The organism is Streptomyces actuosus (assembly GCF_016921115.1).
Taxonomy (GTDB): domain Bacteria; phylum Actinomycetota; class Actinomycetes; order Streptomycetales; family Streptomycetaceae; genus Streptomyces; species Streptomyces actuosus_A.
The window spans coordinates 1-57,671 of record NZ_JAFFZS010000036.1; the positions used below are offsets into that span (position 1 = coordinate 1).

At 72.3% G+C, this 57,671-nt stretch carries 50 protein-coding genes (1 of these 50 running past the window's edge); 24 read left to right on the forward strand and 26 right to left on the reverse strand.

From position 1 onward, the window contains the following. The 4 genes from JS756_RS29845 to JS756_RS29860 all read left to right on the forward strand — a co-directional run. A partial coding sequence (locus JS756_RS29845) for a transposase (RefSeq protein ID WP_205386372.1) occupies positions 1–200 on the forward strand: 200 nt, incomplete at its 5' end. A 350-nt stretch (positions 201–550) separates the two neighbouring features. Beyond that, positions 551–1,612 carry an IS630 family transposase gene (locus JS756_RS29850; protein WP_205386373.1) on the forward strand — a complete coding sequence of 354 codons (1,062 nt, stop codon included), beginning with the start codon at positions 551–553 and terminating at the stop codon, positions 1,610–1,612. A gap of 71 nt (positions 1,613–1,683) precedes the next feature. Then, a complete protein-coding gene (locus tag JS756_RS29855; RefSeq protein WP_205386374.1) occupies positions 1,684–3,438 on the forward strand; it encodes a DUF6571 family protein in 1,755 nt (584 codons plus the stop codon). Between the two features lie 35 nt (positions 3,439–3,473). Then, positions 3,474–4,571, forward strand: a complete 1,098-nt coding sequence (locus JS756_RS29860) for a hypothetical protein (RefSeq protein ID WP_205386375.1) — start codon at positions 3,474–3,476, stop codon at positions 4,569–4,571. A gap of 312 nt (positions 4,572–4,883) precedes the next feature. On the opposite strand, the gene ppdK is transcribed toward JS756_RS29860, so the two are convergent. Together ppdK and JS756_RS29870 are read right to left on the reverse strand one after the other, a co-directional pair. After that, the gene (ppdK, locus tag JS756_RS29865) at positions 4,884–7,631 is read right to left on the reverse strand and encodes a pyruvate, phosphate dikinase (protein ID WP_438817354.1); all 2,748 of its coding nucleotides are present in this window, start codon (positions 7,629–7,631) and stop codon (positions 4,884–4,886) included. Between the two features lie 499 nt (positions 7,632–8,130). Then, complete coding sequence (locus JS756_RS29870; protein ID WP_205386376.1) at positions 8,131–9,357, reverse strand: ROK family protein; 1,227 nt, start codon at positions 9,355–9,357, stop codon at positions 8,131–8,133. A gap of 120 nt (positions 9,358–9,477) precedes the next feature. Here JS756_RS29870 and JS756_RS29875 point away from each other — a divergent pair, with 120 nt between their 5' ends. The 3 genes from JS756_RS29875 (at position 9,478) to JS756_RS29885 (ending at position 15,272) form a co-directional block, all read left to right on the forward strand. Beyond that, entirely contained in the window at positions 9,478–10,896 is a 1,419-nt protein-coding gene (locus JS756_RS29875; protein WP_205386377.1) for an MGH1-like glycoside hydrolase domain-containing protein, read from the forward strand. After that, positions 10,893–12,833: an amylo-alpha-1,6-glucosidase gene (locus tag JS756_RS29880; protein ID WP_205386378.1), complete on the forward strand. Its 1,941-nt coding sequence runs from the start codon at positions 10,893–10,895 to the stop codon at positions 12,831–12,833. The genes JS756_RS29875 and JS756_RS29880 overlap by 4 nt, the downstream gene beginning before the upstream one ends. 366 nt (positions 12,834–13,199) lie before the next feature. Beyond that, positions 13,200–15,272, forward strand: coding sequence for an alkaline phosphatase family protein (locus JS756_RS29885; RefSeq protein WP_438817355.1), 2,073 nt, complete (start codon positions 13,200–13,202; stop codon positions 15,270–15,272). Here JS756_RS29885 and dusB read toward each other — a convergent pair whose 3' ends face one another. Continuing rightward, positions 15,273–16,460 (reverse strand): tRNA dihydrouridine synthase DusB, encoded by a 1,188-nt coding sequence (gene dusB / locus JS756_RS29890; protein ID WP_205386379.1) that lies wholly within the window; start codon positions 16,458–16,460, stop codon positions 15,273–15,275. It lies immediately after the preceding gene. A gap of 93 nt (positions 16,461–16,553) precedes the next feature. Here dusB and JS756_RS29895 point away from each other — a divergent pair, with 93 nt between their 5' ends. Then, positions 16,554–18,005, forward strand: a complete 1,452-nt coding sequence (locus JS756_RS29895; RefSeq protein ID WP_205386380.1) for an MFS transporter — start codon at positions 16,554–16,556, stop codon at positions 18,003–18,005. Positions 18,006–18,098: 93 nt separating this feature from the next. On the opposite strand, the gene JS756_RS29900 is transcribed toward JS756_RS29895, so the two are convergent. Continuing rightward, a complete protein-coding gene (locus JS756_RS29900) occupies positions 18,099–19,010 on the reverse strand; it encodes a helix-turn-helix transcriptional regulator (protein ID WP_205386381.1) in 912 nt (303 codons plus the stop codon). Between the two features lie 101 nt (positions 19,011–19,111). Here JS756_RS29900 and JS756_RS29905 point away from each other — a divergent pair, with 101 nt between their 5' ends. Together JS756_RS29905 and JS756_RS29910 are read left to right on the forward strand one after the other, a co-directional pair. After that, positions 19,112–20,539, forward strand: a complete 1,428-nt coding sequence (locus tag JS756_RS29905; protein WP_205386382.1) for an MFS transporter — start codon at positions 19,112–19,114, stop codon at positions 20,537–20,539. Between the two features lie 117 nt (positions 20,540–20,656). Continuing rightward, positions 20,657–20,863 carry a hypothetical protein gene (locus JS756_RS29910; RefSeq protein WP_205386383.1) on the forward strand — a complete coding sequence of 69 codons (207 nt, stop codon included), beginning with the start codon at positions 20,657–20,659 and terminating at the stop codon, positions 20,861–20,863. Between the two features lie 171 nt (positions 20,864–21,034). Here JS756_RS29910 and JS756_RS29915 read toward each other — a convergent pair whose 3' ends face one another. Together JS756_RS29915 and JS756_RS29920 are read right to left on the reverse strand one after the other, a co-directional pair. Then, on the reverse strand, positions 21,035–21,628 hold the full coding sequence (locus JS756_RS29915; protein ID WP_205386384.1) for a TetR/AcrR family transcriptional regulator: 594 nt from the start codon (positions 21,626–21,628) through the stop codon (positions 21,035–21,037). Positions 21,629–21,654: 26 nt separating this feature from the next. Next, positions 21,655–22,665 (reverse strand): aldo/keto reductase, encoded by a 1,011-nt coding sequence (locus JS756_RS29920; RefSeq protein ID WP_205386385.1) that lies wholly within the window; start codon positions 22,663–22,665, stop codon positions 21,655–21,657. Positions 22,666–22,948: 283 nt separating this feature from the next. Here JS756_RS29920 and JS756_RS29925 point away from each other — a divergent pair, with 283 nt between their 5' ends. Next, positions 22,949–23,884, forward strand: coding sequence for an FG-GAP repeat domain-containing protein (locus tag JS756_RS29925; RefSeq protein WP_307791218.1), 936 nt, complete (start codon positions 22,949–22,951; stop codon positions 23,882–23,884). A gap of 357 nt (positions 23,885–24,241) precedes the next feature. Here the strand turns inward: JS756_RS29925 and JS756_RS29930 are convergent, their stop codons facing one another. Continuing rightward, entirely contained in the window at positions 24,242–25,624 is a 1,383-nt protein-coding gene (locus tag JS756_RS29930) for a glycine--tRNA ligase (protein WP_205386386.1), read from the reverse strand. A gap of 162 nt (positions 25,625–25,786) precedes the next feature. Between JS756_RS29930 and JS756_RS29935 the strand changes: the two genes are divergently transcribed. From JS756_RS29935 to JS756_RS29950, 4 genes are all read left to right on the forward strand, one after another. Further along, positions 25,787–26,746 carry a metal ABC transporter substrate-binding protein gene (locus tag JS756_RS29935; protein WP_205386387.1) on the forward strand — a complete coding sequence of 320 codons (960 nt, stop codon included), beginning with the start codon at positions 25,787–25,789 and terminating at the stop codon, positions 26,744–26,746. 38 nt (positions 26,747–26,784) lie between these two features. Continuing rightward, positions 26,785–27,585: a metal ABC transporter ATP-binding protein gene (locus JS756_RS29940; RefSeq protein WP_205386388.1), complete on the forward strand. Its 801-nt coding sequence runs from the start codon at positions 26,785–26,787 to the stop codon at positions 27,583–27,585. After that, positions 27,585–28,487, forward strand: coding sequence for a metal ABC transporter permease (locus tag JS756_RS29945; RefSeq protein ID WP_205386389.1), 903 nt, complete (start codon positions 27,585–27,587; stop codon positions 28,485–28,487). Before JS756_RS29940 ends, JS756_RS29945 begins: the two co-directional genes overlap by 1 nt. A 61-nt stretch (positions 28,488–28,548) precedes the next feature. Then, positions 28,549–28,977 (forward strand): Fur family transcriptional regulator, encoded by a 429-nt coding sequence (locus JS756_RS29950; RefSeq protein ID WP_205386390.1) that lies wholly within the window; start codon positions 28,549–28,551, stop codon positions 28,975–28,977. A gap of 96 nt (positions 28,978–29,073) precedes the next feature. Here the strand turns inward: JS756_RS29950 and JS756_RS29955 are convergent, their stop codons facing one another. Together JS756_RS29955 and recO are read right to left on the reverse strand one after the other, a co-directional pair. Further along, positions 29,074–29,910 (reverse strand): isoprenyl transferase, encoded by an 837-nt coding sequence (locus tag JS756_RS29955; protein ID WP_205386391.1) that lies wholly within the window; start codon positions 29,908–29,910, stop codon positions 29,074–29,076. A 22-nt stretch (positions 29,911–29,932) separates the two neighbouring features. Beyond that, complete coding sequence (recO, locus tag JS756_RS29960) at positions 29,933–30,679, reverse strand: DNA repair protein RecO (protein ID WP_205386392.1); 747 nt, start codon at positions 30,677–30,679, stop codon at positions 29,933–29,935. Between the two features lie 434 nt (positions 30,680–31,113). Here recO and JS756_RS29965 point away from each other — a divergent pair, with 434 nt between their 5' ends. After that, positions 31,114–31,650: a SigE family RNA polymerase sigma factor gene (locus JS756_RS29965; RefSeq protein WP_205386393.1), complete on the forward strand. Its 537-nt coding sequence runs from the start codon at positions 31,114–31,116 to the stop codon at positions 31,648–31,650. After that, on the forward strand, positions 31,647–32,606 hold the full coding sequence (locus JS756_RS29970) for a hypothetical protein (RefSeq protein ID WP_307791221.1): 960 nt from the start codon (positions 31,647–31,649) through the stop codon (positions 32,604–32,606). The genes JS756_RS29965 and JS756_RS29970 overlap by 4 nt, the downstream gene beginning before the upstream one ends. Before the next feature lie 119 nt (positions 32,607–32,725). Here the strand turns inward: JS756_RS29970 and JS756_RS29975 are convergent, their stop codons facing one another. Beyond that, positions 32,726–33,421: a tellurite resistance TerB family protein gene (locus tag JS756_RS29975; RefSeq protein WP_205386394.1), complete on the reverse strand. Its 696-nt coding sequence runs from the start codon at positions 33,419–33,421 to the stop codon at positions 32,726–32,728. Positions 33,422–33,643: 222 nt separating this feature from the next. Further along, positions 33,644–35,365 carry a 2-isopropylmalate synthase gene (leuA, locus tag JS756_RS29980; protein ID WP_205386395.1) on the reverse strand — a complete coding sequence of 574 codons (1,722 nt, stop codon included), beginning with the start codon at positions 35,363–35,365 and terminating at the stop codon, positions 33,644–33,646. 318 nt (positions 35,366–35,683) lie between these two features. Here leuA and JS756_RS29985 point away from each other — a divergent pair, with 318 nt between their 5' ends. The 3 genes from JS756_RS29985 (at position 35,684) to JS756_RS29995 (ending at position 38,429) form a co-directional block, all read left to right on the forward strand. Then, the gene (locus JS756_RS29985; RefSeq protein ID WP_205386396.1) at positions 35,684–36,754 is read left to right on the forward strand and encodes a M4 family metallopeptidase; all 1,071 of its coding nucleotides are present in this window, start codon (positions 35,684–35,686) and stop codon (positions 36,752–36,754) included. A gap of 41 nt (positions 36,755–36,795) precedes the next feature. Next, the gene (locus JS756_RS29990) at positions 36,796–37,062 is read left to right on the forward strand and encodes a protealysin inhibitor emfourin (protein WP_205386397.1); all 267 of its coding nucleotides are present in this window, start codon (positions 36,796–36,798) and stop codon (positions 37,060–37,062) included. A 68-nt stretch (positions 37,063–37,130) separates the two neighbouring features. Continuing rightward, positions 37,131–38,429 carry a GH1 family beta-glucosidase gene (locus JS756_RS29995; RefSeq protein WP_205386398.1) on the forward strand — a complete coding sequence of 433 codons (1,299 nt, stop codon included), beginning with the start codon at positions 37,131–37,133 and terminating at the stop codon, positions 38,427–38,429. 130 nt (positions 38,430–38,559) lie between these two features. Here JS756_RS29995 and era read toward each other — a convergent pair whose 3' ends face one another. Next, positions 38,560–39,546 carry a GTPase Era gene (gene era / locus JS756_RS30000; protein WP_205386399.1) on the reverse strand — a complete coding sequence of 329 codons (987 nt, stop codon included), beginning with the start codon at positions 39,544–39,546 and terminating at the stop codon, positions 38,560–38,562. Between the two features lie 175 nt (positions 39,547–39,721). On the opposite strand from era, the gene JS756_RS30005 reads away from it, so the two are divergent. Together JS756_RS30005 and JS756_RS30010 are read left to right on the forward strand one after the other, a co-directional pair. Further along, complete coding sequence (locus tag JS756_RS30005; protein ID WP_438817356.1) at positions 39,722–41,089, forward strand: ammonium transporter; 1,368 nt, start codon at positions 39,722–39,724, stop codon at positions 41,087–41,089. Next, a complete protein-coding gene (locus JS756_RS30010; RefSeq protein ID WP_205386400.1) occupies positions 41,086–41,424 on the forward strand; it encodes a P-II family nitrogen regulator in 339 nt (112 codons plus the stop codon). Before JS756_RS30005 ends, JS756_RS30010 begins: the two co-directional genes overlap by 4 nt. Before the next feature lie 49 nt (positions 41,425–41,473). On the opposite strand, the gene JS756_RS30015 is transcribed toward JS756_RS30010, so the two are convergent. Further along, the gene (locus JS756_RS30015; RefSeq protein WP_205386401.1) at positions 41,474–41,827 is read right to left on the reverse strand and encodes a cytidine deaminase-like protein; all 354 of its coding nucleotides are present in this window, start codon (positions 41,825–41,827) and stop codon (positions 41,474–41,476) included. A 137-nt stretch (positions 41,828–41,964) separates the two neighbouring features. Next, positions 41,965–42,924 carry an NAD-dependent epimerase/dehydratase family protein gene (locus JS756_RS30020; protein ID WP_205386402.1) on the reverse strand — a complete coding sequence of 320 codons (960 nt, stop codon included), beginning with the start codon at positions 42,922–42,924 and terminating at the stop codon, positions 41,965–41,967. Between the two features lie 177 nt (positions 42,925–43,101). On the opposite strand from JS756_RS30020, the gene JS756_RS30025 reads away from it, so the two are divergent. Continuing rightward, entirely contained in the window at positions 43,102–43,845 is a 744-nt protein-coding gene (locus JS756_RS30025; protein ID WP_205386403.1) for a TetR/AcrR family transcriptional regulator, read from the forward strand. 58 nt (positions 43,846–43,903) lie between these two features. On the opposite strand, the gene JS756_RS30030 is transcribed toward JS756_RS30025, so the two are convergent. From JS756_RS30030 to JS756_RS30050, 5 genes are all read right to left on the reverse strand, one after another. Next, positions 43,904–44,263, reverse strand: a complete 360-nt coding sequence (locus JS756_RS30030) for an MmcQ/YjbR family DNA-binding protein (RefSeq protein WP_205386404.1) — start codon at positions 44,261–44,263, stop codon at positions 43,904–43,906. Continuing rightward, positions 44,260–45,567: a hemolysin family protein gene (locus JS756_RS30035; protein ID WP_205386405.1), complete on the reverse strand. Its 1,308-nt coding sequence runs from the start codon at positions 45,565–45,567 to the stop codon at positions 44,260–44,262. Before JS756_RS30035 ends, JS756_RS30030 begins: the two co-directional genes overlap by 4 nt. 7 nt (positions 45,568–45,574) lie before the next feature. Beyond that, positions 45,575–46,072 carry an rRNA maturation RNase YbeY gene (gene ybeY / locus JS756_RS30040; RefSeq protein WP_205386406.1) on the reverse strand — a complete coding sequence of 166 codons (498 nt, stop codon included), beginning with the start codon at positions 46,070–46,072 and terminating at the stop codon, positions 45,575–45,577. 14 nt (positions 46,073–46,086) lie between these two features. Further along, a complete protein-coding gene (locus JS756_RS30045) occupies positions 46,087–47,154 on the reverse strand; it encodes a PhoH family protein (RefSeq protein ID WP_205386407.1) in 1,068 nt (355 codons plus the stop codon). A gap of 123 nt (positions 47,155–47,277) precedes the next feature. After that, entirely contained in the window at positions 47,278–48,399 is a 1,122-nt protein-coding gene (locus JS756_RS30050; protein WP_307791230.1) for a carbohydrate kinase family protein, read from the reverse strand. A 798-nt stretch (positions 48,400–49,197) separates the two neighbouring features. On the opposite strand from JS756_RS30050, the gene JS756_RS30055 reads away from it, so the two are divergent. After that, positions 49,198–50,484, forward strand: coding sequence for an MFS transporter (locus JS756_RS30055; protein ID WP_205386409.1), 1,287 nt, complete (start codon positions 49,198–49,200; stop codon positions 50,482–50,484). A 47-nt stretch (positions 50,485–50,531) separates the two neighbouring features. On the opposite strand, the gene JS756_RS30060 is transcribed toward JS756_RS30055, so the two are convergent. The 7 genes from JS756_RS30060 to JS756_RS30090 form a co-directional block, all read right to left on the reverse strand. Next, entirely contained in the window at positions 50,532–51,521 is a 990-nt protein-coding gene (locus JS756_RS30060) for an adenosine deaminase (RefSeq protein ID WP_205386410.1), read from the reverse strand. A gap of 20 nt (positions 51,522–51,541) precedes the next feature. Continuing rightward, positions 51,542–52,447 carry a ribonuclease Z gene (locus tag JS756_RS30065; protein ID WP_205386411.1) on the reverse strand — a complete coding sequence of 302 codons (906 nt, stop codon included), beginning with the start codon at positions 52,445–52,447 and terminating at the stop codon, positions 51,542–51,544. A 5-nt stretch (positions 52,448–52,452) separates the two neighbouring features. Beyond that, positions 52,453–52,806 carry a histidine triad nucleotide-binding protein gene (locus JS756_RS30070; protein ID WP_205386412.1) on the reverse strand — a complete coding sequence of 118 codons (354 nt, stop codon included), beginning with the start codon at positions 52,804–52,806 and terminating at the stop codon, positions 52,453–52,455. A gap of 77 nt (positions 52,807–52,883) precedes the next feature. Continuing rightward, complete coding sequence (locus JS756_RS30075; RefSeq protein ID WP_205386413.1) at positions 52,884–56,075, reverse strand: S41 family peptidase; 3,192 nt, start codon at positions 56,073–56,075, stop codon at positions 52,884–52,886. A 45-nt stretch (positions 56,076–56,120) separates the two neighbouring features. After that, positions 56,121–56,660, reverse strand: coding sequence for a hypothetical protein (locus tag JS756_RS30080; protein WP_205386414.1), 540 nt, complete (start codon positions 56,658–56,660; stop codon positions 56,121–56,123). Positions 56,661–56,813: 153 nt separating this feature from the next. Next, entirely contained in the window at positions 56,814–57,206 is a 393-nt protein-coding gene (locus JS756_RS30085) for a VOC family protein (RefSeq protein ID WP_205386415.1), read from the reverse strand. A 20-nt stretch (positions 57,207–57,226) separates the two neighbouring features. After that, positions 57,227–57,671, reverse strand: partial view of a 16S rRNA (uracil(1498)-N(3))-methyltransferase gene (locus JS756_RS30090; RefSeq protein WP_205386416.1) — the 3' portion only. 296 nt of this gene lie beyond the right edge of the window; only the last 445 of its 741 coding nucleotides appear in the window; the start codon falls outside the window, past its right edge — the gene reads right to left on this strand; it ends in the stop codon at positions 57,227–57,229.

The following is a 57,671-nucleotide window of genomic DNA, read 5'->3' on the forward strand; positions in this document are numbered from 1 at the left end:
TCGAGGGCACCGTCAACCAGGCCCTGGACATCACCGGGATCCGCCGGGCCCGCTACCGCGGCCTGGCCAAGGTCAGCCTCCAACACGCCTTCTCCGCCACCGCGATCAACATCATCCGGCTCGACGCCCACTGGACCGACACCCCCGCACGCCCCCGCGCCAGCCGCCTCGAACGCCTGGCCTACCGGCTCACTGCCTGACCGGCCACCAGGAATTGAGCAACGGAGTCCGCGCTCAGCACAAAGCTGCCCAGCAGGATCGGCACAGCCCCCTTCAGCCCGGCGAACGCCAGGAAGACCCGCTCCCCCGCCCGAAGGCGCAAGGGTGCGGTGAGCAGGCCCATCACCAGAGGCCTGGCCACAAACGCGAGGGCGGCCGCAAGGACCAGCCCGGCCCCCACGCGCCTTGCGAAGTGAAGCTGCCGAGCGGGGTGAGCCCCAGCACGATGAAGGCCACGACCTCCGCCAGGCTGCCCAATGCCGTGTGGAAACGTTCGATCTCCCGCTTGTATTGATCCGAAACGGTTTGGGTTCTGGGTCGTTGGTGGGGTGTGAGCAATCTGGTGGGGGACGCGCGTCATCTGTCGCCGTCGGCGCAGGAGGCCCTGCGGCTGCGGGCGGTGGCCGCCCTGGTGGCGGGGCGGGACCGTGAGGACGTGGCGGCCTTGTTCGGGGTGTCGCTGAAGGCGGTCGACATCTGGTGGGCGAAGTGGCAGGCCGGCGGCCGGGAAGCGCTGGTCATGCGCCCGCGGGGCAAGCCGGTCGGGCCGCACCAGGTGCTCGGGGAGGCCGAGCAGGCGGCCGTGCGGCAGGCAGTCCTTGATCACCGGCCCTGTGACGTGGGCTTGAGTGGGCAGTTGTGGACGCGACGGCTGGTGGGTGAGCTGATCGCGAAGCTGTACCGGGTGCGGCTGACCGAACCGGGGGTGGGCAAGTACCTCAGGCGGTGGGGGCTGTCCTTCCAGCGCCCGGACAAACGGGCCGTCGAGCAGGACCCGGAGGCCGTCCGGCGCTGGCACCAGGAGACCTGGCCGAAGATCCGCGCGAAGGTGAGGGCCGAGGGCGGTGAGATCCTCTTCGCCGACCAGGTCGGTATCCGTTCCGACCAGGTCACCGGTCGCACCTGGGGTGAGAAAGGTAAGACGCCCGTGGTGCGGCGGAGCGGGAACCGGTTCTCCGTGAACGCGATGTCGGCGATCAGCACCAAGGGCCGGATGCACTTCATGGTCTTCACCGAGAGCTTCACCGCCGAGGTGATGTGCCGCTTCCTGGACCGGCTGGCCGGCCACTTCGACCACAAGGTCCATCTCGTGGTCGACGGGCACTCCGCGCATCGCTCGAAGAAGGTCCGGGACTGGCTCGCTGCCCATCCCGACGATGTCGAGCTGCACTTCCTGCCGTCGTACTCGCCCGAGCTGAACCCTGACGAGCTGGTCAACGCCGACCTCAAGCACAGCCTGCCCCGGCAGCACCGAGCCCGGAACCAGGACGAACTCGCCACCGAGACCCAACGCTTCTTCCGCCGACGCCAGCGTCAGCCGCACGTCGTCCGCGGCTACTTCGGCGGCCCGCACGTCCGCTACGTCCTGGACGAGAACCCCATGAGTTTCTGATCAAATATCAGGACAGCATCAGAAGTTCTGTCGAGTCATGGCAGCATCGCATCAATCAGTGTGTGAAGGCCGTGAGTGACGCCGATGACGGCGTAGAGGTCGCGTTCAAGGCCGTCGTGATCGACTCCGACATCGCCGACGGCACAACGAACGGCTTCAACGGCGAGGCCGGCGGCGACATCGAGAAGTATGAGGCGGATGAAGCCAAGGACATCGCTACCCGCATCGACTCGGGTAAGGCGACGGCGGCCGACTACAAGGAACTGCAGCGGATGTTCCGTGACAACTCAGGCAACGAGGCATTCAGCCGGACCCTGCTGGACGAACTCGGCGCAGGCGGCATGCTGAGGCTCTCCAACAAGCTTGAGAGCCTGGGCCACTACGACGACAAGAAGCACGCTGGCCGGTACCGGGACCTCGAGCACGGCCTTGCGACGACCTTGGCCACTGCGACCCGCGACCCGCATTCCGCCTTCTACAAGCACTTCCGCGACGAGATGCGCAAGGCGGGGACCGCTCGATTCAAGGTCGACGGCCTCAGCCCCATCCCGGACGAGAAGGTCCGCGGCTACCAGAGCCTGGTCACGCTGATGCAGCAAGGCCACGGCTACTCCGGCCAGTTCCTCGAGGACACCGCGGACGACGTCCGGCACGCGGAGGAGTCCTACATGAGGAAGGGCAACACGGAGTCCATCTGGGCCCTCCGGGACAACTTCAGCGGCCCGAAACGTGGTTGGTTCGCCAACGATCCATACGACGGCGTCCTCGGCATCATGTCCGAAGACCCCAGGACCAGCACCCAATATCTCGACCCGGCCCACAACGACAACCTGAAATACCTGATCCACGAGAGGGACTGGGAAACCGTTGTCGACCACTACGCGACCCCACCTGGCGGTACCACGGTAGGCATGCGGGTGATGGCGGAGGACGGGGACGTCCGGGCGGGCTTCGGAGCAGCCCTTGAGGCCGCTACGACGGGAGAGAAGCCGGGTTCCTACCATCCGGTCGGACAGCACACCGAGCCCCAGGCCCGCATCTTGCAGCACACCATCAACACCCTCTTCTCGGACGGCCAGGCGCAGCAGCTGCCGAAGAACCTCTCCACGCCCTTGGCGCACGTCATGACGTCGTACACGCCTGACACACACAACGTCTACGCGGCATCGGACTCAAAGTACGACATCGACTGGGACAGCCCGGGCGAGGTCTGGGCCGACAAGGACGGGGCGCACATGGCCGTGGGCCATCAACGCCTCGCCGCCGTCATGCGCGGTATCGCCGACGACCCGCAGGCCTTCGGCCATCTCTACGGGGCTGAGCAACGGTATGCACATGACGTCCTGCAGCACATCCCTGCGGACGCCAGCGACAAGACCATTACGAACCGGATCGTCGAGTCCTCACGTGCCATGGGTGCCTACGACGGCGTCCGGTCGGATGTCATTTTCGACGAGCGGTTCCACAAGCAGCAGTGGGCCGCCGACTTCAACCATGGAATCAGCACCGCTTACAGCACAGCTCTGATGTTCAACCCCGTGGCCGATCTCTCCCCTGCGGGCGACCTCGGAGCGAAGGCCATCGACGTGTGGGCGTACGAGTCCAACAAGGAGCATGTGGCCGAAGCCAACGTCGAGGCCACTGAGAAGAACGCCAAGACCTACGATGCAGGCCTGCACGATGTGGAACACATGGTCAGGGCATGGGGCGACAGCCGCGGGCACGGCATCGACAGTGAGTGGACGAAGTCCTTCGTTCACTCGGGCCAGGACCAGTACGACTGGGGTCGCAACCACACACTCGACACCCTTCGGGCCGACCGCTGACTCCCGCAGGAATGGCACCCGGCAGAATGAGCGCGATGCAGACCAACTCCGGTAACCGATGGATCCGCGTCGGATGGACCGCGTCGGCGCTCCTTCTGGCCCTGGGAATCGTGGCCTTGGTGCTGTACGGCACCGGTGCGTTTGATTCCTGGCGGGACGCCCGGTCCCTGGACCGGGCGTGCGGCGGCGCGCTGGCGCAGAAGGGACTCGAAGCCGCGCTGGGCACCTCGGACCCTCGCGGTGAGTCGCACGATACCGAGCGCGGCCTCCTGGCTCAGTGCTCTGTGAAGACCGCTGGGTCCGGCACGGGCAAGGCACTCGACATCACGCTGCGCTGGAGCAATGAGACGCCGCCGTCCGGGAGCCTCGCTGCGTACAGCGAGGACTACAACGGCTTCAAAGGGCAGGCCGCACCGCTCGGCAACGGTTGGTCCGGGGTCGTGAGGCATGACGGCACCACCCAGATCATGGTTGCTCTCGACTGCCGGAACCAGAAGAGCAAGGCCCTTGTTGCCTATGGCGACCTGTACGGGGAGACGAACAGCGGCACGCTCGCGGGGCTCGGCCGGGTGACCGCCGAGACCGCGCAGAGGGCAGCACAGAAGCACGACTGCCAGGTGCAGGCCGGAGAGCCGCTGGTCAAGGTGTCCACCGCCAAACTCGGTGATCCGGATACCGCCGAACCGCTGAAGCAGGCGCAAGGATCCTGTGCTTCTTTGCGCGACTTGGCGCGGACGGCGGCGCAGAACGGCGTGCCGGAAGTCATGGAGTACCCTACGGACACGCACGCCCCGCAGACCAACTGCTACCTCGTGACATCACAGAAGAAGCCCGGATTCGGCTTGTACGCGTATTACGGAGCCTCCGCCAAGGACTTCCTGAGGAGTGAGGGCGACCAGCTCAAGCAAGGCACCGGCCCCATATACGGTGACAAGGACTACGCTTGGGCCACCGCCTCTTGCCCGCAGTCCACACAGCGCGCCGTGTTCGTGCTGTACCACCTCTACGACCGGGCCACTGACAGCCCCCCGATCACCCACTACTCCGCTGAGTTCGCCACATCGGCGCTGAAGGCTTTCGCCACCCACGAAGCCGAGACGCGCGGTTGCACCGATGTGCGGATGGCCTCCTAGGAATCCGACAGTCCCCGCAGGCCCCGCACAAGAGGGCGGCACCCCCGCACAGGGTGCCGCCCTCTCTTGACGTACCGGAGCCGCTGCCGATCGGTTGAGGGTCGGGTGACAGACAGCGGCTCCGGGGTTCGGTGGGCCGGGAGGCCCGGGAGGGCAGGCTGCGCAGGGCCCGGCCCTCCCGGCGCCCGAGTCGAGGTGGGGTGAGGACCACCGCGGATCGGCCGTTCCCGAAGGGGCGCGGGGAGCTGCGCGACCGGCCACGACGGAGCCGTGGACAGCCCACGGCGCATCGCGGGCCTCCCCGTGGAGCGCCTAGCGGTGGTCGCTGCCCTGCGACCGGGTCGCGGCGCGGCCGGCCTCCAGGCGGGCGACGGGGATGCGGAACGGGGAGCAGGAGACGTAGTCGAGGCCGACCTCGTGGAAGAAGTGGACGGACTCCGGGTCGCCGCCGTGCTCACCGCAGACGCCGAGCTTCAGGTCGGGGCGGGTGCGCCGGCCGGCCTCCGCCGCGGACCTCACCAGCGAGCCGACGCCGTCCCGGTCGATCGTCTCGAAGGGGGAGACGCCGAAGATGCCCTTTTCCAGGTAGGCGGTGAAGAACGACGCCTCGACGTCGTCGCGGCTGAAGCCCCATACCGTCTGGGTCAGGTCGTTGGTGCCGAAGGAGAAGAACTCGGCCGCCTCGGCGATCTGAGCGGCCGTCAGGGCGGCGCGCGGCAGCTCGATCATCGTGCCGATCGCCAGCTTCAGCCGTGTGCCGGTCGCCGCCTCGACCTCGGCGATGACCTTGTCGGCCTCGTCGCGGACGATCTCCAGCTCCTGCACGGTACCGACGAGCGGGATCATGATCTCGGCGCGCGGGTCGCCCTTGGCCGTCCTGCGCTCGGCCGCGGCCTCCGCGATCGCGCGGACCTGCATGGTGAACAGGCCCGGGATGACCAGGCCGAGCCGGACGCCCCGCAGGCCGAGCATCGGGTTCTGCTCGTGCAGCCGGTGCACCGCCTGGAGCAGGCGGAGTTCGTTCTCGTGCGGCTCCTGGCGGGACTCAGCCAGGGCGACGCGGACGGACAGCTCGGTGATGTCGGGGAGGAACTCGTGCAGCGGGGGGTCGAGGAGGCGGATGGTGACCGGGAGGCCGTCCATCGCCTCGAACAACTCGACGAAGTCCTTCTTCTGGAGCGGGAGGAGTTCCTTCAGGCTCTCCTCGCGCTCGGCCTGGGTGTCCGCCAGGATGAGGCGCTCCACGAGTTCACGCCGGTCGCCGAGGAACATGTGCTCGGTACGGCACAGGCCGATGCCCTGGGCGCCGAACCGGCGGGCCCGCAGCGCGTCCTCGGCGTTGTCCGCGTTCGCCCGGACGCGGAGCCGGCGCTTGCGGTCGGCGAAGGCCATCATCCGGTGGACCGCCTCGACGAGTTCGTCGGCGTCGTCGGCGCCCGGGTGCATGCGGCCCTCGAAGTACTCCACGACCGGGGAGGGGACCACGGGGACCTCGCCGAGGTAGACCTTGCCCGAGGAACCGTCGATGGAGATGACGTCGCCCTCTTCGACGACGTGTCCGCCCGGGACCGTCATCCGGCGGCGCTTGGTGTCGACCTCCAGGTCCTCCGCGCCGCACACGCAGGTCTTGCCCATGCCGCGGGCCACCACGGCCGCGTGCGAGGTCTTGCCGCCGCGGCTGGTGAGGATGCCCTCGGCCGCGATCATGCCGTCGAGGTCGTCGGGGTTGGTCTCGCGGCGGACCAGGATGACCTTCTCGCCGGAGCGGGACCACTTGACGGCCGTGTACGAGTCGAAGACGGCCTTGCCGACCGCGGCACCGGGCGATGCGGCGATGCCGCGCGCGACCTGGTCGACCCTCGCGTCCTCGTCGAAGCGGGGGAACATCAGCTGGGCGAGCTGGGCGCCCGTCACCCGCTGGAGGGCCTCGGCCTCGTCGATGAGGCCCTGGTCGACCAGCTGCGTGGCGATGCGGAAGGCGGCGCCGGCGGTGCGCTTGCCGACGCGCGTCTGGAGCATCCACAGCTGACCGCGCTCGATCGTGAACTCGATGTCGCAGAGGTCCTTGTAGTGGTTCTCCAGGGTCTCCATGATCTGCATCAGCTGGTCGTACGACTTCTTGTCGATCGTCTCCAGCTCCGCCAGCGGGACGGTGTTGCGGATGCCCGCGACGACGTCCTCGCCCTGGGCGTTCTGCAGGTAGTCGCCGTAGACGCCCTGGTGGCCGGAGGCGGGGTCGCGGGTGAAGGCGACACCGGTGCCGGAGTCCGGGCCCAGGTTGCCGAAGACCATCGAGCAGACGTTGACGGCCGTGCCGAGGTCGTGCGGGATGCGCTCCTGGCGGCGGTAGAGCTTGGCGCGGTCACCGTTCCAGGAGTCGAAGACGGCGCGGATGGCGAGGTCCATCTGCTCACGCGGGTTCTGCGGGAAGTCCCGGCCGGTCTCCTTCTTGACGATCTTCTTGAAGGTGGTGACCAGCTTCTTCAGGTCGGCTGCCGCCAGGTCGGTGTCGACGGTGGCCTTCTTGGCCTCCTTGGCGCTGTCGAGGGCCTCTTCGAAGAGGTCGCCGTCGACGCCGAGGACGGTCTTGCCGAACATCTGGATGAGGCGGCGGTAGGAGTCCCAGGCGAAGCGCTCGTCGCCTGCCTGGTCGGCGAGGCCCTTGACCGACTTGTCGGAGAGGCCGATGTTCAGGACGGTGTCCATCATGCCGGGCATGGAGAACTTGGCGCCGGAGCGGACCGAGACCAGGAGAGGGTTGTCGGGCTGGCCGAGCTTCTTGCCCATGCGGGTCTCCAGCGCGTCGAGGTGCGCACTCACCTCGTCACGCAGTGCCGCGGGCTCGGTGCCGCTCTCCAGGTAGACCTTGCAGGCCTCCGTGGTGATCGTGAAGCCGGGCGGGACCGGAAGGCCCAGGTTGGTCATCTCGGCGAGGTTCGCGCCCTTGCCGCCGAGGAGGTCCTTGAGGTCCTTGTTGCCCTCGGTGAAGTCGTAGACGAACTTCATGCCCTCAACGCTGCTGCCCTGCTCGGCTACCTGGAGATCTTTGTTTTCCGACACGGGTCTCGACTCCTCGAGGACGCGGTGGCTGCCCTGACGGCGAGGAACATACCCAGATCGAAGGCGCCTGGGTACGTCCACTTGTGCGTCATGTGCCTGTAACCAGGCGTCGGCCGGTAGATCGAAAGTCAAGGCTGGGCATGCCACCTGCCGATCTTGTGTTCACTTCTTGAAGGCATCAACCCCCGTAGACCCCACAAGGCGCTCACTTGAGCGGCAATCGGCACGTCTGATTTTGCTCGATGAACGATCAAAGGGTGGCACTCAGTGCCACCCCTTTCAGAAGTGCAGCCGCCCGCAAACCGCTCATCTGAGCGCGACCCCTATCAGGGGTGGCGAGAATCACGCTGCCACACCGGCCCGGATTTCACCATGCGGACGAGTACCCGGACCGAAACATCCTCTTCACAGAACCCGCGGCCAGAGGCCCGCCGACCGCCCGCCGGACGGGCCCCGCCCCCGCGGCCGCCCCCTTGGCCCGCGGGCACGAACGCGCCGGTCAGACGCCCAGCGCCCGCAGCCGCTCCTCGGCCCGCTCCGGCGCGTACAGGTACTCCACGACCATCGCCCCCGCCCCCACCAGGGCGGCCCGCTCCCCCAGCCGCGAGGTCACCACGTCCAGGTGGGCCGTCGAGCGCGGCAGCGCCCGCTGGTACAACAGCTCCCGTACCCCTGTCAGGAACGGTGTTCCGGCCAGATCCCCGGCGATCATGAGCACGCCCGGATTGAGCAGGGTCACCACCGTCGCCAGCACGTCCCCGACCCGGCGCCCGGCCTCCCGCGCGAGCCCGGTCGCCTCCGGGTGCCCGGACGCGAGCAGTTGCCGCACGTCGGAGCCGGAAGCTGCCGGGACCCCGGCCTCCACCAGCCGCCGGGCCACGGCGCCTCCGCTGGCGACCGCGGCCAGACACCCGTAGGACCCGCACCGGCACAGCGCGTCCGCGCCCTCCGGGACGCGGATGTGGCCGATGTCGCCGGCGCCGCCGTCGATGCCGCGGAAGACGGAGCCGTCGACCACGACGCCCGCGCCTATGCCGGTCGACACCTTGACCAGGACGAACGCCGAGCAACCCGGGTAGGACGTGCGCTGCTCGCCGTAGGCCATGAGGTTGGCGTCGTTGTCCACCAGGACCGGGACCGGGCCGGCGCCCGTGTGCTCGCCGAAGGCCCTGGCCAGCCGGCCCCGTATGTCGTAGCCGTCCCAGCCGGGCATGATCGGCGGCTGGACGACCCGGCCGGTCTCGCTGTCGACGGGCCCGGGGACGGCCAGGCCGATGCCGCACACCTCGCCCGCGCGGTGCCCGGCCTCGTGCAGCAGGTCGGCGAACCAGCGGCCCAGCTCACCGAGAACGGCGTCCGGACCCTGCTCGACGACCAGGGCGCCGGAGCGCTCGCCGAGGATCTCGCCGGTGAGGGTGAGGACGGCCGCGCGGGCATGCCGGGTGTCGAGGTCGGCGACGAGGACGACCGCATGCTCGTCGTCGAACTCCAGGGTGATCGAGGGGCGTCCGCCGAGCGGCGATCCGACCGGGCCGCCGGCTCCCTCGCGCAGCCAGCCCGCGCGGAAGAGCCGCTCCAGGCGCTGGCCGACCGTGGCCCGGGACAGCCCCGTCACCTGCTGGAGCGCGCCGCGGGTCGTCGCGCGTCCACTGCGGACGAGTTCGAGCAGATCGCCGGCGCTCGCCTGGCTTCCGCCTCGTCCGGTCCTGCCCGGCCGTCCGGTCATGCGCACCCCCTTGTGTTTCTCAAGCTTGCATTACATATTGGGTTTTGCGTGTTAAATAGACGTAACCCTACGGTGGCCACGGCCGAACCCGTCGGCCGGACGTCTTTCGGGGAGTCCCGAGTGGATCGCACTGCCCAGCTCACCACCCGCCGCGCCGAGCGCGACATTGCATACGATCCGCCGCCCACGGCGGATGCGCTGCACGTCAGGGCCGCACGGGTGCTCGAGGGCAACTGGACGGGCGCCTCCACGGTCCCTTCCCGCGGGCTGTACCCGCACCAGTGGTCGTGGGACTCGGCGTTCATCGCCGTCGGCCTGAGGCATCTGTCACCGTTACGGGCCCAGACGGAGCTGGAGACGCTGCTGGCCGCGCAATGGGGCGACGGACGCATCCCGCACATCGTCTTCAACCCCTCCGTCCCGCTGGACGCGTACTTCCCCAGCCCCGACTTCTGGCGCTCCTCCACCGCCGGGCGCACCGCGGGCGCCCCGCGCACCGTACAGACGTCGGGCATCGTGCAGCCACCGGTGCACGCGCTGGCGGCCTGGCTGGTGCACCGCGCCGACCCGGGGCTTTCCCGGGCGCGCGGCTTCCTGGAGCGGGTCCACCCGCGGCTGGCGGCCTGGCACCGGTACCTGCTGCACCGTCGCGACCTCGGCGGCGCCGGCCTGGCCTCCGTGGTGCACCCGTGGGAGCAGGGCATGGACAACAGCCCCTGCTGGGACGCGCCGCTCGCCCGTGTCGCCCCGGCACCCGCCCGTTCCTTCCGGCGTGCCGACCTCGACCACGGGGCCGCGCAGGACCGGCCGACGGATCTGGACTACGGGCGCTACGTACGGCTGGCCGCCGACTACCGGGACCGCCACTACGCCGACGGGAGAAGCGACTTCGCCGTCGAGGACCCCGCCTTCAACGCCCTGCTCATCGCCTCCGAGCACGCGCTCGCCCGGATCGCGCACGAACTGGGGGCGACGGGGACGGCCCGCCATGCGCGGGCGGAGAGGCTGACGGGTGCGCTCGTCGAGCGGCTGTGGGACCCGGCGGCGGGCATGTTCCTGTGCCGGGACCTGTGCGACGGGCGGCCGATCGGCGAGCGCAGCGTGTCCGGGCTGATCCCGCTGCTGCTGCCGGGGCTGCCCCGCGACATCACGACCGCGCTGGTCGGCACGCTCACCGGCCCGCACTTCGGGCTGGGCCGCTCCACCCGGCTGGTGCCCAGCTACGACCTGCTCGGCGAGGCCTTCGACCCGCACCGCTACTGGCGAGGGCCGGCCTGGTTCAACACCGCCTGGCTGGTGGAGCGGGGGCTGCGGGCGCACGGCGAGCGCGACCGGGCCGACGCCCTCGCCGAGGCGGTCCTCACCAGCGCCGCCGGCTCCGGCTTCGCCGAGTACGTCGACCCGTACACCGGCGCCGCCTGCGGGGCCACCGGCTTCAGCTGGACCGCGGCTCTCGCGCTCGACCTTCTGCACAGCACCACGCACCACGACAGCGCAGTCGACGACGATCGGACAGTCAGGGGAGGGGACCGGGGATGACGGAACGGCATCATCTGCTCGTGTACGGGGGGACGTTCGCCGCCGTGGGCGACGGCGGCGACATCAGCGGGGTACGGGGCGGCGGCCACGCCCCGGACGGACTGTTCGTACGGGACGCCCGGCATCTGAGCCGCTGGCAGCTGACCGTCGACGGCGCGGTGCCCGAGACGCTCGCGCCCGTCGCCGACGGCGACACCGCGCGCTGCGTGCTGGTCCCGCGCGGCGGCCGCAACGAACCGCCCGCCTGCACCCTCTTCCGCGAACAGGCCGTCGGGGACGCCTCGTTCGTGGAGTCGCTGCGGATCACCAGCAACCGTCCGGTGGCCACCCGGGTCCGGCTCGCCATCACCGCGGACGCCGACTTCGCCGACCAGTTCGAGCTGCGCTCCGACCACCGCACCTACGTCAAGACCGGCGCCATGCGCTCCCGTCAGGTCCTCGACCACGGGCTGGAGTTCGTCTACCGCCGCGGCGAGTGGCGGTCGTGCACGACGGTCGCGGCCGAGCCCGCCCCGGACGCCGTCGAGGAGACCGGCGCAGGCGCCCGCCGCCTGGTGTGGTCCCTGGACCTGGAGCCGCACGGCACCGCGGAGCTGACCCTGCGGGTGATGGCTCGCCCGCACGGGGAGAAGCGGGCGCTGCGGGTGCCCCGCTCCCCGGCCGCGGTGACCGAGCAACTGCTGGCGGCGGAGGGCGCGTTCGTGGAGGGCGTGGCCTTCCCGACCGGCTGGCCGGAGCTGGCCGCCGCCTGCGCGCGGGGCCTGGCCGACCTCGCCGCGCTGCAGGTCCCGGCGACCGGACCGGACGGGGAGGAGCTGCGGGTCCCGGCGGCCGGCGCTCCCTGGTTCCTGACCCTGCTGGGCCGCGACGCGCTGCTCACCTCCCTGTTCGCCCTCCCCTACCGACCCCAACTGGCCGCCGCGACGCTGCCCGCGCTCGCCGCGACACAGGCGACCGAGGCGGGTTCGGCGTCGGTGGCGCAGCCGGGCAAGATCGTGCACGAGGTGCGGCACGGCGAGCTGGCGCACTTCGGGCAGGTGCCGTTCGGCCGCTACTACGGCTCCGTCGACGCCACTCCGCTCTTCCTCGTGCTGCTCGGGGCGTACGTCGAGCGGACCGGCGACGCGGCCACGGCCCGCCGGCTGGAGCAGCACGCGCGGGCCGCGATCGGCTGGATGCTCGACCACGGCGGTCTCACCTCCCGCGGCTACCTGGTGTACCGGGCGGACCGCGGCGGCCTCGCCAACCAGAACTGGAAGGACTCCCCGGGCGCGATCTGCTCGGCCGACGGCACCCGGCCCACGGGGCCGGTGATGGCCGCGGGCGCCCAGGGCTACGCCTACGACGCACTGCGCCGCACGGCGTGGCTGGCGCGCACGGTGTGGGAGGACGAGGTGTACGCCGCCCTGCTCGAACAGGCGGCCGGTGATCTGCGGGACCGCTTCCAACGGGACTTCTGGATGCCGGAGCGCTCCTTCCCGGCGCTGGCGCTGGACGGCGACGGCCGCCCGGTCGACGCGCTGGCCTCGGACGCCGGGCATCTGCTGTGGTCGGGGCTGCTGGACAAGGAGTACGGCGAGATGGTGGGCCGGCGGCTGCTGGAGCCGGACTTCTTCTCCGGCTGGGGGGTGCGCACGCTGGCCGCGGGCCAGGAGGCGTACCACCCGCTGTCGTACCACCGGGGTTCGGTGTGGCCGCACGACAACGCGCTGATCACCCTGGGCCTGGCCCGCTACGGCCTGCACGACGAGGCCCGCACGGTCGCCCACGCCCTGGTCGACGCGGCGACGGCGGCCGGCCACCGGCTGCCGGAGGTGCTCGCCGGGTACGGACGGGACACGCACGCGGAGCCGGTGCCGTACCCCCACGCGTGCGTGCGGGAGTCGAGGTCGGCGGCGGCGCCACTGGCCCTGCTCACCGCGGTGGGCGGGGCGTAGGAGGGCGGCGGCCCGGACACGGACGCCGGGCGCCCGGACGGCGGGGCAGGGGGATGCGGCGTCCGGGCGTCCGGTCCGCAGGACGGGCGCGGGTGGGGCACCGTGACGGGCGCCGTGCGGGCGCGTTGCGGCGGACGGCGGAAGGGCTCGGCGGCCATCGTCGGACGGGTGTGCCGGGCGCCCTGCGGGCGTGATGCCGCGGTGGCCCGGCCGGCCGGTTGGCGCGGGGTTTGCCGCCTGTTTGCCGGACGCTGGGTGAACTGGCTGAACGCGGACTCCGGCCACCCCGTACGGGAGGGCGGCGGGCACCGCCTCCCCCAGCGTGGGCCCGCCACTCCGCCATGCCGCGCACGGAAGGACCCCGGGGTGCCCCAGGACACGAGCACACGCCAGGCAACGGAACCGGCCGAGACAGACAACGCCGACGCGGAGGTGCCGGCCGCGACGCGCGAGGACGCCGCCGGGGCACCCCGCACACCGACCGTCCCGTCACCCGGGGGCGAGGCCCGGCAGCCCGGGACCCGGGCAAAGGCGGCCCCGCCCCCGGACGACGCCGCCGCGTCACCCGAGGCCGTGGTGTCGTCCGACGCCACCACGGCCCACGACGCCGTCCCGGCTCCCGGCGCCGGGAGCGCCGTGCCCGCGGAGAACGCCGTCCCGGCTCCCGCCACGGACACCGCCCCGCCCTCCGAGGCCGACGGCCCGGCCCCCTCGGGTCCTCCGCTGGCCCTGGCCGCCTTCCGTGCCGTCACCCGGCCCGCCCGCCGCGCGCGCCGGGCCGTTCGGCGCTGGAGGTCCGGGCATCCCGTCCCCGCCCGGGTGCTGTCGCTGGCCGTCACCGTGCTGGCGTTCGCGCTCGTCCTCACCGGGCTGCTGATGCCGAACCGGAGCGAGCAGTTCGCGCCGGCGGCGTTCGCCCGGATCCCGGTGGAGGGACTGCTCGCGGCGGCCGTGCTGCTCGTGCTGCCGCGCAGGCCGCGGGCCGTGGCGGCGGCGCTCGCGGGGCTGGTGCTGGGTGTGGTGACGGTGCTGGACCTGCTGGACATGGGGTTCAACTCGTATCTGGGCCGCGGGTTCAACGTGATCCTGGACTGGCCGCTGCTGGGCGACGCCGAGTCCTACGTCGCCGACACGATCGGCGGCACGTCGGCCCGGCTCGCCACCGTCGCACTGGTCGTGCTCGTCGGCGTGCTGCTCGCGCTGATGGCACTGGCGGTCGTCCGCATCGGCGGCCTGATCGGCCGTCACCCGACGCGCTCGACACGCGTGCTGCTGCTGTGCAGCACGGTGTGGATGACCTGCTCGGCACTGGACGTGCAGATCTCCGGTGTCCCGGTCGCCTCCGATCACACCGTGGAGATGGTCCGCTCCCGCGAACAGGCGGTGCGCGCGACGATCCGCGACGAGCGGGCGTTCGCGAAGGAGGCCAAGGCCGACGTCTTCGGGGCCACCCCGCCCGAGCAGCTCGTGCCGGACCTGCGCGGCAAGGACATGATCTTCACGTTCATCGAGAGCTACGGCCGCAGCGCCATCGAGGACCCGGTGACGGCTCCGGGCGTCGACAGCACTCTCGATGCGAACACGCAGGCCCTGGCGGAGGCGGGCTTCCACGCCAAGAGCGGCTGGCTGACGTCGGCGACGTACGGCGGCAACAGCTGGCTGGGGCACTCGACGTTCCTGTCGGGTCTGTGGATCGACAACCAGAGCCGCTACCGCACCGTCACCGCGGGCGACCACCTGTCCCTGACGAAGGTGTTCGAGAAGACCGGCGCGTGGGACACCGTCGGCGTGATGCCGGGCGTGCAGAAGGGCTGGCCGGAGCAGAAGTTCTACGGCCTGCAGAAGGTGTACGACGCTTTCCACCTGGGCTACCGCGGCCCGAAGTTCAGCTGGTCGACGATGCCGGACCAGTACGCGCTGGAGCGGTTCCAGCAGGTGGAGCACGGGCGCAAGCGCGACAAGCCGCTGATGTCGGAGCTCATCCTGACCTCCAGCCATCAGCCGTGGGCGCCGATCCCGAAGCTGGTCGGCTGGGACGAGCTCGGCGACGGCCGGATCTTCGGCCCGATGGCGAAGGCGGGCAACGACCCCAAGGACATCATCACCGACTCGCAGCGCTCCAAGGAGGAGTACGGCAAGTCGATCGAGTACTCGGTGACCAGCCTGGTGCAGTGGCTCCAGCGCTACGGCACCGACGACACCGTGCTGGTCTTCCTGGGCGACCACCAGCCGATCGCGCGGGTCAGCGGCAACCACGCCAGCCGGGACGTACCGGTGTCGATCGTCGCCAAGGACCCGAAGGTGCTGGAGAAGATCGCCGGGTGGAACTGGACGGACGGTCTGCGTCCGGCCCACGACGCCCCGGTGTGGAAGATGAACGCCTTCCGCGACCGCTTCCTGACGGCGTACGGCTCCGTGCCGCACCCGTCCGGGAGCTGATCAGCCCCCCGAGGTGTCCAGCTCCGCGTCCTCCGTGACGCCCGCGCAGTCGTAGGGGTCCTTCAGCCAGCCGTCCGGCAGCACCACCCGGTTGTTGCCGGACGTCCGGCCGCGGGGCCCGTCGGCGCCGGTCGGCCAGGGCTGGTCGAGGTCGAGTTCGTCCAGGCCGGCCCGCAGCTCCTGGAGGCCGGAGGTGATCGCGAGCCGCTTGCGCATCTCGGAGCCGACGGCGAAGCCCTTGAGGTACCAGGCGACGTGCTTGCGGAAGTCGATGACGCCGCGGGACTCGTCGCCGATCCACTCGCCGAGCAGCGTGGCGTGCCGGACCATGACGTCGGCGACCTCGCGCAGGGTGGGCCGCGCGTACTCCCCGGTGCGGCCCTCGAAGGCGGCGACCAGGTCCGCGAACAGCCACGGCCGGCCCAGGCAGCCGCGGCCGACGACGACACCGTCGCAGCCGGTCTCGCGGACCATCCGGAGCGCGTCGTCGGCCGACCAGATGTCGCCGTTGCCGAGCACCGGGATCTCCGGCACGTGCTCCTTCAGCCGGGCGATGGCGTCCCAGTCGGCGGTGCCGCCGTAGTGCTGGGCGGTGGTGCGGCCGTGCAGGGCGACGGCGGTGACGCCCTCCTCGACGGCGATGCGGCCGGCGTCGAGGTAGGTGAGGTGGTCGTCGTCGATGCCCTTGCGCATCTTCATCGTCACCGGCAGGTCGCCGGCCCCGCCGACGGCCTCGCGCAGGATGGCCCGCAGCAGGTTGCGCTTGTACGGCAGGGCCGAGCCGCCGCCCTTGCGGGTCACCTTCGGCACCGGGCAGCCGAAGTTCAGGTCGATGTGGTCGGCGAGGTCCTCCTCGACGATCATGCGGACGGCCTTGCCGACGGTGGCCGGGTCGACGCCGTAGAGCTGGATCGAGCGCGGCTGCTCGGTGGCGTCGAACCTGATCAGCTGCATGGTCTTGTCGTTGCGTTCGACCAGGGCCCTGGTGGTGATCATCTCGCTGACGAAGAGGCCCTTGCCGCCGCCCGCGACGCGCCGCGACGCGCCTTTGCCGAATGATCCGCCTTCGGTGAATTCCCGGCACAGGGTACGGAAGGGCGCGTTGGTGATCCCCGCCATCGGCGCGAGCACGACGGGGGGCCGGACGGAGTGGGGGCCGATCTTCAGGGGCGAGGCGGTCGCGGGCATCCCCCCATTCTGGCCCATCGGCTCCGCAGCGCACGACCAGACCCGTGCATAACTCATTAGTTAGTCGCACTATTGAAAGCGTAGGATGGGCCCATGCCCGAGCCGAGCCCTCGCCGACGTCTGCTCGTGCTCGCGGTCTGCTGCACGAGCCTGCTGATCGTGAGCCTGGACGTCACCGCCCTGAACGTCGCCCTGCCGTCCGTCCAGCGCGAACTGCACGCCACGACGGCGGGGCTCCAGTGGACCGTCGACGCCTACACCCTGGTACTGGCCTCGCTGCTGATGCTCGCGGGATCCACCGCCGACCGCGTCGGCCGCAAGCGCGTCTTCATGGCCGGCCTGGTCGTGTTCACGGCCGGATCCCTGCTGTGCTCGCTGGCGCCGGACCTCTCGTCGCCGGTCGCCTTCCGGATGGTGCAGGCCGTCGGCGGCTCCATGCTGAACCCGGTCGCCATGTCGATCATCACCAACACCTTCACCGACCCGCGCGAACGCGCCCGCGCGATCGGCGTGTGGGGCGCCGTCGTCGGCCTCTCGATGGCGGCGGGCCCGCTGGTCGGCGGCCTGCTGGTGGAGAACGTCGGCTGGCGGTCGATCTTCTGGGTCAACCTGCCCGTCGGCCTCACCGCCCTTCTGCTCACCGCCGCCCTCGTCCCCGAGTCCCGGGCCCCCCGAGCCCGCAGGCCCGACCCGGTCGGCCAGGTGCTCGTCGTCGTCCTGTTCGGCACCCTGACGTACGCGATCATCCAGGCCCCGGAGTCCGGTGCCGTCGCGGTCCTGCCCTACGCGGCGCTCGCGGCGGCCGCGCTGCTCGGCCTGCTGCGGTACGAGCCCCGCCGCGCCGAGCCCCTCGTCGACCTGCGTTTCTTCCGCTCCGCGCCGTTCAGCGGGGCCACGGTCATCGCGGTCGGGGCGTTCGCGGCACTGGGCGGTTTCCTGTTCCTGTCCACGCTGTACCTGCAGAACGTGCGCGGCCTGAACGCCCTGCACGCGGCCCTGTGGATGCTGCCGATGGCCGTGCCGACGTTCCTGTGCGCCCCGCTGTCGGGGCGGCTCGTCGGCAGCCGGGGGCCGCGGCTGCCGCTGCTGGTCGCCGGGTCCGCGATGACCGCCAGTGCCGTGCTGTTCGCGGCGTTCGAGGCGGAGACGTCGAACGTCACCCTGTTCGCCGGCTACGTGCTGTTCGGCATCGGCTTCGGCTTCGTCAACGCGCCGATCACCAACACGGCGGTGTCGGGTATGCCCCGCACGCAGGCGGGTGTGGCGGCGGCCATCGCCTCCACGAGCCGTCAGCTGGGGCAGACGCTCGGCGTCGCGGTGGTCGGGGCGGTACTGGCGGCCGGCGTCGGCGCCTCGTCGTACCGGGACGCGTTCGTCTCGGCCGCCCGGCCCGGCTGGTGGGTGCTGGCCGGGTGCGGGCTCGTCGTGCTCGGCCTCGGGGCGTCGACCACCGGGCGGTGGGCCCGCCGGACCGCCGAGCGCGCGGCGGCGCGGCTGGACCCGGCGCGGGTGCCGCGGACGGCGGAGGCCGCGGACCGGGCCTGAGACGCCCTTCCGGGACACGGCCGCGCCGCTCGCGCGCGTCCGGCGGGGCGACCGGACCGGGTGTGCCGCCCCGCTCCCGGCGGGGCGGCACCGTCACGCCGCGTCGCGGTCCCCGGCGCCGGCCTCGCGCTCCAGCGCGATCGCGTGCAGCCTCTCCAGCCTGCGCCGTGACTCCTCGTCCGCGGGGACGTAGGTCACCATCCGCGCGCCCAGCTCGGGGTTGAGCCACAGGTCGGTGTGCTCGACGGTGATGCGCCCGACGTAGCGGTTGCGGAACTCCTTGAGCCGGGTGCGGTGGACGGCGATCTCGTGTCGGTCCCAGTACGCGCGGAAGTCGGGGGACTGCTCGCGCAGCCGCTTCAACAGCATCTTCCAGCCCGGTTCGCCGAGATGGCCCGCCATCGCGACACGGAAGCGGGCGGCCATCAGCCGCTGGGCCTCCTCCAGGTGCACCAGCGAGGAGCGCCAGTCGTCGTTGGTGTAGGAGAGGATCAGGCAGTTGCGGTCCTCCGGCGGCACCTCGTCCAGGTCGCACAGCAGCAGGCTGAAGGTGCGGTTGTAGGCGACGATGTCGTACCGGCTGTTCTGGACGGAGGCCGGCAGCGGCTCCAGTTGCTCCAGCACCGCGCGTACCGCCGGCGTCACCGACGGGCAGCTGTGTGCCGGGGTGGGGTCGACCGCCCCGGCCAGCTGGAAGAGGTGGGCGCGTTCACCGCCGTCGAGCATCAGGGCGCGGGCCAGGGCGTCCAGGACCTGGACCGAGACCTGGATGTCCCGGGCCTGTTCGAGCCAGGTGTACCAGGTGACGCCGACCGCGGAGAGCTGGGCGACCTCCTCGCGCCGCAGCCCGGGCGTGCGGCGGCGGCGCCCCCGAGGCAGACCGACCTGCTCGGGGGCGATCCGTTCACGGCGGCTGCGCAGGAAGGCGGCCAGCTCGTGACGGCGGATCTCGGTGCTGTGGGACGCCGTGCCGGCGGGCTGCGTCTCCTGGGCCAGGATCGTCATGTCTCCAGGGTGCCGCCCCCCGCATCCTGTTGCCAGGTACTGCTTGTACCAGGACAAGGACACTCTGGTACCCCCCTCGCCGGCGGAGCAGGCTCGGAGCCGTGACCGAAACTGCCACTTCACATGTCGTCCGCCCGCACCCGTCGCCCCCGCAACTGGGCGGCCCCGGACTGTTCACCGTGCTGCTCGGCGCGGCGCTCCCCCTCGTGGACTTCTTCATCGTCAATGTCGCCCTGCCCACCATCGGCCGGGACCTGGGGACCGGCGAGAGCGTCCTGGAACTCGTCGTCGCCGGGTACGGCGTCGCCTACGCCGTCCTGCTCGTCCTCGGCGGGCGCCTCGGCGACCTGTTCGGGCGGCGCCGGTTCTTCCTCGGCGGCATGGCCGCCTTCGGCCTGGCCTCGCTGGCCTGCGGGCTCGCCCCGAACGCCTGGGGCCTGGTGGCGGCGCGCGTCGCGCAGGGCGCCACGGCCGCCGCGATGCTGCCCCAGGTCCTCGCCACCATCCAGGCGGCGACGTCCGGGCAGCGCCGCGCCCGGGCCATGGGCCTGTACGGCGCGACGGCCGGCCTGTCCATGGTGGCGGGCCAGATCCTGGGCGGGCTGCTGGTCGCCGCCGACCTGTGGGGCACCGGCTGGCGGCTGGCGTTCCTGATCAACGTGCCGGTCGTGCTGCTCGGGCTGGTGCTCGCCGCCCGGACCGTTCCGGAGACCCGCTCGCAGGCGCCGGAGCCGGTCGACGGCCCCGGCACCGTGCTGCTGGCCGTGGCCCTGCTGGTCCTGCTGGCCCCGCTCACCGAGGGGCGGGCAGCGGGCTGGCCGCTGTGGACGTGGCTGTCGCTGGCCGCGTTCCCCCTGGCGGCGGGCGCGTTCTTCGCGGTGGAGCGCCGGGCCGACCGCGCCGGACGGACCCCGCTCGTGCCGCCGAGCCTGCTGACGCTGCTGACGCTGCGCCGCGGACTGGTGATGATCCTGCCGTTCTCGATCGGCTTCAGCGGCTTCATGTTCGTGATGGCCGTCGCGCTCCAGCGGGGCGCGGGCCTCGGCCCGGTCCGGGCCGGTCTCGCCCTCGCGCCCCTCGCCGTCGCGTTCTTCCTCGTCTCCCTGGCCGGGCCCCGCCTGGTCGCTCGCCACGGAACCCGGGTGATCACCGCGGGCGCGGTGCTGCAGGGCGCCGGCCTGGTCCTGATCGCGCTGGCCGCCCGGTGGTCCTGGCCGGACCTGGGGGTCGTCGCGCTACTGCCCGGCGGCGCCGTGGCGGGCGCCGGCCAGGCGCTCCAACTGCCCGTCCTGTACCGGGTCGTCCTGTCGGAGGTGCCGCCCGCCCGGGCCGGCGTCGGCAGCGGCGTGATGAGCACCACACAGCAGGCCGCGCTCGCTCTGGGCGTGGCGACCGTCGGCACCCTCTTCCTCTCCCTGACCCCGCACATCGGGATGCGGGACGCCCTGCTGACGGCCCTCTGCGTCCAACTGGCCGGGGTCGTCCTGACGGGTCTGCTCAGCCTGCGGCTGCCGCGCGCGGTCGGCTGACACGGGGCGCGGCCCGAACGGCGCCCGGGCGAACCGGGTCCGCCGGCGGTGGACTTGCTGCACACTCCTTGCTGCGCACGAGGACAGTTCCGCACACCGACGGCCGCGGGAGGCGTCATGCCGCAGATCGACACGAGCAAGGTCAGCCGCTGGGACGGCCACGGGCGGGAGCACGTGGTCCGGGTGCAGCGCACCGGAGTGCAGCGCACCATCAGATGCGACACGTGCGGCTGGCGCCGCGGTGCGCAGTTCCTGCCCTGGCTGAAGGCCCAGGAGCATCTGGCCGAGGCCCACCAGGCGACCGTGGACCCGACGGCCGCGTGACCGCCCGGCGCCCTCCGGGTGCGCCGGGCGGGGCGCACTCCGGAAGCTGCGGGCTCCGCAGCTGTGGCGTCCCGCGGTGCGCGGAGACCCGCGCGTTCGGCCACGACGGCGGCCCGGGCGGCTGAAGCGGCCGCGTCCGGTGCGGCGGCGCCGGCGCCCGAGGCGCAGTGCTCAGCGGGCCGCCAGACCTCGCAGCATCAGGTCGACGACCGCGGCGAAGTCGTCCTCGACGCCCGGCTTCTCCCACGCCCGCGCGTGGCAGGGGTCGTGGAAGCGTCCGCCGGCCTGGAAGACGGCCCGGGCGGTCCGGTCGGGGTCGGCGGCCGCGAAGGCACCTGTATCGACGCCCGCGCGGACGATCCGGGCCAGCTGGGCGATCAGGTCGCCGATGTGCTCGGCGACGGCCGTGCCGTTCTCGCCGGCCAGGACCATGTACGTGGCGAACAGCTCCGGATCGTCGCCGGCCTTGCGGCGCTTGGCCCGGAACAGGGCCTCCAGCCAGTCCCGCAGCCGCGCCTCGGGGACGCGGTCCTCGTCGGCGGCGATGCCCGACAGTTCCTCGGAGGTGCGGTCCAGCCACCGCTTGGTCACCGCCTCGCGCAGCGCCGCCTTGGTGCGGAAGTGCCGGTAGACGCTCCCGTGGCTGACGCCGAGCGCGCGGGCCACGTCCACCACGGTCGCCTTCGCGGGCCCGTGGCGGCGCAGCACCTCCTCGGTGGCTTCGAGGATGCGCTCGGCGGTCAGGGGCTCGCTGGTCGGTGCCATGGCCCAGACCGTACCCGGCGGCGGGGTCACCGCTCGCTGTCGAGGTGGGCCATCGCCGCCCGGGGGTAGCGGTCCCCGGCCGCCGCGTCTGCGGGCACCGCGTCCTCGATCGCCGCGAGGTCGGCCGCGTCCAGGGTCACGTCCAGTGCGCCCAGCGACTCGGTGAGCCGCTCACGGGTGCGCGCGCCGATCAACGGGACGATGTCCTCGCCGCGGCTCAGCACCCAGGCGATCGCGATCTGGGCGACCGAGACGCCCTTCTGCGCCGCGATCCCGCGCAGGGCGTCGACGAGGTCCAGGTTGTGCCGGAGGTTCTCGCCCTGGAACCGGGGCGAGAAGGCCCGGAAGTCGTTCGCGGGCAGTTGCCGGTCGCGGCCGAAGTGCCCGGAGATCAGCCCGCGGGACAGCACGCCGTACGCGGTGATGCCGATGCCCAGTTCGCGGGTGGTGGGCAGGATCTCCTTCTCGATGCCGCGGGTGATGAGCGCGTACTCGATCTGCAGGTCGGCGATCGGGGCGGTGGCGGCGGCACGGCGGACGGTGGCCGCGCCGAGCTCGCTGAGGCCGATGTGCCGGACGTGGCCCTGCTCGACCAGTTCCGCGATCGCGCCGACGGTCTCCTCGATCGGCACGTCCGGGTCGAGCCGGGCGATCCGGTACACGTCGATGTGGTCCACGCCGAGGCGCTGCAACGAGTAGGCGGCGAAGTTCCGCACCGCCTCCGGGCGGCCGTCGTAGCCGCTCCACTCGCCGCCGGGGCCGCGCAACGCCCCGAACTTGACGCTGACGAGGGCCTGTTCACGGCGGGGCGCGGGTGCGGTGCGCAGCGCCTCGCCGATGAGCAGCTCGTTGTGGCCCATGCCGTAGAAGTCGCCGGTGTCGAGCAGGGTGACCCCCGCCTCCAGGGCGGCGTGGATCGTCGCGATCGACTCGGTGCGGTCGGCTGCGCCGTAGAGCGCGGACATGCCCATGCAGCCGAGGCCGAGGGCAAAGACCCGGGGGCCGGTGGTTCCGAGGGTTCGGGTGCGCGTCGTCATGGCGCCACCCTCACACAGGGAATGACAGATTTCAACATCTGTCAGCTGTCACTTGTCATCGACCTCGCCGCGACTCCCGACGGCACCCCGGGACATCTGAAGACCGAAAAGGTTGTGCTCTCGCTCGTTGCACCTTCATCCCACTTCCGTACCGCTTCGTATGCCGAACGTAAATGCAATTGACATGTAAAGAACACTTGCGGGGATGATGGAACATCAGTGGATCTTGAGGGCCGGACACCTCCGGCCCTCGATCCGTTCTTCGAACGATCTGGAGACACACGTGGCCAAAAGCTCCGGCACGAACGTGCGTCAGACGCTGGCGCGCGTCACGGCTGCGGCGCTGACCGCCGCTCTCGCGGCGACCGCGACCAGCGCCTTCGCCGCCGACGGCACCGGGCCCTCCTTCAACCCCCTCGGCACCCAGGGCAAGACGTCCGGCCCCGAGCGGTTCAGCACGTCCACCACCGCGGCCACCGCCGAGGACGCCCAGGTCAACCCGCTGTACGGGGTCGACAACAACGGCGACATGTGGGGCTACGGCCTGGACGGCAAGGGCGGCCTCACGGCCCGCGAGAACGTGGGCTACGGCTGGAAGTACGCCCGCTTCATCACGCAGGTCGACCACGACAACGACGGCTTCGCCGACGGAATCTGGCACGTCACCAACGGCAACCTGTACAGCTGGCTCGACGCGGACACCGACGCCGTGCAGGTGGGCCACGGCTGGAACATCTACAACCGCCTGCTCTCGGCCGGCAACCTCGGCGGCGCCGCCGCGGACGACCTGATCGCCCGCGACGGCGACGGCGTGCTGTGGCTGTACCTCGGGTACGGCAACGGCAAGGTGACCAGCCGCTACCGGGTCGGCGGCGGCTGGAACATCTACAACCGCATCGCGGGCAAGGGCGACCTCACCGGCGACGGCAAGGACGACATCGTCGCCGAGGACACGTCCGGCGTGCTGTGGCTCTACAAGGGCACCGGCGACTACAAGGCGCCGTTCGAGTCCCGCACCCGCATCGGCGGTGGCTGGTGGATCTACAACGAGATCGTGTCGGTCGGTGACATCGACATCGACGGCATCACCGACCTCGTCGCCCGCGACAAGGACGGCGCGCTGTGGCTGTACAAGGGCACCGGCAACGCCGCGGCCCCGTTCCAGTCCCGCGTGAAGATCGGCAGCGGCGGCTGGAACACCTACCGCCTGCTGTTCTGATCCCCCGGACTCCGCCACCCGGAGAACACCGGGACGGGCCGCTCCCCTGCACAGGGGGGCGGCCCGTCCGCGTTCCGCAGGGGCGGCCCGGTCGCGTCGGCGCCATCTGGAGCGCGCGGGCCGGGGCAGCGCGCGCGGACGAGGGTGCGGGCCGCGGGACCGCCCCGGACACACCGCGGCCCTCGGTCCGGGATCACAGCGGATCCCGTAACGAGGGCCGACGGGCGGGCATGCGGCAGGTCGGGCGAGGTCCACCGCGGTTCGTCAGCGCCCCCAAGGGGCCCGGGAAACCGCGCGATCGGCCGCGACGGCGCCGCGGTCGACCGACGTCGTGCCGCGGCGCTTCCAGCGGAGCGCTCAGGCGCCGATCAGGCGCCCGGCCAGGTAGGCCTCGATCTGGTCCAGCGAGACCCGCTCCTGCTTCATCGAGTCGCGCTCACGCACGGTCACGGCGTTGTCGTCGAGGGTGTCGAAGTCGACGGTGACGCAGTACGGCGTGCCGATCTCGTCCTGGCGGCGGTAGCGGCGGCCGATGGCGCCGGCGTCGTCGAACTCGATGTTCCAGTGCTGGCGCAGCGCCTGCGCGAGGCCCTTGGCCTTCGGCGACAGCTCCGGGTTGCGGGACAGCGGCAGCACCGCGACCTTCACCGGGGCCAGGCGGTGGTCCAGGCGCAGCACGGTGCGCTTCTCCATCTTGCCCTTGGCGTTGGGCGCCTCGTCCTCGACGTAGGCGTCGAGGAGGAAGGCCAGCATGGTGCGGCCGACGCCCGCCGCGGGCTCGATGACGTACGGAGTCCAGCGCTCGCCGGCCTCCTGGTCGAAGTAGGACAGGTCCTGGCCGGAGGACTTGGCGTGGGAGGAGAGGTCGTAGTCGGTGCGGTTGGCGACACCCTCCAGCTCGCCCCACTCGCTGCCGCCGAACTGGAAGCGGTACTCGATGTCGGCGGTGCGCTTGGAGTAGTGGGAGAGCTTCTCCTTCGGGTGGTCGTACCACCGCATGTTCTCCGTGCGCAGGCCGAGGTCCGTGTACCAGTTCCAGCGCTGCTCCATCCAGTACTCGTGCCACGTCTCGTCCTCGCCGGGCTTGACGAAGAACTCCATCTCCATCTGCTCGAACTCGCGGGTCCGGAAGATGAAGTTGCCCGGCGTGATCTCGTTGCGGAACGACTTGCCCATCTGCGCGATGCCGAACGGCGGCTTGCGGCGCGAAGTGGTCTGCACCTGGGCGAAGTTGGTGAAGATGCCCTGCGCGGTCTCGGGCCGCAGGTAGGCGATGGAGCCGGAGTCCTGGGTCGGGCCGAGGTGGGTGGAGAGCAGGCCGGAGAACTGCTTGGGCTCGGTGAACTGGCCCTTGTTGCCGCAGTTGGGGCAGTTGATGTCGGCCAGGCCGTTCTCGGGGGCGCGACCCTTCTTCTCCTCGTAGGCCTCCTCCAGGTGGTCCGCGCGGAACCGCTTGTGGCAGGAGGTGCACTCGGTGAGGGGGTCGGTGAAGGTGGCGACATGGCCGGAGGCGACCCAGACCTCGGGGGCCAGAATGACGGACGAGTCGATACCGACGACGTCCTCGCGCGACGTCACCATGTAGCGCCACCACTGGCGCTTGATGTTCTCCTTGAGCTCGACACCCAGAGGCCCGTAGTCCCAGGCGGCACGCTGTCCGCCGTAGATCTCACTGCAGGGGAATACGAAGCCACGGCGCTTGCTCAGGCTGACGATGGTGTCGATCTTGTCGGCGGCCACGGTGCTCTCTTCATTACGACGACGGGCGTTGAAGCGAGACGCTTCAGAGCGAATGCTTCAGCGTACCGGCGCAGGCTCCCCCTCGACCAAATCGCCCCTGCGAAGCGGACCACCTCCGACGCTTGTTGACAACGGTTTCCAATTTCGTTGAAAATGAGTGTCATGAACGTACGACGACGCCTCATACCCGCGCTGGCCACCACCGCGGTCGCCGCCCTCGGCGCGACCACCCTCACCGGCTGCTCGACCGACAGCGCGGCAGCCGGCACCGCGGGCACGTTCGACGTCGTCGCGTCGTTCTACCCGATGGCCTACCTCGCCGAGCAGATCGGCGGCAGCCACGTGCACGTCACCAGCCTCACCGAACCCGGCCAGGAGCCGCACGACCTGGAGATCAGCGCCCGGCAGATCGTGCAGCTGGAGAAGGCCGACGCCGTCCTCTATCTGCGGGGCCTGCAGCCCGCCGTCGACAAGGCCGTCGCCCAGTCCGGCACCGGCACGAAGATCGACGCCACGACCCTGACGTCCCTGGAGCAGCACGGCAACGAGGTCGGCGGCCACGCCACCGCGCACGCCCACGAGCACGGCGGCGAAGAGGGCCGCGAGGACCCGCACATCTGGCTCGACCCGGTGAAGTACGCGGAGGTCGCCAAGGGCGTCGGCAGCGCCTTCGAGAAGGCCGACCCCGGCCACGCGGCCGACTACCGGAAGAACACCTCCCTGCTGCTGCGGAAGCTGGCCGACCTCGACACGAGCTTCCGGACCGGCCTGGCGAACACCCGCACCAAGGTCTTCGTCACCACCCACGCCGCCTTCGGCTACCTCGCCGAGCGCTACGGCCTCACCGAGGAGGCCATCTCCGGCCTCGACCCCGAGTCCGAGCCGAGTGCCGCGCGGGTGAAGGACCTGGAGCGCATGGCGAAGGCCGACGGTGTCTCCACCGTCTTCTACGAGACCCTCGTCAGCGACAAGACCGCCCGGACCCTCGCCGCGGACACGGACCTGAGGACCGACGTCCTCGACCCGATCGAAGGCATCACCGAGGCGTCCCGCGGCGACGACTACATCGCGGTCATGCGGGCCAACCTCAGGGCCCTGCGGACCGCCCTGGGCGCCGAGTGACCTTCGACGTGAGCACGGGGAGCGTGCGGAGCACAGGGATGACACACGACACCGACGACACGGAGGACCGCGTGAGCGAGCCCGTCATACGCCTGCACGGCGTCCGCGCCGAACTGGGCTCGCGCCCCGTGCTGCGCGGCATCGACCTCACCGTCGCCCGCGGCGAGGTCGTCGCGCTGCTCGGCGCGAACGGCTCCGGCAAGTCCACGGCCGTGCGCAGCATCATCGGCCAGGTGCCGGTGAGCGCCGGCGAGATCGACCTGTTCGGCACCCCGCGGCACCGCTTCCGCGACTGGTCGCGCGTGGGCTACGTCCCGCAGCGCACGACCGCGTCCGGCGGCGTCCCGGCGACGGTGACCGAGATCGTCTCCTCGGGCCGCCTGTCGCGCACGCGGTTCGGCCTGTTCCGCAGGGCCGACCAGGACGCGGTCCGGCGCGCCCTGGAACTGGTCGACATGACGGACCGGGCGAGGGATCCGGTCGACGCCCTGTCCGGCGGCCAGCACCAGCGCGTGCTCATCGCCCGCGCGCTCGCCGCCGAACCCGAACTGCTGATCATGGACGAGCCGATGGCCGGCGTCGACCTGGCCAGCCAGGAGGTGCTCGCCCGGACGCTGCGCGAGCAGGTCGACGCAGGCGCGACCGTCCTGCTCGTCCTGCACGAACTGGGCCCGCTGGAGCCGCTGATCGACCGCGCGGTGGTCCTGCGCGACGGCTGCGTCGTGCACGACGGCCCGCCGCCGAAGGCCGTCGGCCAGCACGCGCTGCCCGGCCACGACCATGTCCACCCGCACGCGCCGACCGGCGCCGAACCCCTCCGCACGGGACTGCTGAGCTGATGGAACTCCTCGACTACGCCTTCATGCAGCGGGCGCTGCTGGCCGCCGTCCTGGTCGGCGTGACCGCCCCCGCGATCGGCATCTACCTGGTGCAGCGCCGCCAGCCGCTCATGGGCGACGGCATCGGCCACGTCGCCATGACCGGCGTCGGCCTCGGCTTCCTGCTGAACACCTCGCCGGTGTGGATGGCGACCGCCGTCTCCGCGCTCGGCGCCGTCCTCATGGAGCTGATCCGCTGGTACGGCAGGACCCGCGGCGACATCGCCCTCGCCATGCTCTTCTACGGCGGCATGGCCGGCGGCGTGATGCTGGTCAACCTCACGCCGGGCGGGTCCAACGCCAACCTCAGTTCGTACCTGTTCGGCTCGCTGTCCACGGTCTCGCCCTCGGACGTGACGGCCATCTCGATCCTGGCCGCGTTCGTGATCGTGGTCACCCTGGGGCTGCGGCGGCAGCTGTTCGCGGTCAGCCAGGACGAGGAGTTCGCCCGGGTCACCGGTCTGCCGGTGCGGGCGCTGAACCTGCTCGTCGCGGTCACCGCGGCCGTCACCGTCACCGTGGCCATGCGGGTCGTCGGACTGATCCTGGTGTCCGCGCTGATGGTGGTCCCGGTCGCCGCGGCCCAGCAGCTCACACGCAGCTTCGCCGCGACCTTCGTCATCGCCGTGGCCCTCGGCGTCACGGTGACCATCGGCGGCACCGTCACCTCGTACTACCAGGACGTGCCGCCCGGCGCGACGATCGTGCTGCTGACGATCGCCGCGTTCATCGCCCTCACCGCACTCGCCGCCCCGCTGGCGCGCCGCCGCGCCCGGGCCGCATCCGCCGCACAGCCTGCGCGGGAACCGGCGGAGTGCGCGATTCCGGCCACCCGGAGCGCGGGCGACGAGGTCGGCGCCTGACCCGGCCCGAGCCGGACTGGCACAATGGCCCGGCAGGCGCAGACGTGTGAGGAGGCAACCGGTGACGACCGCTGGACCGCCCGTGAAGGGCCGCGCCACCCGGCAGCGTGCCGCCGTGGCGGCAGCCCTCGACGAGGTCGACGAGTTCCGCAGTGCGCAGGATCTCCACGACATGCTCAAGCACAAGGGCGACTCGGTCGGTCTGACGACGGTCTACCGCACGCTGCAGTCCCTCGCCGAGGCCGGCGAGGTCGACGTCCTGCGCACCTCCGAGGGCGAGTCCGTCTACCGCCGCTGCTCCACCGGCGAGCACCACCACCACCTGGTCTGCCGCGGCTGCGGCAAGGCCGTCGAGGTCGAGGGCCCGGCGGTGGAGAAGTGGGCGGAGGCCATCGCGGCGGAGCACGGGTACGTCAACGTGGCCCACACCGTGGAGATCTTCGGCACCTGCGCGGACTGCGCGAACTGCGCGGAGGCCCGCCGGGACTGAACCGCCGGACAACGGCGGACGCCCGGCGGGCCGAACCGCCGGGCCGCACTGCCGGCCCCGGCCGCGCGGCCGGAACCGCGCCGTCGGGCGAACGGCTCAGGTGCTGGGTCCGCCCTCCATCGCCAGCAGTTCCTCGTTGGGGATCGCCCCACCGAACCGCCGGTCCCGCGAGGCGAACTCCACGCACGCCCGCCACAGGTCGCGGCGGTCGAAGTCGGGCCACAGGACGTCCTGGAACACCATCTCGGCGTAGGCGCTCTGCCACAGCAGATAGTTGGAGGTGCGCTGCTCGCCGCTCGGCCGCAGGAACAGGTCGACGTCCGGCATGTCCGGGTAGTAGAGGTACTTCGCGAACGTCTTCTCGTTGACCTTGGAGGGGTCCAGGCGCCCGGCCTTCACGTCCTCCGCGAGCGCCTGTGCCGCGTCGGCGATCTCCGCGCGCCCGCCGTAGTTCATGCAGAAGTACAGCGTGAGCCGGTCGTTGCCCTTGGTCTGCTCCTGCGCGATCTGCAGTTCCTTGGCGACCGACTTCCACAGCTTGGGCATGCGGCCCACCCAGCGCACCCGGATGCCGAGCTGGTCGAGCTGGTCGCGGGTCTTGCGGATGAAGTCGCGGTTGAAGTTCATCAGGAAGCGCACCTCGTCCGGGGACCGCTTCCAGTTCTCGGTGGAGAAGGCGTAGAGCGAGATCGCGCCGACGCCGATCTCGATCGCGCCCTGCAGCACGTCCAGCACGCGCTCGGCGCCGACCTTGTGCCCCTCGGTGCGCGGCAGACCGCGCTCCTTGGCCCAGCGGCCGTTGCCGTCCATGACGATCGCCACGTGGTTCGGGACCAGCTCACCGGGGAGCTTCGGCGCCCGCGCACCGGACGGGTGCGGCTCCGGCGTCCTGTAGTCCCGGCGCTGCAGCCCCAGGAACTGGCGTACGACCATGTCGTTTCGTCTCCCTCGTCCCTTACTTCTCCACGTACCGAAGCGACCGCAGCCCGCGCTCCAGATGCCAGTGCAGGTACGCGGACACCAGTCCGCTCCCCTCCCTGACGTACCGCGACTCGCACGCGTCCGCGGTCTCCCAGTCACCCGTGAGCAGTGCGCCGAGCAGTTCGAGCGTCTGCGGTGACGGTACGACGCTACCGGGCACCCGGCAGTCCACGCACAGCGAGCCTCCCGAGGCCACCGAGAAGAACCGGTTGGGTCCGGGCATCCCGCACTTCGCGCAGCCGCTGAAGCTGGGCGCGTACCCGTTGACCGCCAGCGACCTCAGCAGGAACGCGTCGAGCACGAGGTGCGGCGCGTGCTCCCCGCGGGAGAGGGTGCGCAGACCGCCCACGAGCAGCAGGTACTGCTGGACCGCGGGCTCCCCCTCGTGGTCGGTGAACCGCTCGGCGGTCTCCAGCATGGCCGTCCCGGCGGTGTACCGCGCGTAGTCCGCCACGATCCCGCCACCGTAGGGAGCGATGGTCTCGCTCTGCGTGCACAGCGGCAGCCCGCGCCCGACCAACTCGCTGCCCCGCGCGAAGAACTGCACGTCGACGTGGGAGAACGGCTCCAGCCGCGCCCCGAACTTGGACTTGGTGCGCCGCACCCCCCGGGCCACGGCACGCACCCGCCCGTGCCCGCGTGTGAGCAGCGTGATGATCCGGTCCGCCTCACCCAGCTTCTGGGTGCGCAGCACGATGCCGTCGTCGCGGAACAGACTCATGACCCCATTCTCCCGTACCGCACCCCCTCCCCTGCCCGACCGGGCGAAAGGGGACGGTATGCAGGTTTCGTCCCCCACGGACGCCTTCCTCTCGGTGCGGGGTGCCGACCGGAGGTGTGCGGCGGATGCCCGCGCGCCGGTTCCCCAGGAGCGCCCCGGCGTGCCGGGGCGGGCCGCGGCACCGGCGCCTGCGCTTGCGCTTGCACCTGAGACGGAGGCGGCATCGCGTCGTGGGGCTCGCGCGGGTGGGCGCCGAGGACCGCGCGGTGGACCGCGCGCGTGGCCGTCTCCCGAGGGGTCTCGGGGCGTCCAGGGGATGTCTCGGGGTGTCTCCCGGGGCCGTCGGCCCGCACGCGGCTCGTCCGGAATCGGCCCGGCGACCCGGGCAACCGAATCGGCGCGACCGGTGGTCTGGAGGGCGAGGAGGGTTCTTGATGCAGGCCGAACTGGAGAATCGATTCCAGGAATTCGTCCGGGCGCGCTGGTCGCACCTGGTGCGGACCGCCTATCTGCTCACGGGGGACGCCCACCACGCCGAGGATCTCACGCAGACGGCGCTGGCGAAGGCGTACCGGTCGTGGCGGCGCGTGGCGCGCGCCGACAACCCGGAGGCGTACGTGCGCCGGATGCTGGTCAGCTGCAACAGCGACCGCTTCCGCAAGCGGCGGGTCCAGGAGTCACTGACCGCGGCCCCACCGGACAGGGCGGGGAGCGAGGAGGCGACCTCGTGGGCCGCCGAGCGCAGTGCGCTGATGACGGCACTGGCCGGGCTGCCGCCGAGGCAGCGGGCCGTGGTGGTGATGCGGTACTGGGAGGACCTGTCCGAGGCGGAGGTGGCCGGGGTGCTCGGCTGCTCGCCGGGGACGGTGAAGAGCCAGGCGTCGAAGGGGCTGGCGAAGTTGCGTACGTATCCGGGGCTCGTCCAGTTGGCCGGCGGGACCGTGGCGAGCGGGCAGGGAGGCACGAGGTGAGCGGGGAGCACGAGCGGGACATGGAGGAGCAGATGCGCGATCTGCTCGCCGAGGACGCCTACACGATCCAGCCGTCGCCGGTCCCGTATCCGGCGATCCGGCGGCAGGGCGCCTCCGAGCGCAGGCGTCGCGTGGCGATCGCGGGTGCGGCGATCGTCGCCCTCGGCGCGCTGCCGGTGGGGGCGTACGCGCTGGGCGGTACGGACCGGGGCGGCTCGGACACCGCCGCCCCCCGGCCCACGGCCGGCGCGCCGCAGGACACGGCGACCTCCGCGTCGCCGGCCACCTCCCCGGCGGCGTCCCCGTCGCCGACCGGGCCCGCGCGGCCCACCACCGACGGGCAGCTGCTGGACGGGATCGGCTTCGCGCAGGCCGCGCACGGGCTGCAGCAGTGCCTGGACTACGACGAGGAGTCCAAGAAGGACCTGCGCGAGGACAGCCCGGCCCGCAAGGACGGCGGCCTCGGCACGGCGTCCGACTACCGGATCATCCTGGCGATGCACAGCACCGGCGACTCCAACGCCCCGGGCGACGGCTTCTTCGTCGTCGCCGTGAAGGAGCAGCCGCGGCTGACCCGGCTGATCTGCAACATCCGGGACGGCCGGGCGCAGGGTCTGAACGCCAGTGTCGGCGGCACGCGCGACGACACCGGCCAGCCGGTCTCCGCCGACATCAACAGCGGCAAGCTCTACCAGCAGTCCGTGCTGGACAACGGGCATTGGAAGCTGCCGTTCCGCTGGGGGCTCATCGGCACGGTGCAACCGTCGGTGGCCAAGGTGACGGTCGACTACGGCGACAGCAGCAGCGAGGCCGCGCTCGACCACGGCTGGTTCGTGGCGTCCGGCACGCTCGGCCGGCAGGTCACCCGGGCCCCGCACGTCAAGGGCTTCGACGCGGCGGGCAAGCTCGTCTACGACTCCGACCTGGACAAGAGCTACGAGAAGACCCTCCCCTGACGGGCCGTCGGAGCAGGCCGATCACGGGCGCGTCGTCCCCACCCGACGGGGGTGGGTGGGGCGGGGCGCCCGGACCGGCGGTGACTGCCGGAGTCCCCCCACGGGCGGCCGGCGGACGGCTACGACGGGGTCCGCGCCGCTTCCAGCAGGCGGGGGACGTCGTCGGCGCGGATGGTGAGGGCGGTGCCGACGGTGGCGAGGACCTCGCGTTCGGCGGGGGTGTAGGGACCGTCGGCGAGGGCGATGCGGGCCCCCTGCAGCAGGATCGATTCGCGGCCGACGGGGGCGAGGTGCGGGGCGAGCGGGTCGAGGGCCTCGTGGAGCTCTATGGCCAGCCCGGCGCCGCAGGAGGATCCGAGGACCCGGCCGGTGTCCTCGGCCAGTGCCTCGACGAGCGCGGCCAGCTGCCGGCGGGTGCAGTCGCCGAAGCCGGCGGCGCGGACCGCGCTCGCGGCGGCCTCCAGGGCCGCGGGCGAGCAGGTGCCGCCCGCGGCGAGGACAGCGAGGGCGACGGTGTGGACGGCGTCGCGGAGCATGGCGGAGAAGCGGGTGGTGGTGGGGTGGTCCAGGGCGTCGGGCCTGAAGTGGCGGCAGCAGGAGGCGCACTCGACGACCGGGCCGGTCTCACCGCGCGGGAGTACGGGTACCCCCAGGAAGGTGAGGCGCCGGCGCCCGGTGAGCCGCTGGTAGTTGCGGTCGCCTCCGCAGCCCGGACAGAAGAACTCGCCGTCGCCCATGGGTGTCCATGCGGTACGGGTGCCCAGGATGCGCGAAAGCCCGGCGGCACGGCCGTTTCGTCCCCGTCCTGGCAGCACGTCGCACCTCCCGCGAAACGTGGCGGCAACATCGCCGCGCTTGCGTGATGTTAGCCACATCCACGAGGACGAGTCAGTACCCCGGACGAGACCTTTTCGTGACCTGTGGTGCCGACTGGCCGAGATACGGCGCTCCGGCCGGCGCCTCGGGGCGCCCCGAACGAGGGTGCCCCGGCCGCCGGAAACGGCGGCCGGGGCAGGAAGACGCCGGGTCGGCGCGGGTCAGCGGGCCGCGCGGTTGACGGCGGAGACGACCGCCTTCAGCGAGGCACGCGTGGTGTTGGCGTCGATGCCGATGCCCCACAGCACCTTGTCGTCGACGACGCACTCGATGTAGGAGGCGGCGAGCGCGGAGGCGCCCTCGCTCATCGTGTGCTCCTGGTAGTCCAGCAGCCGTACGTCGACGCCGATGGACTCCAGCGCGTCGAAGAAGGCCGAGATCGGTCCGTTGCCGGAGCCGGTCAGGACGGTGTCCTCGCCGTCGACGGTGGCCTCGACGGTGAGGGTGTCCACACCGTCGGTGTCGGTGGTGGACTGACCCGTCCTCACCTGGATGCGGCCCCACGGGTTGTCCGGGTTGGGCAGGTACTCGTCCTGGAAGACCGCCCAGATCTCCTTCGGCGTGATCTCGCCGCCCTCGGCGTCCGTCTTCGCCTGGATGATCCGGGAGAACTCGATCTGCATCCGGCGCGGCAGGTCCAGCTTGTGGTCGTTCTTCAGGACGTAGGAGATGCCGCCCTTGCCGGACTGGGAGTTGACGCGGATGACGGCCTCGTAGGAGCGGCCGACGTCCTTGGGGTCGATGGGCAGGTACGGGACGGCCCACTCGATGTCGTCGACGGTGACGCCCTTGGCCTTCGCCTCGGCCTCCATGGCGTCGAAGCCCTTCTTGATGGCGTCCTGGTGGGAGCCGGAGAAGGACGTGTAGACCAGGTCGCCCACGTACGGGTGGCGCGGGTGGACCTCCATCTGGTTGCAGTACTCCCACGTCCGGCGGATCTCGTCGATGTCGGAGAAGTCGATCTGCGGGTCGACGCCCTGCGAGAACAGGTTCATGCCCAGGGTGACCAGGTCGACGTTGCCGGTGCGCTCGCCCTGCCCGAACAGGCAGCCCTCGATGCGGTCGGCGCCGGCCATCAGCGCCAGCTCGGCGGCGGCGACGGCCGTCCCGCGGTCGTTGTGCGGGTGCACGGACAGGCAGACGTACTCGCGGCGGGAGAGGTTGCGGTGCATCCACTCGAAGCGGTCCGCGTGCGTGGACGGCGTCGAACGCTCCACGGTGGCGGGCAGGTTGAGGATGATCTCGCGGCCCGGACCGGGCTGGTAGACGTCCATGACCGCCTCGCAGACCTCCAGGGCGAAGTCCAGCTCGGTGTCGGTGAAGATCTCCGGCGAGTACTGGTAGCCGAACTCCGTTTCCGGTCCCAGCAGCTTCTCGGCGTACTCCATCACCAGGCGCGTGCCGTCGACGGCGATCTGCTTGATGTCGTCCTTGGAGCCGCGGAAGACCACCCGGCGGAAGACCGGCGCGGTGGCGTTGTACAGGTGGACGGTGGCGCGGCGGGCGCCCTTCAGGGACTCCACGGTCCGCTCGATCAGGTCCTCGCGGGCCTGGGTGAGGACGGAGATCGTCACGTCCTCGGGGATCGCGCCCTCCTCCTCGACGATGGAGCGCACGAAGTCGAAGTCGGTCTGGCCGGAGGCGGGGAAGCCGACCTCGATCTCCTTGTAGCCCATCTTGACCAGCTGGTCGAACATCCTGCGCTTGCGCTCGGGGGACATCGGGTCGATCAGCGCCTGGTTGCCGTCGCGCAGGTCGGTCGACAGCCAGCGGGGGGCTGCGGTGACCCGCCGGTTCGGCCAGGTGCGCTCGGGGATGTCGACCTGCTCGTAGCGACCGTACTTGTGGACCGGCATCGGGCTGGGCTGCTGGCGGTTCGCCATGGTGCGAAGGCTCCTCAGGTGTCCGGGTGGACGGCCGACGACGCAACGCCAAGCTCCGCGGGGAGGGAGTCGGCCTCGACTACAGGCCCTCGCCGCGGCAGCTAAGAAGAAGCAGCCCGAAACGCATGATGCTCCGCATGCTAGCCGAGCCGTCCCGGGCGCGGGGGGCTGTATCAGTATGCGGGACCGGCCGCCCATACCGGACAAAAGGTGCGCAATACCACACCATCACGGAGCGTGGCGCCCACTGTCCCGGTATTTCACCAATCATGGTGCCAGGTAGTGACAGCATCGTCACGCAGTGCAAAGGTTCCCGGCATGACGACTCACGGGGGCTTCGAGCCCGTCTTCTGCACCGTCGTCCCGCCGCATGTCCTCGACAGGCTGGCCCGGCACGACGACACCGCACTCTCCGGTCCCGCCCGGCGGACCCTGATGCGCGACAGCGAGCTGCGCGGCCGGCGTCGCGTCACCGCCGAGTTCACCCTCGCCGCCGCACCGGCCGCGAAGGCGCCGTCCGACCGTCCGCTGCGCACGGTCTACGACGCCGAGCACCGCACGGAGCTGCCCGGCACCAAGGTCCGTGGCGAGGGCGACGAGCCCGGCCGGGACGCCACGGTCAACCGGGCCTACGCCGGCCTCGGCGCCACGTTCGACCTCTTCCTCACGGCCTACGGCCGCCACTCCATCGACGGCGACGGGCTGCCCCTGGACGCCACGGTCCACTACGACGAGGGCTACGACAACGCCTTCTGGAACGGCGAGCAGATGGTCTTCGGCGACGGCGACGGCGAGATCTTCCTCGACTTCACCCTGCCGATCGACGTCATCGGCCACGAGCTGACCCACGGCGTCACCCAGTACACCGCCAACCTCACGTACTACGGCCAGCCGGGCGCGCTGAACGAGTCGATGTCCGACGTCTTCGGCTCGCTCATCAAGCAGTACGCGCTGGGCCAGACCGCCGCCGAGGCCGACTGGCTCATCGGCGCCGGCCTGCTCGCCCCGCGCGTCACCGGTAAGGCGCTGCGCTCGATGAAGGAGCCGGGCACGGCGTACGACGACGACGTCCTCGGCAAGGACCCGCAGCCCGCGACCATGGACGGCTATGTGCGCACCGGCCGCGACAACGGCGGCGTCCACATCAACTCCGGCATCCCCAACCACGCCTTCTACCTCGTCGCCTCGCAGCTCGGCGGCCGCGCCTGGGAACGAGCGGGCAGGATCTGGTACGACGTCCTCACCGGCGGCGAACTGCCCTCGCAGGCGATGTTCGCCGACTTCGCCACGCTCACCCTCAAGGCCGCGCGCGAGACCTACGGCGACGGCGGAGAGGAGCACGAGGCGGTGCGCAAGGCCTGGGAGCAGGTCGGGGTGCGCGCGCTGTAGGCGGGGTGCGCCGGACGCCGTTCGGTACTAGACAGGGACCCATGCGGATTCAGGTGAAGCGCACGGGCGGGTTCGCGGGCATCGAGCGGTACGCCGAGGTGGACACCTCCGGCCGCCCCGACGCCCCCGAGTGGCAGGCCCTGGCCGAGAAGGCTCTCGCCGACGGCCGGGGCACGCCGCCGACCGGGGTACCGGACGGCTTCGGCTACCAGATCACGGTGGACGGGCGGACGGTGTACGCCGCCGACCCGCACCTGACGGAGGAACAGCGCGCACTGATCTCCCGGGTGCTCCGGGAAGGGGCGTAGGCGGGCACCCGACGGGTGTTCACGCACGGGCGTTGACGCGGGTTACCGAGGGTACGGATGATCCGCGCATGGATCCGATGCCTCAGTTCCCGCCCGGCTTCCTGTGGGGCGTGTCGACCTCGGCCCACCAGATCGAAGGGGCCGCGGACCGACGCGCCCCGTCCGTGTGGGACGTCTTCACCGCCGTGCCGGGCCGGGTGAAGGACGGCTCGACGGCCGCCGTCGCCTGCGACCACTTCCACCGCTACAGCGAGGACGTCGCCCTGCTCACCGGCCTGGGCGTGAACGCCTACCGCTTCTCCGTCTCCTGGGCTCGGGCCGCCTCCCCAGGCGGCCTGGACTTCTACGACCGCCTGGTCGACGAGCTGTGCGCGGCGGGGGTCCGCCCGGTGCCGACGCTCTTCCACTGGGAGCTGCCCGCCGACCTGGACTGGCTGGAGCGGGACACCGCGTCCCGCTTCGCGGACCACGTGACCGCGGTGGCCGCCCGGCTCAACGACCGCGTACCGCAGTGGATCACCCTCAACGAGCCCGCCGAGCACACCCTGCTGGGCCATGCCCTCGGCGTGCACGCACCCGGGAGGCGCCTGCTGTTCGACGCCCTGCCGGTCGCCCACCACCAGCTGCTGGCCCACGGCCTGGCGGTACGGGCGCTGCGCGCCGCCGGAGCCGCGGACATCGGGATCGCCAACTCGCACGGGCCGACCTGGCCGGCGTCCGGCGAGAGGGCGGACGTCGAGGCGGCGGCCTTCTACGACGTCCTGCTCAACCGCCTGTTCGCCGAGCCGCTGATCCTCGGGGAGTACCCGGAGGGCATCGGCGACCTGATGCCCGGCGACGTGCGGGCGGACCTGGAGGTCGTCGCCGAGCCGATCGACTGGTACGGCATCAACTACTACGCACCGACACGGGTGGGCGCCCCGCAGGGCACCGAGACGGACTTCGGCGGGGTCCGGATGCCGGCCGAACTCCCCTTCACGGTCCGGGAGATCGAGGACATCCCGGTCACCGACTTCGGCTGGCCGGTGGTACCGGAGGCGCTGACCGAACTGCTCACCGGCCTCGCGGAGCGCTACGGCGACCGGCTGCCGCCCGTGGTGATCACCGAGAACGGTTGCAGCGGCGAGGGCATCGACGACCAGGACCGCATCGCCTACCTCGACGGGCACCTGCGCGCCCTGCACCGGGCGATGGCGGCGGGTGTCGAGGTGCGCGGCTACTTCGTCTGGTCCCTGCTGGACAACTTCGAGTGGGCGGAGGGATACGCGCGGCGCTTCGGGCTCGTGCACGTCGACCACGACACCCAGGAGCGCACCCCCAAGGCGTCGTACGCCTGGCTGCGGGAGGTGCTGCGGGCCCAGTCGTGAGGAGGTGCGGCCCGGGGCAGGCGGAGACCCGCGGGGCCGTGCCCCCGCCCCGGCCCCGCGGCGCGGGGGCGGGGGTGCGGCCCAGGGAGGCAGGCCCGCGCGCCGGACGGCCGCGGGCGCGGCCCGACGGTCAGAAGCCCAGCTTCCGCAGCTGCTTCGGGTCCCGCTGCCAGTCCTTGGCCACCTTCACATGGAGGTCCAGGAAGACGGGGGTGCCGAGCAGCGCCTCGATCTGGCGGCGGGACTTGATGCCGACGTCCTTCAGCCGCTTGCCCTTGGGGCCGATGATGATGCCCTTCTGGCTGGAGCGCTCGATGTAGACGTTGGCGTGGATGTCCAGGAGGGGCTTGTCCGCCGGGCGGTCCTCCCGCGGCAGCATCTCCTCGACGACCACCGCGATGGAGTGCGGCAGCTCGTCCCGCACCCCCTCCAGCGCCGCCTCCCGGATCAGCTCGGCCACCATGACCTGCTCGGGCTCGTCGGTCAGATCGCCCTCGGGGTACAGCGTCGGGCCCTCGGGCAGCAGCGGGACCAGCAGGTCGGCCAGCAGCTCCACCTGCTTGTCCCCGACCGCCGACACCGGGACGATCTCCGCCCACTCGACGCCCAGCTCCTTGCCGAGCTGGTCGATCGCGATGAGCTGCTCGGCGAGCGCCTTGGGGTCCACCAGGTCCGTCTTGGTGACGACGGCCACCTTCGGGGTCTTCTTGATCCCGGCGAGCTCCTTGGCGATGAACCGGTCGCCGGGCCCGATCTTCTGGTCGGCGGGCAGGCAGAAGCCGATCACGTCCACCTCGGCCCACGTGGTGCGCACGACGTCGTTGAGACGCTCGCCCAGCAGCGTCCGCGGCTTGTGCAGCCCCGGGGTGTCCACCAGGATCAGCTGCGCGTCCGGGCGGTGCACGATGCCCCGCACGGTGTGCCGGGTCGTCTGCGGCCGGTTGGAGGTGATCGCCACCTTCTGCCCGACCAGAGCGTTCGTGAGGGTGGACTTGCCCGCGTTGGGGCGACCGACGAAGCAGGCGAAGCCGGCGCGGTGCTCCCCCGCACCGTCGACGGCGCGGGAGGAGCCCCGGCCCTCGGCGGGCTGCTCGGATGACTGGGTACGAACGCTCATGCCGCCCATTCTCCCTGATCCCCGAGCCCGCGCCGCACCACGGACCGCGCCGCCCCCCCCGCTGTGAGGTTCCGGTAACCCGTCCGCAACGAAACGTCACGGAAACACAGCTGTACGCGGCCGGAAACGCCGGCCGGTGACGCTCTTGCGAGCCCCCGGACCGTTGGAGACGCACGTGCCCCTCACCGCCGCACTGCCCGAAACCCTCGTCCTCGCCCGAGAGGCGGGCGCCCCGGCCGCCGACACCGGCGACACCGCCTGGCTGCTGGCGGCCACCGCGCTGGTGCTTCTGATGACCCCGGGGCTCGCCCTGTTCTACGGCGGCATGGTCCGCACGAAGAGCGTCCTCAACATGCTGATGATGAGCTTCGTGTCGATCGCCCTGGTCACCGTGGTCTGGCTCACGGCCGGCTACTCCCTCGCCTTCGGCGACGACGCGGCGGCCGGGCTCATCGGCGGGCTCGACCACCTGGGCATGGCGGGCCTGGGCCCGGACAGCGTGCAGGGCAGCGTCCCCACCGTGCTCTTCGCCACGTTCCAGCTGACCTTCGCGATCATCACCGCGGCCCTGATCAGCGGTGCGATCGCGGATCGCGCGAAGTTCGGCGCCTGGGTCGTCTTCGTCCCCGTCTGGGCGCTGCTGGTATACGTTCCGGTGACCCACTGGGTGTGGGGGCCGGGCGGCTGGATCCTCGACTCCCTCGGTGCCCTGGACTTCGCCGGCGGCCTGCCCGTCGAGATCACCTCCGGCGCCTCCGGACTCGCCCTGTGCCTCGTCCTCGGCCCGCGCCTGGGCTTCAAGAAGGACGCGATGCGCCCGCACAACCTGCCGATGGTCGTACTGGGCGCGGGCCTGCTGTGGTTCGGCTGGTTCGGCTTCAACGCCGGCTCCGCCCTCGGCGCCAACGGCCTCGCGGCAGCCGCGTTCCTCAACACGCTGGCCGCCGGCTGCACCGGCCTGCTCGGCTGGCTGTTCGTCGAGCAGAAGCGGGACGGTCATCCGACCACCCTCGGCGCGGCGTCCGGCGCGGTCGCGGGCCTGGTGGCCATCACCCCGTCGTGCGGCTCGGTGTCCCTGCTCGGCGCGCTGGTCGTGGGCCTGGCCGCCGGCGTCGTCTGCTCGTACGCGGTGGGCTGGAAGTTCAGACTGAACTACGACGACTCCCTGGACGTCGTCGGCGTCCACCTGGTCGGCGGCGTCATCGGCACCCTGCTGATCGGCCTGTTCGCCGAGAGGGCGATGACCGGCCACGCCGCGGGCCTCTTCTACGGCGGCGGGCTCGCCCAGCTGGGCAAGCAGCTGGTGGCGGTGGCCGCGGTGGCGGTCCATGCCTTCGCCGTCACCTACTGCCTCGGCAGGCTCATCGACAAGCTGTGGGGCTTTCGCGCGAGCGAGGAGGAGGAGCGGACGGGCCTGGACCTTACGGTGCACGCCGAGACGGCATACGATCACGGCGTCCTGGGCCACGGCGCCCCGGTCAGCTCCTCCGCCCCCGCCTCCACGCAGAAGGCCCCCACCCGGAAGGTCGACACCCCGGCATGAAGCTCATCACCGCGATCGTCAAGCCGTACCGTCTCGACGAGGTGAAGACGGCGCTCCAGGAGCTCGGCGTGCACGGTCTGACCGTCACCGAGGCCAGCGGCTACGGCCGGCAGCGCGGTCACACCGAGGTGTATCGCGGCGCCGAGTACCGGGTGGACCTGGTGCCCAAGGTGCGCATCGAGGTCGTCGTGGAGGACGCGCAGGCCGACGACGTCGTCGACGCGGTCGTGAAGGCCGCGCAGACCGGCAAGATCGGCGACGGGAAGGTGTGGGTCCTCCCGGTCGAGACGGTCGTCCGGGTCCGGACGGGCGAGCGCGGCCCCGACGCCCTCTGAGGAGCCGCGCCCTTCGGGTCCGCCTCCCCGCGTTGTGCGGGACGGAGGATCAGCCGGCCGTGCGGGTCCGCCGCACCTCTCCGTCCGGCCCGGCCAGCAGCACCGGCGTCGCGGCCCCGCCCAGGTCCGCCACGGCCGCCAGGTCCTCCGCGGGAACCGACTCCGCCTCGGTCACGACGGCTGCCGCCTCCAGCGACTTCGCCCCGGACGCCACCGCCATGGCGACCGCCGTGCGGAGCGCGCTGAGCCGGAGCGAGTCCAGGGCGACGGTGCCGGCGACGTAGGTGCGGCCGGTGTCGTCGCGTACCGCCGCCCCCTCGGGCACTCCGTTGCGGGCGCGGGCCGAGCGGGCCAGGGTGACGATCTTGCGGTCCTCGGGGTCGAGCGCGTTGCTGTCGGTCATGATCCGAGCATACGGAGGCCGAGGGGAGCGCGGTGCGGCAGCCGTCGGCGGCGCAGCGGACCACGTCCCGGCCGCGGCGGGGCCGAGGGGGCCGAGGGTCGGCCCCGCTCCTCCGGGCGGCCGGCGGGGAGGCGCCGTCAGCGGTCGGCGAGCCATGTGCCGTACCAGGCCAGCGTGGCGTCCAGCGCCGCCCCCAGGGGGGTGGGGGTGATGCCGAAGGCGTGCTCGAAGGCGGAGGAGTCCACGATCTGCGGCTCCGTGTGCTGGTAGAACATCTCGGCGTACTCGGCCATGAAGCGCTCGTCGAACGGGCCGAAGGGGCGGGGCTCCGCGAGGACGACGATCTCCAGCGGCCGGGCCACGCGCTCCTCGATCATGCCGAAGATCTCGCGCGTGCTGACCGCCGGAGCGGTCGGCAGGTGCCACACGCGGCCGTCACCCTCCTCGCGCTCGCCCAGGGTGGCGAGGCCGGCCGCGACGTCGCCGATGTAGGTGTAGCTGTGCCGCAGGTCGATGTCGCCCAGGCCGAGCACCTGCCCGCCGGTCAGCGCGCCGGGGACGACCGCCGCTCCGAGGCTGGAGTTGAGCACGCCGGGGCCGACGAAGTCGGCGGAGCGGCCGAGGACGACCCGGGCCCGCCCCTCACGGTGGGCGGTCAGGTACCGCTCGTCGAGTTCGGCCCGCATCCGGCCCTTGGCGCTGGTGGCCTTCCACGGACTCTCCTCGGTCATCACCGCTCCCCCGGTCTCGCCGTAGGGGTAGAGGGTGTCGAGCACGACCAGGCGGGCGCCCGCGTCCGCGACCGCGCCGAGGACGGCCTCCTGGATGCGGGGCATCACCTCGACCTGGAGGTGGTAGCCGACGTTGACGCAGTGGTGGACGACGTCGGCCCCGGCTATGGCCCGGCGCGCCCCGTCCGCGGTGCTGACGTCGGCGGCACGGCGCTCGGCGCCCTCGATGTCCGGCCCGCCGGCGGTGCGGTCGACGAGGCGTACGGCGTGGCCGCGGCGCACGAGCTCACGGGCGAGCGCGGTTCCCGCCGGACCGGATCCGAGGACGGCGTGCAGGGCGCGGGGGTGTGCGGCGGCAGAGGACATGGCTGGACTCCCTGGGCAGATTCCCGCTCGCCCGCCACGGCGTGCCCCGCTGCGGCGAGTGAGGGTGATGATCAATCGCTTCTGTTAGAGACTATAACTAGAGGGATAGCGTGTAGCAACAGTGGGTGGTGCATCGTCCACTTAGGATGTGTCGCGCACAGGAGAGGGGAGACGCCCATGGCCGCCGGCGCATCCGGCCCGAGAGCCCGCTACCGGGAGCAGACGCGCGCGGAGATCAAGCAGATCGCGCTCGGACAGCTCGCCGAGGGAGGGACGGCGGCCGTGGCACTGACCCGGATCGCCAAGGAGGTCGGCCTGTCCGGCCCCGCCCTGTACCGCTACTTCGACAGCCGGGACGCCCTGCTGAGCGACCTGATCCGGGACGCCTACGCCGATCTCGGTGCCGCGGTCGACGCCGCGGCCCGCGCGTACCCCGCGGACGGGACGCGCCGGGCGCGTCTGCAGACCCTGGCGGCGGCGGTGCGCGCCTGGGCGGTGGCGGAGCCGCACCGCTACCTGCTGATCGAGGGCACACCGGTGCCGGGCTACACGGCTCCCCCCGACACCCTGGACGGTGCACGGGCGGTTCTCGGGCCGTTCCTGGCCTGCTTCGAGGGGGCGGAACCCGCGGCGGCGATGCGGCCGCTGGTGCAGCAGATGGCGCAGTGGGCGGCCGAGGACGCCGCGGTCGGCGCGTGGGCCCGCAGCGGAGTGGGCGCGGGCGGCGAGGGCACGGCCCTGGCCGGAGCCGTGCTCACCTGGACCCAGTTGCACGGGGCCGTGGGCCTGGAGGTCTCCGGGCAGTTCCGGGGCATGGGCCACGACGGAGGCACCCTGCTCACGGTCCAGATGGACGCACTCGCGGACAGCTTCGGCCTCGACCGGCCCTCGCAGCGTCCGCACCGTCCACCCGTGCTGTGACCGAACCCGCCGCGAGCGGCGTCCGCCCGCGGTCACGGCCGGTGCGGCGCCCGCCGGGTCAGGGGCGGTCCAAGCGGAGGCGGTCGGCGCGCGGCAGGCCGGCCACGACGAGGTCGTAGGAGTCCTCGACGAGCTCGCGGACCAGGAGATCCGGCAGGGCACCGTCGACGGTCACGGTGTTCCAGTGCCGCTTGTTCATGTGCCAGCCGGGGACGATCAGGTCCGGGTGCACCGAGCGCAGCCGGATCGCGTCCTCGGGATCGCACTTGAGGTTGACCTTCAGGGGCCGCACGCCCAGGTTCGTCAGGGCGAACATCCTGCCCTGCACCTTGAAGACCGAGGTCTCCGGGTTGAACGGGAAGTCCTCCACGGCGGTGTCGAAGGACAGGCACAGGGCGCGCAGCTCCGTGGGGGTCACTCGGCGATCGCCTCCTCGTGGGGGGTCCAGGCGGGGCCGACCGGCTCGGCCAGCACTGTCACGATCTTGTTCCGGCGGCCGGCCGCGGCCTCCGCGGTCAGCCGCAGCTCCCGGCCGTCGGGCAGCTCGACCACGGAGGACGCCCCGGCGATCGGTACCCGGCCCAGGTCCTTGGCGAGGAGTCCGCCGACGGTCTCCACGTCCTCGTCGTCGTAGGCCTCCAGGCCGTACAGTTCGCCGAGGTCGCCGATGTCGAGGCGGGCGGTGACCCGGTAGCGGTCGTCGCCGAGGCTCTCCACGGGCGGCAGTTCCCGGTCGTACTCGTCGGTGATCTCGCCGACGATCTCCTCCAGGATGTCCTCGATGGTGACGATGCCCGCGGTGCCGCCGTACTCGTCGATGACGACGGCGACGTGGTTGCGCTCCTTCTGCATCTCCCGCAGCAGGTCGCCCGCGTTCTTGGTGTCGGGCACGAAGAACGCCGGCCGCATGGCCGTGGACACCAGCTCGGACTCCGCGTCCCGGCTGATGTGCGTCTTGCGGGCCAGGTCCTTCAGGTACACGATGCCGACGATGTCGTCCTCGCTCTCACCGGCGACCGGTATGCGGGAGAAACCGGAGCGCAGGGCGAGGCTGAGAGCCTGTCGGATCGTCTTGTACCGCTCGATGACGACGAGGTCGGTGCGCGGGACCATCACCTCGCGCACCAGGGTGTCGCCCAGCTCGAACACCGAGTGCACCATGCGGCGCTCCTCGGCCTCGATCAGCGACTCCTTCTCGGCGAGGTCGACCAGGGCGCGCAGTTCCGCCTCGGAGGCGAAGGGGCCGCGGCGGAAGCCCTTGCCGGGGGTGAGCGCGTTGCCGATGAGGATCAGCAGCGGCGGGACGGGGCCCATCACGCGGGCCAGCGGCAGCAGCACGTACGCCGCCGCCGTCGCGGTGTTCAGCGGGTGCTGGCGGCCGATGGTGCGCGGGGAGACGCCGACGGCGACGTACGACACCAGCACCATGACGCCGATGGCGACCAGCAGAGCCTCGGTGGTGCCGGCGAACTCCTGCAGGCAGGCGTAGGTGACCAGCGCGGCGGCGGCCATCTCGCAGGCGACGCGGACCAGCAGCGCCACGTTGAGGTAGCGGGTGGGGTCGGCGGCGACCTGGGCGAGCTTGGCGCTGCCGCGGCGCCCCGAGCGCACCGCCTCCTCGGCACGGAAGCTGGAGACACGCGCCAGGCCCGCCTCCGCGCAGGCGGCGAGCCAGGCGACCACGACCAGTGCGATCGCGCCGAGAACGATCTGCGGGCTCATGACCGGCCTACGAGACGGTCGGCGCCGGCGACGGGCCGGTCAGGCCCCGCTCGGCGCGCCAGCCGTCCACGATGGCCGCCTGGAGGCCGAACATCTCGGCCTTCTCGTCCGGCTCCTCGTGGTCGTAGCCCAGCAGGTGCAGCACACCGTGGACGGTGAGCAGTTGCAGCTCCTCGTCCATGGTGTGCTGCGTGGGAGCGTCGGCGCCCTGCCTGGTGGCGACCTCCGGGCACAGCACGATGTCGCCGAGCAGGCCCTGCGGGGGCTCGTCGTCGTCCTTGGACGGCGGCCGGAGCTCGTCCATCGGGAAGGACATGACATCGGTCGGGCCGGGCAGGTCCATCCACTGCACGTGCAACTGCTCCATGGCGGCGGCGTCCACGACGATCACCGACAGCTCGGAGAGGGGGTGGATGCGCATGCGCGCGAGCGCGTAGCGGGCGATGTCGAGGATCGCCTGCTCGTCGACCTCGGTACCGGACTCGTTGTTGACGTCGATCGACATGGTGCTGTGCTTGTCTACTTCCCCTTGTGCCCGGACTTCCTCCGGCCGCCCTGGTGCGTGCCGTTCTCGGTGCCGTGCGTGTTGTCGTACTTCTCGTACGCGTCGACGATACGGCCGACCAGCTTGTGCCGTACGACATCGTGGGACGAGAGCCGGGAGAAGTGCACGTCCTCGACGCCTTCCAGGATCTCCTGCACCTGCCGCAGACCGGACCTGGTGCCGCCCGGCAGGTCGACCTGCGTCACGTCACCGGTGATCACGATCTTCGAGTCGAACCCGAGGCGGGTGAGGAACATCTTCATCTGCTCGGGGCTGGTGTTCTGGGCCTCGTCGAGGATGATGAAGGCGTCGTTCAGGGTACGTCCCCGCATGTAGGCCAGCGGTGCGACCTCGATGGTCCCCGCCGCCATCAGCCGCGGGATGGAGTCCGGGTCGATCATGTCGTGCAGGGCGTCGTACAGCGGGCGCAGGTACGGGTCGATCTTCTCGTAGAGCGTGCCGGGCAGGAAGCCGAGCCGCTCGCCGGCCTCGACCGCGGGGCGGGTCAGGATGATGCGGTTGACCTGCTTGGACTGCAGCGCCTGCACGGCCTTGGCCATCGCGAGGTAGGTCTTGCCCGTGCCGGCAGGACCGATACCGAAGACGATCGTGTGCTTGTCGATCGCGTCGACGTAGCGCTTCTGGTTGAGGGTCTTGGGGCGGATCGTACGGCCGCGCGAGGACAGGATGTTCTGCGTGAGCACCTCGGCCGGCGTCTCCGCGGAACCCTCCCCGTTCTCGCTCGCCTTGAGCATGGCGATCGAGCGTTCCACTGCGTCCTCCGTCATCGGCTGCCCGGTGCGGAGCACCAGCATCATCTCGTCGAACACGCGCTGGACGAGGGCGACTTCCGTGGGGTCGCCGACCGCGCTGATCTCGTTGCCCCGGACATGGATGTCGGCCCCCGGGAAGGCCTTCTCGATCACGCGCAGGAGCGAGTCGCCGGAACCCAGCACGGTGACCATGGGGTGCTGGGCGGGAACGGTGATCTGGGCTCGTGCCGGTCCCTGCGCGGGGGTGTGAGCTGTGGGTGTCTGAGTCATGGGCCGGCGCTGTAGGCCTGCGGGTCCTCCTCGTCACGGCCGCGTAGCTGAGAGCGGCCTCGCGCTGTCCAGGGTACGACGGGGGACCCGCATCCCCGTAGGACTTTTCGGTGAGGAGCGGGCTCAGGCCGAGTGCCGGAAGCCGATCGTCGGCACCGCCCTGCGCAGCGGCCAGGGCCGGGCCTGCTCCTGGGGGACCAGCGCCGACAGGAAGGCGTACCGGCGCAGGGCGGCGGGGTCCTGGCGGTCCAGGGACCGCACTTCGTGCCACCACGCCGCGATCTCCGACCAGCCGGGCGCGGACAGCGAACCGCCGAACTCCTGGACGGACAGGGCCGCGGTCAGGCCCGCGAACGCCAACCGGTCGGCCAGCGGCCAGCCCGCGAGGGTGCCGGCGACGAAGCCGGCGACGAACACGTCCCCCGCCCCCGTGGGGTCCAGTGCCTCGACCGCGATCGCCGGGACCTCGGCCGTGCAGCCGGTGCGCCGGTCCACCGCGTAGGCGCCGTCCGCGCCGAGGGTGACGACGGCGAGCGGCACGTGTTCGGCCAGGGCGTGGGCGGCGGCCCTCGGGCAGTCGGCCCCGGTGTACCGCATCGCCTCCTCGGCGTTGGGCAGGAACGCCTCGCAGTGTTCGAGGTCGGCGAGCCCGGCGAGGTCCCACGCCCCGGTGTCGTCCCAGCCGACGTCGGCGAAGATGCGGGTGCCCCGGGCGGCGGCCTGGGCGATCCAGGGGGCCCGCCGGCCCGGCACCAGCGAGGCGACGGCGGCGCGGGCGCGGGGCGGGCAGTCGGGGGCCGGTTCCTCGGGGGGCGGCTCGTGGCCGTGCGAGACCATCGTGCGCTCGCCCTCGTAGGCCATGGACACGGTGACCGGGGAGTGCCAGCCGGGGACCGTGCGGGACTGTGCCAGGTCGATGCCCTCGCCCTGTTCCAGCGCGTCCCAGCAGTAGTCGCCGTAGTGGTCGTCCCCGAAGGCCGCCGCCAGCGCCGTGCGCAGGCCGAGGCGGGCGAGCGCGGTGGCCATGTTGGCCACGCCGCCCGGGCTGGACCCCATGCCCCGCGCCCAGGACTCGGTCCCGCGCACCGGTGCGGAGTCGAGCCCGGTGAAGATGATGTCGAGGAAGACCGTGCCCGTCAGGTAGACGTCCCAGGGCGGGTCGGCGGGTGTGCGCAGGGCGGCGAGGGGATCGACCTCGGCCTGGCAGTGCGGGCCCTGGGTGATGGGCGAGGGGCCCTTTCCGATGGGCCCCCGGGCGGCGGGGCTCCTGGCCGTCCTGGGGGCGGGATCCGGTGCGGCGGGGTCCTCTCCGGTCCCCGGGGGCGAGGCGGACGCGGTCACGATGCGCTCCCTGGCGTGGTGCGGATGCAGTCAGTCTGCACCACCGGGGTGGCGGAGGCCGCCCGTACCGCGGGACCCGTGGCGTCCCACGGCTCCCGGCGCGACCGCCGGCGCCGGCCGGGGCGGGCCGACGCCGCGTGGCCGCGGTCGCGCGGCCGGCGGTCGTCGAGCCGGCGCGGGTGCGGCGACCGGCGCCGTGCGCGGCCGGGTTGGATGCCCGGGCCGGCACGGGCGGTGCGGCGACGGTGCCGTGCTCGATCACCGGGCGCCCGGCGGGCACGCCCCTCCGGCGGCCGGTGCGGCGGAACGCCGCCGGGTTCCGGCGCGACCTCCTGCGCGGTCTCCGCGCGCGGGGCGCCGTCGGGTTCCGGGCGCGGGGGTTGTGCCCGGGGGAAGGCCCCGGCGGGCGGGTCGGGGGGCCGCCTGCGCGGGCGGGGGACTGCGCCCGCGAGCCTGAGGGAGGGGCAGCCGTGCCGCTCGGTGCCGGGGCGGCGACCGGCGGCAACCGCCCCCTCGCCGACAGAGAGACGCGCAATACCCGGTCTGGTGATCTTCAAACCCGACAGTGCGCCAGATCACACTCTTCGCGCTTCTTCTGGCATCGCGCGCTTGATACAAATTCCCCGCGCGTTCCTGTCCGTCGACGGCCTGCGCCTCTCTCCCCCTTCCGAGCCGCTTCTTTCGCATGCCCCGGGAACGCCCGTGTTCGCCCCTCGTACCACTTCCTGGCCACTCGTCGCCCTTTTCACGGCCGGATACCTCGCCCCCTACCTGCTGCCGACGATCGTCGGCCGGCTGGACGCCGGACTGCCGCTGACGGCCACCCAGGCCGGCGCGGTGGGCAGCACGCTGCTGCTGGCGTCGGCGGCCGCCGGGTTCCTCCTGGCGTCCCGGACGGAGCGGATCGGCGCACGTGCCGCCGCCCGCGCCGGGCTCGCGCTCGTCGCGCTCGGCTACGGCGGGGCCGCGCTGGCCCACGCCGTGCCCGCCGTCGTCGCGGGCGCCCTGGCGGGCGGCTTCGGCTCCGGGACGGTCACCGCCGTCGCCGCCGCCGGGATCGCCGCCCAGCGCGACCCGCACCGGGCGTCCGCGCTCGGACTGCTGTCGGTCTCCGCCGTGGCCGGTGCCGTGTATCTGGCGGTGCCGCACCTGGGGCCCGGGCACGGTCAGCCCCTCGCCGCGCTCGCGCTGGCAGCGCTCGCCGTGTGGCCGTCGACCGGCCGCCTCCCGGTGGGCCGGAGCACTGCTCCCGCCCGCCGGGAGGCGCGCCCCAGGCTCCCCCACCGGCGCCTCGGGCTCGCCCTGGCCGCCGCCCTGCCGTGCTGGTCCCTCGCCCAGAACGCGCTGTGGGGGGTCAGCGGCCGCATCGGCCTGTACCAGGCGCATCTGAGCGAGGCCGCCGTCGGTGCCGTCTTCGCCGTCGCGCTCGGCGCCGGACTGCTGGGAGTGCTGGGCGCGGGCGCGCTCGGAACGCGGTGGGGCCGGGCGGTGCCGATCGGGGCCGGCACGGCCCTGATCGCGGGCTGCGTCGCGCTCAGCGCGTCCGCCGCCGGCCTGCCGGCCTTCGCCACCGGCCAGATCGCCTGGAACGTCCTCTACCCGGTCGTGCTGTCGTACCTGATCGGACTCGCCTCGTGCCTCGACCCGCGCGGCCGGTGGGCGGTGCTCACCGGATCGGCCTCGTCGCTGGGCACGGCGGCGGGGCCGCTCGCCGGCAGTGCTCTGGCCGCGCAGGCGGGCTTCCCGGCCATGGGGGCACTTCTCGCGGCCGGGCTGCTCGTGGTCGCCCTCCCGCTGACCGCCGTGGCCCTCCACGGCCCGGGCCGGGTGGCGGTGCCGCGCACGGCGGGGGCGTCCCGCTCCCGGCTCCTGGGGCCGCACCGCCGCGGAAACGTTTCGGCGGCGGTGGCCGGCTCCACCGGCAGCCCGGTGGTGGAGATCCCGGTGGAGACGCCCGCGCCCCGCGACTACGACACGGCCGCCGCCTGATCCCCGCCGGGCCCCGAGGGCCCCTCGGGGCCCGGCGGAGGCGGGACTCAGAACGTGTACGCCTCCACTTCGGCGAGATACCGGGCCCGCCGCTCCTCGTCGTCCTCCAGGAAGGAGGCGAGGAAGGAGTTGCGGGCCAGCTCGCGCAACCGGTCCTCGGTGAGGTGGAGGGTGTCGCGCACCGCGTCGAAGGTGTCACCGGCGTAGCCGCCGAAGTAGGCGGGGTCGTCGGAGTTGACCGTGCACAGCAGGCCCGCGTCGAGCAGGGTGGGCAGGGGATGGTCGGCGAGGGTGTCCACCGCGTGCAGGCGCACGTTGGACAGCGGGCACAACGTCAGCGGGACCCGCTCGCGCACCAGCCGCTCGACCAGCGCCGGGTCCTCCAGGCACCGCAGGCCGTGGTCCACGCGCTCGACCCCGAGGACGTCCAGGGCCTCGGTGATGTACGCGGGCGGGCCCTCCTCGCCGGCGTGCGCCACACGGCGCAGTCCGAGCGCGGCGGCCGCCTCGTACACCTCGCGGAACTTCGCCGGCGGATGCCCGGCCTCGGCCGAGTCCAGCCCGACCCCGGTGATGCGGTCCAGGTGGGGCCGGGCCGCGCGGAGGGTCTCCATCGCCGACTCTGCGGACTCGTCGCGCAGGAAGCACAGGATCAGCCGGGTGGACACGCCGTGGTTCCGCTCGCTGTCGCCCAGCGCCCGCCACAGCCCCTCGACGACGGTGCCGATCCCCACGCCGCGGCGGGCGTGCGCCTGCGGGTCGAAGAAGATCTCCGCGTGCCGCACCCCCTGCGCGGCGGCCCGCCCGAGGTAGGCCTCGGCGAGATCGGCGAAGTCCTGCTCGGTGCGCAGGACGGACATCAGCTCGTAGTACAGGTCCAGGAAGGACTGGAGGCCCTGGAACCGGTATGCCGCGCGGAGTTCCTCGGTGTCGGCGTACGGCAGGCTCACGCCGTTGCGGGCGGCCAGTTCGAAGGCCAGCTCCGGCTCCAGCGTGCCTTCGATATGGAGGTGAAGTTCAGCTTTCGGGAGGGGCATCAAAGAATCCTACGGGCGTTTCACCGACGTTTCGGAACCGGTATCCGCAGCAGATCGTGCGCCACGGTCACGTCGCCCTCGAAACCGGCGGCCCGGGCCTGCCGCTCGAACTCGTCCGGGTCCGTGTAGCGCTGGCTGAAGTGGGTGAGCACCAGGTGCCGCACGCCCGCCTCCCGTGCCGCTGCCGCCGCCTGCCCGGCGGTGAGGTGCCCGAACTCCTCGGCGAGTTCGGCGTCCTCGTCGAGGAACGTCGACTCGATGACGAGCATGTCGCAGCCCTCGGCCAGTTCGTGCACACCGTCGCACAGTCGGGTGTCCATGACGAACGCGAACCGCTGTCCGCGCCGGACCTCGCTGACCTCCTCCAACGTGACACCGTTCAGCCGGCCCTCGCGCTGGATGCGGCCGACGTCCGGTCCCGCGATGCCGTGCGCGGCGAGCCGGTCGGGCAGCATACGGCGCCCGTCGGGCTCGGTGAGCCGGTAGCCGTAGGACTCGACGGGGTGGGAGAGGCGGCTGGCCGTGAGGGTGTACGCGTCGGTCCGGGCGATCACGCCGTCCGCGGCGATCGGGGCCTCGTCGATCCGGACCGTCTCGCGGTAGGCGGTGGCGTACCGCAGCCGCTCGAAGAAGCGCCGTCCGGAGAGCGGGTAGTGGGCGGTGACCGGGTGCGGGACCTTGTCGAGGTTGATGCGCTGGACGACACCGGCAAGGCCGAGCGAGTGGTCGCCGTGGAAGTGCGTGACGCAGATCCGGTCGACGTCGTGGGCGGCGACCCCGGCCCGCAGCATCTGCCGCTGGGTACCCTCACCGGGGTCGAACAGGAAGCCCTCGCCGTCCCAGCGCAGCAGGTAGCCGTTGTGGTTGCGGTGCCGGGTCGGGACCTGGCTGGCGGTGCCGAGGACCACGAGCTCGCGTACGGACACGACGCCTACCCGGGAGGCCAGTTGAGGCCACGGCCGCCGAGGACGTGGGCGTGCGCGTGCCAGACGGTCTGCCCCGCGCCGCTGCCGGTGTTGAAGACGGTGCGGTAGCTGTCCAGCTTGTCCTCGTCGGCGACCGCCGCGCTCTCGCGCAGCACGTCCGCGGCGAGCTCGGGGGCGTGGGCGGCGAGCTCGGCGGCGTCGCGGTAGTGCGCCTTGGGGATCACCAGGACGTGGGTGGGTGCCTGGGGGTTGATGTCCCGGAAGGCGACCGTCGTCTCCGTCTCGCGCACGATCGTCGCGGGAATGGTGCCTGCGACGATCTTGCAGAACAGGCAGTCGTCCTGTGGCTCGCCCGCCATGCGGGTGCCTCCTCACGCGGGATGGATCTCTGACGGGTGCATCGTATCGGCCGCCGCCCGCCGGCCGGCCGAGCCGGTCACGGCAGCGCGGGCGGCACCTTCGCCGGGCGTTCCTCCAGCGCTGCCAGCGCCAGCCGCACGGCCTCGTCCAGTTGCGCGTCCCGCCCCGCGGCATAGTCCTGGGGCCGCTGGGCGACCTCCACATCGGGGTCCACTCCGTGGTTCTCCACGCCCCACTGGACGCCCTCCAGCCAGATGGCGTACTTGGGCTGGGTCACCAGCGTGCCGTCGACCAGCCGGTACCGGCTGTCGATGCCGATGACGCCGCCCCAGGTCCGCGTGCCGACGACCGGGCCCAGCCCGAGCGCCTTGATCGCCGCGTTGACGATGTCGCCGTCGGAGCCGGAGAACTCGTTGGCGACGGCGACGACCGGCCCGCGGGGCGCGTCCTGCGGATAGCTGAAGGGGCGCATGCCGCGCGGCACGTCCCAGCCGACGATCCGCCGGGCCAGCTTCTCGACGACGAGCTGCGAGGTGTGGCCGCCGCGGTTCTCGCGGACGTCGACGACCAGCCCCTCACGGGCCACCTCCACCCGCAGGTCGCGGTGGATCTGCGCCCACCCGGGCGCCTGCATGTCGGGGACGTGCAGATAGCCGAGCCGGCCGCCGGACGTCTCGTGCACATAGGCCCGGCGGTCGGCGACCCACGCGTGGTAGCGCAGCGGTTCCTCGTCGGCGACCGGCACGACCACGGCGTAGCGGACCTCGCCGCCACCGGACGGCGAGACGGTCAGCTCGATCGGCTTGCCCGCCGTGCCGACCAGCAGCGGCCCGGGCCCGGTCACCGGGTCGACGGGCCGACCGCCGACGGCGACGATCGCGTCGCCCGGCCGCACCGCGACGCCCGGCGCGGCGAGCGGGGAGCGGGCGTCGGGGTCGGAGGTCTCCGCGGGCAGGATCCGGTCGATGCGCCAGTGGCCGTCCTCGTGCCGGGAGATGTCGGCGCCGAGCAGCCCCTGCCGGGGTCCGTTGCCGGTGCTGCCGCGCGGGATGACGTAGGCGTGCGAGGTGCCGAGTTCGCCCTGCACCTCCCACAGCAGGTCGACGAGGTCGTCGTGGGTGGCGACGCGCGCCAGCACCGGCCGGTAGCGGTCGAGGACGCCGTTCCAGTCGACGCCGCCCATGTCGGCGCGCCAGAAGTTGTCCCGCATGATCCGGCCGGTCTCCTCGAACATCTGCCGCCACTCGGCGGCCGGGTCGAGGTGGTGGCGGACGCGGCCGAGGTCGACGGTGATGTTGGTGTCGCTGTCCTCGTCGCCGGAGGCCCGCCGGTCGCTGGGGACGACCTTCAGCCGGTCGTCGGCCCACAGCAGCAGCCGCTTGCCGTCGCCGCTGACCTCGAAGTGGTCCGCGTCGGCGGCGAGATGCTCGATGCGCTGCTGGAGGAGGTCGTAGCGCTCCAGCTCGGTCTTGGGGTCGGGGTCCTGCGGGGTGGCCCGGGAGGAGCCCAGCACGCCGCGCACCGGGTGCCGCAGCCACAGCACGCCGTCCTTGGCGGCCCGCAGGTTGGAGTAGCGGGCGGCCTCCACCGGGAACGGCACGATGCGGTCGGCGAGTTGCTCCAGGTCGATCCGGGTGGCCGGGGTGCCCTCGCCGTCCGCGTTCTCGTCCTTGTCGGGCGACTCGAAGGGCCGCCCGTGCCGCTGCGGACCGAACGGCGACGGGGTCGTCGCGGCGAGGGTGATCAGGTACGGCCGGGACGTCTCGACGAACGCCAGGTCGAAGACGTGCTCGTCGTAGACCGGGTCGAAGGACCGCGAGGACAGGAAGGCGAGGTGCTTGCCGTCGAGGGTGAACGCGGGCGCGTAGTCGTGGAACCGCAGTGGGGTCGCCTCGGTGACCGACAGGTCGGTGGTGTTGGCGAGCTTGAGCTGGCTGAGCGGACGCGGGCCCGGGTGCGCCCAGGCCAGCCACCCGGAGTCGGGCGAGAAGGTCAGCCCGGAGGCGTCGCCGTCCTCGCTGCGGTCGACCTCCCGCACTTCCCCGCTCTCCCGCTCGACGAGCAGGACGCGCCCGTCGTGGCTGGCGACGGCGGCCCGACTGCCGTCCGGTGCCATGGCCAGGTCGAGGACCCGCCCGAGCCGGCCGGCGGCGATCCGGCGGGGGGTGGCGCCGGGGCCGAGCCCGGCGGCGGGCGCGAACTCCAGCGCGTCGTCGCCCTCGGCGTCGGTCACCCACACCACCCACTCCTCGCCCTCGGCGCGGAAGGCGCGGGGCCGGCGGGCGCGTACGCCGGGCTGGGCGGCAAGCGCCCGGGCCGGTCCCGACCGGTGGGTGACCCAGTGGACGCCGCCGCGCACGCACACGGCGCTGCCGCGGGCGGTGTGGTCGGGCGACGCCGAGGAGAACCAGCGGGCGGCGGCGACCGGGTAGGGCTGCTGGTCGACGCGCGGCCCGCCCAGCCGGACGTCGAGGCGGCGCGGCTCGGCGCCGTCGAGGTCGTCGAGGATCCACAGCTCACCGGCGGACGCGTAGACGACACGGCTCCCGTCGCCGGAGGCCTGGCGGGCGTAGAAGCCGTCGAGCGGGGTGTGTCGCCGCAGGTCGGACCCGTCGGCCAGGGACGAGTACAGCGCTCCGGTGCCCTCGTGATCGGACAGGAAGGCGATCCGCTCGCCCACCCACACCGGGCATTCGAGGTTCCCGTCGAGTTCCTCGTGCAGGCGGGCGAACTCCCCCTCGCCCTCCCGGTCGATCCACAGCTTGCCCGCCGTGCCGCCCCGGTAGCGCTTCCAGTGGGCGGCCTCACGGCCGCCTGCGGACAGCAGGACGGTGTGCGGGCCGTGGGCGACGTCGCCCACGAGGCCGTACGGCAGCCGCTCGGCCGGTCCACCGTCCAGCGGCACGGCGTGCGCCCAGGTGCGGCGCAGACTGGTCTGGCCGTGGGTGGTGAGGGCGAGGACCCGGCCGTCCGGCGTCCAGCCGCGCACCTGGGTGCGCCAGCTGCCCCAGTGGGTCAGCCTCCTGGCGGGGCCGCCGTCGACCGGCGCGACGTGCACCTCGGGGGCGCCGTCGCGGGTGGACGTCCAGGCGAGGGTGGTGCCGTCGGGTGAGATGCGCGGCAGGGTCACGGCCACGTTGTCGGCACTGACCCGCCAGGCCCGTCCGCCGTCGACGGGCGCGAGCCAGACGTCGTCCTCGGCGGTGAAGGCGACCAACTCGCCGTGGAGATGGGGAAACCTGAGGTAGGACGCGGGCGACTGTGTCACACGATCACCCTATGCAGCGCGGACGGCCCTGCACAGGGGAACGGATCACTTCCCCTCCACGGGACGGCACTGCGGGTCCTGCTGGCACCAGACGGTCCGGGTGACGGTCACCGTCACCGTGGGCCGCCCCGGCTGCCCGCCGCCGGGCGGCGGACCGACCGGCGAGGGCGTCGTGTCGCACGTGCCGAGCCCGCCGACGTGGAACACCTGCTTGCCGCCGACCTTCGCGACGAGGTCCCCGCGCACGCAGGATCCGGAGACGGCCCGGGTGACCTTGCCGGTGACGGTGATGTCCCGGCCGTCGTCGGTCCTGCCCTCGCAGTCGACGGTGGCGACGGTGGCGGTGCCCGCCGAGGGCGTGGCGCCGTGGGAGCCGTAGCCGGCCGAGCAGTTCAGCCAGCGCACGCCGGTGTGCTGCCGCTCCAGCTCCGCCGTCGCGGTCCGATCGGTGGTGTACGCGACGGTCGCGGCGCTGACCGCGCCCGGATCGCACGCCGCGGCGCCGCCGAGGGCCACCACGGCGAACCCCGCCGCGGCGGCGGCCCGCGCGACGCGCCGCCGCCGAATGCGCCTGAATGCCGCCATGGAGGGCAGCCTGCCACCGACCGGGCCACCGGGGGTAGAGGGCGTACGGCCCTCCGCACAGGCCGCCCGCCGGGCCGACGCCCACCGCAACGGCCCTTGCCGTGGGGCTTCTTGAGGCGGCGTGGGTGGTGCCGTGGCGGGCGGAGGGCGACGTCAGCCGCGCAGCAGCAGCCACTGCTGCAGCTCGACCAGGTTGCCCTCGGGGTCCTTCAGGTGGGCGATCCGCATCCGGTCGGTCATGGGGGCCGGCCCGTGCAGCAGGACGGCCCCGCGGGCGGTGATCTCCGCACAGTACGCGTCCAGGTCGTCGACGCGCAGCACCACCAGTGAGCGGTGCCCGTTCGCCCGGTCGCCGAGCTCGCCGAGCACGGCGGCCATCATCGCCCGGTCCTGCAGGGCGATCCCGGCGGATCCCGTCGCGGGGCTGAACTTCTCGTACGGTCCCTCGCTCGCCCCGGACTGCGGTTTGAGGCCGAGCACCTCGGCGTAGAAGCGGTAACAGGCGGCGAAGTCGGTGACCAGCAGGCGGACTTGAGCGAGTTCCACGGTTGCCTTCCCCCGGTGTGTCAGTCCCAGCGGCCGGTACGGCCGAGGATCAGCGCGGCGGCGGCCGTACCGGCCGTCGACGTGCGCAACACGCTACGCCCCAGCCGGTACGGCAGCGCGCCGGCCTCCTCGAACAGCGCCAACTCCTCGGGGGCGACGCCCCCTTCCGGCCCGACGACGAGCACGATCGAGCCGTGCTCGGGCAGCGCCGCGGAGGCGAGCGGCCGGTCGCCGCTCTCGTGGAGGACGGCGGCGAAGTCCGCCTCGGCGAGCAGCGCGGCGACCTGCCGGGTGCCCGCCGCGTCCGCGACCTCGGGGAAGCGGACCCTGCGGGACTGCTTGCCCGCCTCGCGTGCGGTGGAGCGCCACTTGCCGAGCGCCTTGAGCCCGCGCTCGCCCTTCCACTGCGTGATGCAGCGGGCGGCGGCCCACGGCACGACCGCGTCGACGCCGACCTCGGTCATC

Excerpts from the sequence above, each read along its gene's own strand:
- JS756_RS29910 (WP_205386383.1), top strand. The coding sequence starts at position 20,657 with ATGCCGCAGATCGACACGAGCAAGGTCAGCCGCTGGGACGGCCACGGG.
- JS756_RS29935 (WP_205386387.1), top strand. The coding sequence starts at position 25,787 with ATGAACGTACGACGACGCCTCATACCCGCGCTGGCCACCACCGCGGTC.
- dusB (WP_205386379.1), bottom strand. The coding sequence starts at position 16,460 with ATGCCCGCGACCGCCTCGCCCCTGAAGATCGGCCCCCACTCCGTCCGG.
- JS756_RS30025 (WP_205386403.1), top strand. The coding sequence starts at position 43,102 with ATGGCCGCCGGCGCATCCGGCCCGAGAGCCCGCTACCGGGAGCAGACG.
- JS756_RS29915 (WP_205386384.1), bottom strand. The coding sequence starts at position 21,628 with ATGGCACCGACCAGCGAGCCCCTGACCGCCGAGCGCATCCTCGAAGCC.
- JS756_RS30060 (WP_205386410.1), bottom strand. The coding sequence starts at position 51,521 with ATGCCCCTCCCGAAAGCTGAACTTCACCTCCATATCGAAGGCACGCTG.
- JS756_RS29945 (WP_205386389.1), top strand. The coding sequence starts at position 27,585 with ATGGAACTCCTCGACTACGCCTTCATGCAGCGGGCGCTGCTGGCCGCC.
- JS756_RS30020 (WP_205386402.1), bottom strand. The coding sequence starts at position 42,924 with ATGTCCTCTGCCGCCGCACACCCCCGCGCCCTGCACGCCGTCCTCGGA.
- JS756_RS30035 (WP_205386405.1), bottom strand. The coding sequence starts at position 45,567 with ATGAGCCCGCAGATCGTTCTCGGCGCGATCGCACTGGTCGTGGTCGCC.
- JS756_RS29895 (WP_205386380.1), top strand. The coding sequence starts at position 16,554 with ATGCCCGAGCCGAGCCCTCGCCGACGTCTGCTCGTGCTCGCGGTCTGC.
- JS756_RS29995 (WP_205386398.1), top strand. The coding sequence starts at position 37,131 with ATGGATCCGATGCCTCAGTTCCCGCCCGGCTTCCTGTGGGGCGTGTCG.
- JS756_RS29990 (WP_205386397.1), top strand. The coding sequence starts at position 36,796 with ATGCGGATTCAGGTGAAGCGCACGGGCGGGTTCGCGGGCATCGAGCGG.
- JS756_RS30015 (WP_205386401.1), bottom strand. The coding sequence starts at position 41,827 with ATGACCGACAGCAACGCGCTCGACCCCGAGGACCGCAAGATCGTCACC.
- JS756_RS29955 (WP_205386391.1), bottom strand. The coding sequence starts at position 29,910 with ATGGTCGTACGCCAGTTCCTGGGGCTGCAGCGCCGGGACTACAGGACG.
- JS756_RS29880 (WP_205386378.1), top strand. The coding sequence starts at position 10,893 with ATGACGGAACGGCATCATCTGCTCGTGTACGGGGGGACGTTCGCCGCC.
- era (WP_205386399.1), bottom strand. The coding sequence starts at position 39,546 with ATGAGCGTTCGTACCCAGTCATCCGAGCAGCCCGCCGAGGGCCGGGGC.
- leuA (WP_205386395.1), bottom strand. The coding sequence starts at position 35,365 with ATGGCGAACCGCCAGCAGCCCAGCCCGATGCCGGTCCACAAGTACGGT.
- JS756_RS29870 (WP_205386376.1), bottom strand. The coding sequence starts at position 9,357 with ATGACCGGACGGCCGGGCAGGACCGGACGAGGCGGAAGCCAGGCGAGC.
- JS756_RS29985 (WP_205386396.1), top strand. The coding sequence starts at position 35,684 with ATGACGACTCACGGGGGCTTCGAGCCCGTCTTCTGCACCGTCGTCCCG.
- ybeY (WP_205386406.1), bottom strand. The coding sequence starts at position 46,072 with ATGTCGATCGACGTCAACAACGAGTCCGGTACCGAGGTCGACGAGCAG.
- recO (WP_205386392.1), bottom strand. The coding sequence starts at position 30,679 with ATGAGTCTGTTCCGCGACGACGGCATCGTGCTGCGCACCCAGAAGCTG.
- JS756_RS29940 (WP_205386388.1), top strand. The coding sequence starts at position 26,785 with ATGACACACGACACCGACGACACGGAGGACCGCGTGAGCGAGCCCGTC.
- JS756_RS30010 (WP_205386400.1), top strand. The coding sequence starts at position 41,086 with ATGAAGCTCATCACCGCGATCGTCAAGCCGTACCGTCTCGACGAGGTG.
- JS756_RS29900 (WP_205386381.1), bottom strand. The coding sequence starts at position 19,010 with ATGACGATCCTGGCCCAGGAGACGCAGCCCGCCGGCACGGCGTCCCAC.
- JS756_RS30045 (WP_205386407.1), bottom strand. The coding sequence starts at position 47,154 with ATGACTCAGACACCCACAGCTCACACCCCCGCGCAGGGACCGGCACGA.
- JS756_RS30080 (WP_205386414.1), bottom strand. The coding sequence starts at position 56,660 with ATGGCGGCATTCAGGCGCATTCGGCGGCGGCGCGTCGCGCGGGCCGCC.
- JS756_RS29920 (WP_205386385.1), bottom strand. The coding sequence starts at position 22,665 with ATGACGACGCGCACCCGAACCCTCGGAACCACCGGCCCCCGGGTCTTT.
- JS756_RS29965 (WP_205386393.1), top strand. The coding sequence starts at position 31,114 with ATGCAGGCCGAACTGGAGAATCGATTCCAGGAATTCGTCCGGGCGCGC.
- JS756_RS30070 (WP_205386412.1), bottom strand. The coding sequence starts at position 52,806 with ATGGCGGGCGAGCCACAGGACGACTGCCTGTTCTGCAAGATCGTCGCA.
- JS756_RS29860 (WP_205386375.1), top strand. The coding sequence starts at position 3,474 with ATGCAGACCAACTCCGGTAACCGATGGATCCGCGTCGGATGGACCGCG.